The organism is Endozoicomonas atrinae (genome assembly GCF_001647025.1).
Lineage (GTDB): Bacteria > Pseudomonadota > Gammaproteobacteria > Pseudomonadales > Endozoicomonadaceae > Endozoicomonas > Endozoicomonas atrinae.
This window is the reverse complement of record NZ_LUKQ02000015.1, coordinates 1-44,699: the sequence shown is the minus strand read 5'-3', so window position 1 is coordinate 44,699 and position 44,699 is coordinate 1. Positions and strand designations below refer to the sequence as shown.

The 44,699-nt window shown below is 48.4% G+C and carries 42 protein-coding genes and 1 pseudogene; 14 read left to right on the top strand and 29 right to left on the bottom strand.

Annotated features, from left to right (window positions below; genetic code table 11):
* Positions 1–107: 107 nt before the first annotated feature.
* From AK963_RS03800 to rpmE, 3 genes are all read right to left on the bottom strand, one after another.
* On the bottom strand, positions 108–353 hold the full coding sequence (locus AK963_RS03800) for a cytosine permease (protein WP_066014144.1): 246 nt from the start codon (positions 351–353) through the stop codon (positions 108–110).
* A 257-nt stretch (positions 354–610) separates the two neighbouring features.
* Positions 611–1,867, bottom strand: a complete 1,257-nt coding sequence (locus AK963_RS03795; RefSeq protein WP_066014143.1) for a malic enzyme-like NAD(P)-binding protein — start codon at positions 1,865–1,867, stop codon at positions 611–613.
* A gap of 163 nt (positions 1,868–2,030) precedes the next feature.
* The gene (gene rpmE, locus AK963_RS31190; RefSeq protein WP_083232440.1) at positions 2,031–2,246 is read right to left on the bottom strand and encodes a 50S ribosomal protein L31; all 216 of its coding nucleotides are present in this window, start codon (positions 2,244–2,246) and stop codon (positions 2,031–2,033) included.
* Positions 2,247–2,554: 308 nt separating this feature from the next.
* Between rpmE and AK963_RS03785 the strand changes: the two genes are divergently transcribed.
* Positions 2,555–2,992 (top strand): Hsp20/alpha crystallin family protein, encoded by a 438-nt coding sequence (locus tag AK963_RS03785; RefSeq protein ID WP_066014141.1) that lies wholly within the window; start codon positions 2,555–2,557, stop codon positions 2,990–2,992.
* An 87-nt stretch (positions 2,993–3,079) separates the two neighbouring features.
* Positions 3,080–5,386, top strand: a complete 2,307-nt coding sequence (locus AK963_RS03780; RefSeq protein ID WP_083232439.1) for a primosomal protein N' — start codon at positions 3,080–3,082, stop codon at positions 5,384–5,386.
* A gap of 9 nt (positions 5,387–5,395) precedes the next feature.
* Here AK963_RS03780 and AK963_RS03775 read toward each other — a convergent pair whose 3' ends face one another.
* The 15 genes from AK963_RS03775 to AK963_RS03705 form a co-directional block, all read right to left on the bottom strand.
* The gene (locus tag AK963_RS03775) at positions 5,396–6,163 is read right to left on the bottom strand and encodes a DUF2059 domain-containing protein (protein WP_175404425.1); all 768 of its coding nucleotides are present in this window, start codon (positions 6,161–6,163) and stop codon (positions 5,396–5,398) included.
* 130 nt (positions 6,164–6,293) lie between these two features.
* Positions 6,294–7,004, bottom strand: a complete 711-nt coding sequence (locus AK963_RS03770; protein ID WP_066014139.1) for a 16S rRNA (uracil(1498)-N(3))-methyltransferase — start codon at positions 7,002–7,004, stop codon at positions 6,294–6,296.
* A 90-nt stretch (positions 7,005–7,094) separates the two neighbouring features.
* On the bottom strand, positions 7,095–7,388 hold the full coding sequence (locus AK963_RS03765) for a hypothetical protein (protein WP_066014138.1): 294 nt from the start codon (positions 7,386–7,388) through the stop codon (positions 7,095–7,097).
* 87 nt (positions 7,389–7,475) lie between these two features.
* On the bottom strand, positions 7,476–8,261 hold the full coding sequence (tatC, locus tag AK963_RS03760) for a twin-arginine translocase subunit TatC (protein ID WP_066014137.1): 786 nt from the start codon (positions 8,259–8,261) through the stop codon (positions 7,476–7,478).
* 2 nt (positions 8,262–8,263) lie between these two features.
* A complete protein-coding gene (tatB, locus tag AK963_RS03755) occupies positions 8,264–8,683 on the bottom strand; it encodes a Sec-independent protein translocase protein TatB (protein WP_083232437.1) in 420 nt (139 codons plus the stop codon).
* A 165-nt stretch (positions 8,684–8,848) separates the two neighbouring features.
* The gene (gene tatA, locus AK963_RS03750; protein ID WP_066014135.1) at positions 8,849–9,103 is read right to left on the bottom strand and encodes a Sec-independent protein translocase subunit TatA; all 255 of its coding nucleotides are present in this window, start codon (positions 9,101–9,103) and stop codon (positions 8,849–8,851) included.
* Positions 9,104–9,230: 127 nt separating this feature from the next.
* Positions 9,231–9,557: a phosphoribosyl-ATP diphosphatase gene (locus tag AK963_RS03745; RefSeq protein ID WP_066014134.1), complete on the bottom strand. Its 327-nt coding sequence runs from the start codon at positions 9,555–9,557 to the stop codon at positions 9,231–9,233.
* Positions 9,558–9,601: 44 nt separating this feature from the next.
* Positions 9,602–10,006: a phosphoribosyl-AMP cyclohydrolase gene (gene hisI, locus AK963_RS03740; protein ID WP_066014148.1), complete on the bottom strand. Its 405-nt coding sequence runs from the start codon at positions 10,004–10,006 to the stop codon at positions 9,602–9,604.
* A 21-nt stretch (positions 10,007–10,027) separates the two neighbouring features.
* On the bottom strand, positions 10,028–11,644 hold the full coding sequence (ubiB, locus tag AK963_RS03735; protein WP_066014133.1) for a ubiquinone biosynthesis regulatory protein kinase UbiB: 1,617 nt from the start codon (positions 11,642–11,644) through the stop codon (positions 10,028–10,030).
* 9 nt (positions 11,645–11,653) lie between these two features.
* The gene (locus AK963_RS03730; RefSeq protein WP_066014132.1) at positions 11,654–12,304 is read right to left on the bottom strand and encodes a ubiquinone biosynthesis accessory factor UbiJ; all 651 of its coding nucleotides are present in this window, start codon (positions 12,302–12,304) and stop codon (positions 11,654–11,656) included.
* A complete protein-coding gene (ubiE, locus tag AK963_RS03725; protein WP_066014131.1) occupies positions 12,304–13,071 on the bottom strand; it encodes a bifunctional demethylmenaquinone methyltransferase/2-methoxy-6-polyprenyl-1,4-benzoquinol methylase UbiE in 768 nt (255 codons plus the stop codon). Before ubiE ends, AK963_RS03730 begins: the two co-directional genes overlap by 1 nt.
* A gap of 188 nt (positions 13,072–13,259) precedes the next feature.
* Positions 13,260–13,637, bottom strand: a complete 378-nt coding sequence (locus AK963_RS03720; protein ID WP_066014147.1) for a gamma-butyrobetaine hydroxylase family protein — start codon at positions 13,635–13,637, stop codon at positions 13,260–13,262.
* Positions 13,638–13,717: 80 nt separating this feature from the next.
* Positions 13,718–15,055, bottom strand: a complete 1,338-nt coding sequence (hslU, locus tag AK963_RS03715; protein WP_202969712.1) for an HslU--HslV peptidase ATPase subunit — start codon at positions 15,053–15,055, stop codon at positions 13,718–13,720.
* Between the two features lie 28 nt (positions 15,056–15,083).
* A complete protein-coding gene (gene hslV, locus AK963_RS03710) occupies positions 15,084–15,626 on the bottom strand; it encodes an ATP-dependent protease subunit HslV (protein ID WP_066014130.1) in 543 nt (180 codons plus the stop codon).
* Positions 15,627–15,731: 105 nt separating this feature from the next.
* The gene (locus AK963_RS03705) at positions 15,732–16,325 is read right to left on the bottom strand and encodes an SPOR domain-containing protein (protein ID WP_066014129.1); all 594 of its coding nucleotides are present in this window, start codon (positions 16,323–16,325) and stop codon (positions 15,732–15,734) included.
* Between the two features lie 545 nt (positions 16,326–16,870).
* Between AK963_RS03705 and argS the strand changes: the two genes are divergently transcribed.
* Both argS and AK963_RS03695 read left to right on the top strand, forming a co-directional pair.
* Positions 16,871–18,613 (top strand): arginine--tRNA ligase, encoded by a 1,743-nt coding sequence (gene argS, locus AK963_RS03700; protein ID WP_066014128.1) that lies wholly within the window; start codon positions 16,871–16,873, stop codon positions 18,611–18,613.
* 151 nt (positions 18,614–18,764) lie between these two features.
* A complete protein-coding gene (locus tag AK963_RS03695) occupies positions 18,765–19,349 on the top strand; it encodes a hypothetical protein (protein WP_066014127.1) in 585 nt (194 codons plus the stop codon).
* A gap of 117 nt (positions 19,350–19,466) precedes the next feature.
* On the opposite strand, the gene dtd is transcribed toward AK963_RS03695, so the two are convergent.
* Together dtd and pip are read right to left on the bottom strand one after the other, a co-directional pair.
* Positions 19,467–19,904, bottom strand: coding sequence for a D-aminoacyl-tRNA deacylase (dtd, locus tag AK963_RS03690; protein ID WP_066014126.1), 438 nt, complete (start codon positions 19,902–19,904; stop codon positions 19,467–19,469).
* Positions 19,905–20,445: 541 nt separating this feature from the next.
* Positions 20,446–21,399: a prolyl aminopeptidase gene (gene pip / locus AK963_RS03685; RefSeq protein ID WP_066014125.1), complete on the bottom strand. Its 954-nt coding sequence runs from the start codon at positions 21,397–21,399 to the stop codon at positions 20,446–20,448.
* Positions 21,400–21,745: 346 nt separating this feature from the next.
* Between pip and AK963_RS03680 the strand changes: the two genes are divergently transcribed.
* A complete protein-coding gene (locus AK963_RS03680) occupies positions 21,746–22,729 on the top strand; it encodes a hypothetical protein (protein ID WP_139117230.1) in 984 nt (327 codons plus the stop codon).
* A gap of 211 nt (positions 22,730–22,940) precedes the next feature.
* Here the strand turns inward: AK963_RS03680 and typA are convergent, their stop codons facing one another.
* Entirely contained in the window at positions 22,941–24,755 is a 1,815-nt protein-coding gene (gene typA, locus AK963_RS03675) for a translational GTPase TypA (RefSeq protein WP_066014123.1), read from the bottom strand.
* Between the two features lie 465 nt (positions 24,756–25,220).
* Here typA and msbA point away from each other — a divergent pair, with 465 nt between their 5' ends.
* From msbA to AK963_RS03660, 3 genes are all read left to right on the top strand, one after another.
* Positions 25,221–27,041, top strand: a complete 1,821-nt coding sequence (gene msbA / locus AK963_RS03670; protein ID WP_066014122.1) for a lipid A export permease/ATP-binding protein MsbA — start codon at positions 25,221–25,223, stop codon at positions 27,039–27,041.
* 76 nt (positions 27,042–27,117) lie between these two features.
* A complete protein-coding gene (locus AK963_RS03665; RefSeq protein WP_066014121.1) occupies positions 27,118–28,458 on the top strand; it encodes an efflux RND transporter periplasmic adaptor subunit in 1,341 nt (446 codons plus the stop codon).
* Complete coding sequence (locus AK963_RS03660; protein ID WP_066014120.1) at positions 28,455–31,565, top strand: efflux RND transporter permease subunit; 3,111 nt, start codon at positions 28,455–28,457, stop codon at positions 31,563–31,565. The genes AK963_RS03665 and AK963_RS03660 overlap by 4 nt, the downstream gene beginning before the upstream one ends.
* A 172-nt stretch (positions 31,566–31,737) precedes the next feature.
* Here the strand turns inward: AK963_RS03660 and AK963_RS03655 are convergent, their stop codons facing one another.
* The gene (locus tag AK963_RS03655; RefSeq protein ID WP_083232436.1) at positions 31,738–32,988 is read right to left on the bottom strand and encodes an RING finger domain-containing protein; all 1,251 of its coding nucleotides are present in this window, start codon (positions 32,986–32,988) and stop codon (positions 31,738–31,740) included.
* Between the two features lie 102 nt (positions 32,989–33,090).
* On the opposite strand from AK963_RS03655, the gene AK963_RS03650 reads away from it, so the two are divergent.
* On the top strand, positions 33,091–33,831 hold the full coding sequence (locus AK963_RS03650; RefSeq protein ID WP_066014118.1) for an SDR family oxidoreductase: 741 nt from the start codon (positions 33,091–33,093) through the stop codon (positions 33,829–33,831).
* 99 nt (positions 33,832–33,930) lie between these two features.
* Here the strand turns inward: AK963_RS03650 and AK963_RS03645 are convergent, their stop codons facing one another.
* The gene (locus AK963_RS03645; protein WP_066014117.1) at positions 33,931–35,112 is read right to left on the bottom strand and encodes a hypothetical protein; all 1,182 of its coding nucleotides are present in this window, start codon (positions 35,110–35,112) and stop codon (positions 33,931–33,933) included.
* 100 nt (positions 35,113–35,212) lie between these two features.
* Between AK963_RS03645 and mscL the strand changes: the two genes are divergently transcribed.
* From mscL to AK963_RS03625, 4 genes are all read left to right on the top strand, one after another.
* Positions 35,213–35,692 carry a large conductance mechanosensitive channel protein MscL gene (gene mscL / locus AK963_RS03640; protein WP_083232435.1) on the top strand — a complete coding sequence of 160 codons (480 nt, stop codon included), beginning with the start codon at positions 35,213–35,215 and terminating at the stop codon, positions 35,690–35,692.
* Positions 35,693–35,930: 238 nt separating this feature from the next.
* Complete coding sequence (locus tag AK963_RS03635) at positions 35,931–36,650, top strand: hypothetical protein (protein WP_139117229.1); 720 nt, start codon at positions 35,931–35,933, stop codon at positions 36,648–36,650.
* Between the two features lie 509 nt (positions 36,651–37,159).
* Complete coding sequence (hldE, locus tag AK963_RS03630) at positions 37,160–38,602, top strand: bifunctional D-glycero-beta-D-manno-heptose-7-phosphate kinase/D-glycero-beta-D-manno-heptose 1-phosphate adenylyltransferase HldE (RefSeq protein ID WP_066014115.1); 1,443 nt, start codon at positions 37,160–37,162, stop codon at positions 38,600–38,602.
* Positions 38,603–38,943: 341 nt separating this feature from the next.
* Positions 38,944–40,098, top strand: coding sequence for a PI-PLC domain-containing protein (locus AK963_RS03625; protein ID WP_139117228.1), 1,155 nt, complete (start codon positions 38,944–38,946; stop codon positions 40,096–40,098).
* A gap of 37 nt (positions 40,099–40,135) precedes the next feature.
* On the opposite strand, the gene AK963_RS03620 is transcribed toward AK963_RS03625, so the two are convergent.
* The 5 genes and pseudogenes from AK963_RS03620 to AK963_RS03600 all read right to left on the bottom strand — a co-directional run bounded on the left by AK963_RS03620 (position 40,136) and on the right by AK963_RS03600 (position 44,080).
* A complete protein-coding gene (locus AK963_RS03620) occupies positions 40,136–40,333 on the bottom strand; it encodes a DUF1127 domain-containing protein (protein WP_238593633.1) in 198 nt (65 codons plus the stop codon).
* A gap of 39 nt (positions 40,334–40,372) precedes the next feature.
* Positions 40,373–41,134: a hypothetical protein gene (locus AK963_RS03615; protein ID WP_238593632.1), complete on the bottom strand. Its 762-nt coding sequence runs from the start codon at positions 41,132–41,134 to the stop codon at positions 40,373–40,375.
* Positions 41,135–41,395: 261 nt separating this feature from the next.
* Positions 41,396–41,910 (bottom strand): annotated as a pseudogene (locus tag AK963_RS03610) (cysteine hydrolase family protein).
* Between the two features lie 101 nt (positions 41,911–42,011).
* Entirely contained in the window at positions 42,012–42,845 is an 834-nt protein-coding gene (locus AK963_RS03605) for an aldo/keto reductase (protein ID WP_066014111.1), read from the bottom strand.
* Positions 42,842–44,080 carry an NAD(P)/FAD-dependent oxidoreductase gene (locus AK963_RS03600; protein ID WP_066014110.1) on the bottom strand — a complete coding sequence of 413 codons (1,239 nt, stop codon included), beginning with the start codon at positions 44,078–44,080 and terminating at the stop codon, positions 42,842–42,844. Before AK963_RS03600 ends, AK963_RS03605 begins: the two co-directional genes overlap by 4 nt.
* Positions 44,081–44,227: 147 nt before the next feature.
* Between AK963_RS03600 and AK963_RS03595 the strand changes: the two genes are divergently transcribed.
* Positions 44,228–44,461: a TSUP family transporter gene (locus AK963_RS03595; RefSeq protein WP_066014109.1), complete on the top strand. Its 234-nt coding sequence runs from the start codon at positions 44,228–44,230 to the stop codon at positions 44,459–44,461.
* A gap of 1 nt (position 44,462) precedes the next feature.
* Here AK963_RS03595 and AK963_RS03590 read toward each other — a convergent pair.
* The coding region (locus AK963_RS03590) for a transposase (protein WP_175404424.1) at positions 44,463–44,699 on the bottom strand (237 nt) is incomplete at its 5' end.

Sequence of the window (44,699 nt, the reverse complement as noted above, 5' to 3'; positions counted from 1 at the left end):
GAAAATCAACATCATTAAAACCTTCGGGTAGCTGTGGTCGACGAGACATCTGTTCTAGATAATGCATGGTAATGATGCCTAAGCATAGTTGGCGGCAGCTTAAGGATTTAGAAAATGCGATTGGTATAACCGGTTTTATAGGCAATGATCGACATCAGTGATGACACAATGGTGAGAAACAGGTTTCCCACCAAAATGGCCCAGAACAATGTATCCAGCGGCATCCCTGCCGCCATACCAGCACCAGCCATCATACTGACCAGAATAAAAACATACCCCACCCACACAGAGGTGATCTGCCAGAATCCTCTTCTGGCCTCACGTGGAACCGCTGTTCGCTCATAGTCACTCATTATTATTCTCCAATGCCAATCAGGGGCATAACCGTTGTAATCAACGTGAAAATCGCAGCGACAGGCGATATAAAACGTCAAAAAGGCAGGGGAGAAAAGATAGGTTCTATCAGAAAAACAGATAGGTCATTAAGTGGGAAGCAACCAGGGGACGGTTTCTGAAATGCAGCAATAGAATAATAAAAAAAGCGAAGGAGTCTCACTCAACTGAGCAGAGACACACTTCGCTTTAAGAATCGATCAAAAAGCAGCCTTGATCAAATATCCGAAACAGAGTTCAACGGGTAATGAGCAGGGTATTCAGCCCTTGCAACCCCTGAATCAACTGCTGCTTTTGCAACGGCTGATGAAACCTTGCCAAGCAGGCGGGAATCCATAGGCTTTGGAATAATATAGTCCGGACCAAAGCTCAGTTTAACGCCACCGTACGCATTCATGACCGCTTCAGGAACCGGCTCTTTTGCCAGCTCGCGGATGGCATTAACAGCGGCAATTTTCATTTCCTCATTGATACGTGAAGCACGTACATCCAATGCCCCCCGGAAGATAAATGGGAAACCAAGGACATTATTCACCTGATTCGGATAATCAGAGCGCCCGGTAGCCATAATGACATCTGGACGAACCTCCTTAGCCAGTTCAGGGCGAATCTCAGGATCGGGGTTGGCACAGGCAAAAACGATGGGGTTTTCAGCCATTTTCTCCAGCTGTTCCGGAGACAGCAGGTTAGCACCGGAAACGCCAAGGAACGCATCCGCGCCATCAATGGCGTCATTCAATGTACGGCAAGGTGTTTCAACAGCAAAGGTTGCCTTGTACTGGTTCAGGTCATTTCGCTCTGAATGGATAACACCCTTGCTATCCAGCATCAGGATATTTTCTGGCTTGAAGCCACAGCTGATCAGCAGTTTCACACAGGCAATGGCAGCAGAACCGGCACCCAGGCAGACCAGCTTTGCTTCTTCAATATTCTTACCGGCAATCTCAAGAGCATTGAGCATGGCCGCAGCCGTCACTATCGCAGTACCGTGCTGGTCATCATGAAAAACCGGAATATCACAGTCTTCAATCAGGCGGCGTTCAATTTCAAAACACTCTGGCGCCTTGATATCTTCCAGATTAATACCACCAAAAGTACAGGCAATACGCTTAACCGTATCAATGAACGCCTGAGGGCTCTCGGACTCCACCTCAATATCGATAGAATCCACCCCCGCAAAACGCTTAAACAGCAGTGCCTTGCCTTCCATTACCGGCTTACTGGCCAGCGCTCCGAGGTTACCCAGACCGAGAATTGCAGAACCATTGCTGATTACCGCTACCAGATTACCTTTGCCGGTATATCGATAGGCATCCTCTGGATTTTCGGCAATCGCCCGCACCGGCTCCGCGACACCCGGGCTATAAGCCAGTGAAAGATCCAGCGCAGTCTCTGCTGGCTTGGTAATTTCAATCGAAATCTTTCCAGGTTTTGGAAGAGCGTGATAATCAAGTGCAGCTTGCTTCATTTCCATGAGTTTTTTACTGATATGGGGAGGAGGTTATATGAAAACCCAGAATATATGATGGAAATGGGGGGAACAAGGTCAATTCGGAAAATAACAGGTCATATAAAAAAAGGCGACTGCAAAAACAGTCGCCTTTTTACACCTTTCGGTCTTTATGCTGCCAGCTCGATTACTTGCGAGCGCCCAGCTTGCCGAAACGCTTGTTGAAGCGCTCAATACGGCCGCCAGTATCCATCACCTTCTGAGTGCCGGTGTAGAATGGGTGGCACTTGGAGCAGACTTCGATGCTCAGAGGCTTGCACAGCGTAGAGCGAGTGTTGATTTTGTTACCGCAGCTGCAGGTAACTTCGATTGCTTCGTAGTTAGGATGGATATCCTGCTTCATTTGAGCTTCCTCGAACTGGTGTATGCCGCCACCTGACCCTCAATCGAACCTTTGTTGTTATCAGGTTCTGGAGACAGGCACCGCAAACGGTATCCACCTCAGCATAATTAGCTGAGAGGGTAAAGAGGCGGGGATAGTACCAGAGATTATGGCTGAGGGAAACAGTCTTATGTCCGTCCAATATACGTAGTTTTTACCGTATTCTCAGGCCATGGGAAGAACTTGCAATGAGAAAAAAACAATCTATAAAAATTAATAACTTACCTCCTCAATTGTTTCACCACTAACTCAGATTCAGGAGAGAAGCCATGAGCTTGACCGTCTGGGACCCCTTCCATGATATGGAAAAACTGCTGGATAAATACAGCCGGACATCCCGAAAGAGCCTTGCAAAGAGTGATGACAGGGCTCTTGAAGTTGGAGACTGGATGCCCATTGTCGATATCGATGAAACCGCTGATGCTTTTAACATCAGGGCTGAGCTGCCCGGTGTCCATAAAGAAGACATCAGTGTCTCCGTTGATAACAATGTACTCACCATCAAAGGCGAGAAGAAGCAGGAAAAAAAGGACCGCAAACACCATCGAACCGAGTGTACTTATGGCTCATTTGTACGAAGCTTTACTTTGCCACAATCAGTCAACGCTGATGGTATTCATGCCAAATACCACCACGGCACACTTAACCTGAGGATTCCCAAGGCCGAAGAGGTCAAACCCAAACAGATAGAGGTCAAGGTGGATTAACCTCAACACTCCCGGCCCGGTTTCTGTTCATGCCCGCTTTCAGTTCCTGTATCATTTCCGCCATAGGATCACCACGATGGAACCTGAATGAGCAGCAAACCGGCGGACACTTCTGACGCAGAACATGATCAAGCAACGACTGAACAGTCCGTCTCCGGCAAGCTCATCGTAGATAAATTTATCAGAGTCGCTATCCCTACACCTCTGAGGCAATTGTTCGACTACTTACCACCAGACACAGGTCTCAGTGCTGCCATTCATCCTGGCAGTAGAGTTATCGTACCTTTTGGCCCACGACAAATGGTGGGAATTGTACTCTCCATCGAATCCAGCACTGACATTCCTGCCAATAAGCTGAAACCCATCATCTCCGTTCTGGATGAAGAGGCTCTTGTACCGAAGGATATTATTCAGCTATGCCAGTGGGCAGCCCGTTATTACCATCACAGTATCGGAGAAACACTGTTTCAGGCTCTGCCGAAAAATCTTCGCCTGGGCAAACCGGCATCTTCCGGCACCATTCCCTTCTGGTATCCCCTGGCTGAAGTGGACAGCGAATTACGAGGTCAGCTGAAACGATCAAAAAAGCAGCTGGCAGCCCTGGAGTTAATATCAGACAACCCTGAAGGCGTCAGTGCTACGGAACTTCATGAATACGGTTTCAGCAAAAGCACGCTAAAAGAGCTGGCCAAAAAAGGATTGATCCATTCCCGTGATGTTGAACCCTCTCCGCTCTTATTTACTGAAATTACGAACCCACTCAAGTCTGCTCATCTTAAGCTGAATGAAGAACAGGCATTTGCCTGCGAAGCCATTACGGATGGTCTTGGTTCCTATCGCACTTATCTGCTGGAGGGTGTCACTGGCAGCGGAAAAACCGAAGTGTATTTGCAGGCTATTTCAGCCGCATTAGCCAACGGTAAACAGACGCTGGTATTAATTCCAGAAATCGGGCTCACACCACAGACGGTCAGGCGTTTCCGTGACCGATTTAATGTGCCAGTTGCCTGTCTGCATTCTGGACTCAGTGATGGTGAACGATTACAGGGCTGGCTCGAAGCGGCCAGAGGCACAGCAGGCATATTGATTTCCACACGCTCTGGTATTTTCACCCCAATGCCGCACCTTGGGCTGATTATTGTGGATGAAGAACATGACGGTTCTTATAAGCAGCAGGAGAGCCTTCGTTATAACGCCCGAGATCTTGCCATTTTTCGAGGCAGCCAATGCCACTGCCCGGTAGTCCTTGGATCCGCAACCCCTTCCCTGGAAACGCTGCACAATACGCATCAAGGAAAATACACTCAGCTTCACCTGAAACAAAGGGCTGGCAATGCCCGCCCACCAGCCATGGAATTGCTGGATATGCGACACCAGGTTCTGAAAGACGGCTTATCCACAGAAATGTTGCAAAGAATGGCGGCTCATCTTGGACGAGGCAATCAGGTGATGGTTTTCCTGAATCGACGCGGCTACGCTCCATCCATGATCTGTCATGACTGCGGCACCATTATCGACTGCCCGCATTGCGACGCGCATATGACCATTCACCGTTACCCCCCTCATATGCACTGCCATCATTGCGATCTGCAACAGGCCATCCCATGGCAGTGTCCATCCTGTAAGAGCCGAAAGCTTCAACCTGTTGGTCAGGGAACAGAGCGGACAGAACAGATTCTCAGCCAGCATTTTTCCGGTTATCCCGTACTGAGAATCGACCGGGACACTACTCGAAGAAAGCAGGCGTTGAGCGATATGCTGGAAGAGGTACAGTCCGGCAGGCCCTGTATACTGCTGGGCACGCAGATGCTGGCTAAAGGTCACCATTTCCCGAACGTCACCCTGGTTGCCATCATCAATGCCGATGCAGGGCTGTTCAGCTCTGACTTCAGAGGACCAGAAAGAACAGGCCAATTGATTATGCAGGTGGCTGGACGAGCGGGACGGGGAGATAAGCCCGGGCAGGTGATTATTCAAACCTATAATCCGGAGCACCCTGCTCTCCAGCTTCTGTCCATGAACGACTACAGCCGCTTTGCCAGCAGTTTGTTCATTGAAAGAAAGAGCCTGAATCTTCCCCCCGAGGGACATTTAACCCTGATTCGTTCAGAGTCGGTTAACCAAGGAGAAAGTGAGGCTCTGCTCTCAGCATTGAGACACTATGCCGAGCAAGCCGGGCAGCAACAGACTGATAGGGGTGTTCGGTTGCTTGGCCCGATTCCAGCACCCATGGAAAAACGCCAGGGACGCTACCGCTGGCACCTTCTTATCCATGGAAAAAGCAGAAACCAGTTACACGGCGTGGTCAGTAGAGTTGTCAGCTATCTGGAAAGCCATCGCCTTCCCAGGCAGCTGAAGTGGACGGTGGACATTGACCCTCAGGAGATGAGCTGAAGCCAGCTTTTAAAGCATCCGCGATATTGCCTGAATTTGTCCACGCTGGAAGTTCTGCATGGCACTTTCCCGGGCAAAATCAAGATATCGTTTGATATCACTGTCCGGCAAGGATCTATAAGTGTAGAGAAAAATATTCCGCAACCTTTCAGGCATCTCTTTGCGGATATAGGGCTTTTCCTGAGCTTTCAGCACCTGGGCAGGTCTCATTGGCTGCTCAGCACCAGCTGGCATGACCTCCCGGAGCATTCTCTGGGCCCCCACTGAAGCACTGGCAGCCAGCTCTGTACTCAACTCAACAGCATCAAGTGCTTCCATCAACTCTTCTATTAAGATTATCCGGCTATTTCTAGGCAGCTCTGCCGACAGTTTTTCCCGGATATACGTCTCCATTTTGGCCTGATTGGCAGGATCACTGGCCTCAGCTTCCAGGCGGAGAATTTTCTTACCAAGAGGCGATCCAAACCAGTCAATTAATCGGTCAAGTTCACCAACCGACAAAGCCTCATCCAGAGTCACTTTCATGGAAGCTCGGAAAAAGTCGGGACTATAGCGTATTTTGACCACCTGATTGACCGTGTCCAAAACCGGCTCAGGAATCGGATATTTCTGCTCCTGAAGCGTCATACTGTCGTGTATCCAGTCAAGCTGACGTTCCAGCCCTGTCTGGTCATAAAGTCTGTCCAGCAGCTGATGCTTTGCAGGAGATGCCAGTGCATTGGCAATAAATAGCAGGGGAGCGAACAAACCTACAACTACTAATCTCTTTCCGTCCATAGTCAGAGCCGTGTTGATACCGTTTATTGTGAAACAGTCAGTTAATACATATACCAACCCACTGTATGGAGTGAGCGACAGTGACAGGATTATCACCGAGACGCTCATCTTTACCATACTCTGTTGAGTATCAGTCGTAAAGCTTACTGACAATGGCAGTTACTGCCGTTTCTACCCGTAAAATACGTGGTCCCAAGTGGATTCTCTGAAAACCAGCCTGTTCGAGTTTATCTACTTCATATTCAATAAAGCCCCCTTCAGGGCCAATAGCCAGCACAGCAGGCCTTGATATCTGATGGGGGCAGCTCTCGCCACCAACCGGATGAGCCACTAGCCCCAGTTTTCCTTCCACCAGAGCCGGCAGGCGATCTTCCACAAAAGGTTTGAAGCGTTTCTCAAGAATCACTTCTGGCATGATCGTATCCCTGGCCTGTTCAAGACCCAGTATCAGCTGTTCACGCACTTTCTCAGGGCTTAACCAGGGGGATTGCCAGAAACTTTTCTCGACCCGATAACTGTTCATCAGGACAATCTTTTTAACACCCAGTGCCGTCAGGTGCTGAAGCGACCGTTTGAGCATTTTGGGGCGGGGTAACGCCAGCAAAACCGTCAAAGGCAGAGCCGGAGGGGGAGGTGTATCCAGCTCAACCTCAAGATGCATTTTTTCTGAAGACAGGTGAGTAATCACCCCCTTCCCCACTTTGCCATTGAGCAGACCAACACGCAGCTCATCACCTTCACTGGTCTGATGAATTTCCAGCACATGCCTTAACTGCCGCTGATCCAGCTCTGCATGCCGCTCATCAATAAAGTGTTGTTGCTCAAGGAGAAGAAGATTCATCTACACAGCCATACGCTGATAAGCCAGCTATCAGTGAAGAACTGAAGCTGGCAGATTCAAATAAAAGGAAAATCAGACTATTCAGACGGCTTAAAAAGCGACGCCTTTTCGATAATCATCCACAAGCCGGTCAATCTCATCAAGTATCCGATCAATGGCTGCCGACGATAGCTTGATATTACCAGATACCAGCTCATCCCTTAACTCATCCACAGACGAAAAATCACCCAGAAGCAGTGATTTAAGGGGCTGAAAGCCTGGATCAGAAAGCAGCCAGAGCAGGCCATTCTGGATCACCTCAATAGGAACGTCAAAGGGTGAATGATGATAAAAGTGGCCAGAATTAAACACTTCCTGACCATTTGAGAAGTGGGGATATGGCATACTTCCTCCCTGAAACAACCGTATCCTAAGCCGTTACAGCCCTTTCCTTTAATGTAGCTTATTAATACAGAAGATTGAGACAGAGCGTTATGCTTCTGCCTCATCAGGTTTCCGACTCTTCACAAACCGGGCAAACACAATGCCACACTCAAACAACAGCCACATCGGAATCGCCAGCAGTGACTGGGAAATGACATCAGGTGGCGTCATGATCATACCGATCACAAAGCAGCCAACAACCACATAGGGGCGCTTCTCCTTAAGGCTTTCTACGGTAGTCACACCCGACCAAACCAGCAGAACCGTCGCCACAGGAATTTCAAAAGCAATACCAAAGGCAAAGAACAGTTTCAGGATAAAATCCAGGTAACTGTTGATATCCGTCATCACGGTGACCGACTCGGGTCCAACCGTGGTGAAAAACGAAAATATCAATGGAAAGACCACGTAGTAGGCAAAAGCAATGCCCAGGTAAAACAGCACTATACTGGCGACCAGCAGGGGAATCGCAATGATCTTCTCATGCCGGTACAGGCCAGGAGCAATAAACCCCCATGCCTGATGGAGAATAAATGGAATCGCAATAAACAGCGACAGCACAATTGTCAGCTTAAAAGGCGCCAGAAAGGGTGAAGCCACCTCGGTAGCGATCATGGTACTGCCTTCAGGCAGGCTGGCGCGAAGCGGCTCCGAGATATAAACGTAAATATCGTTGGAAAAGTAAAACAGCCCGGCAAAAACCACCAGAACGGCAATCAGGCTTTTCAGGAGGCGTCCACGAAGCTCAAGAAGATGCTGAACGAGAGGCTGCTCTTTATCCTGCCCTGTACCTTCCGATGCCTGTTGAGAATGATCCGACTTGTTTCCTGACATGGTTACTGCCCGCCCTTTTCCTTAGACAGATGAGCAGAGGTGTCATTCACCGCCTTTTTCTCAACACTGTCATCTCCGCTCACTGAGCCACTTTCACCCTTAGGTGAAGTCGTAACACCGGAAGAAGTTTGATCTTCGGCAGGATCAATGCTCACGGACTTTTTCAGATCATTGACCTGACTTTGAAACTGCTCGCGGGTTTTATTCAACTCTTTCATGACAGCTTCATTGTGCAATTGCTGCTTGATTCCGTCCGCATCAATCTCCCGCTCAAGCTCTTCTTTAACGGACTGAAAACTGCGACGGATTTTACCCACCCAGTAGGCGGTTGTTCGGATGGCCTGAGGCAGGCGCTCCGGCCCCAATACCACCAGGGCAATCACAGCAACCAATAATAACTCTGTAAAACCTATATCAAGCACAGCGAACTATCACACCTCTCGATGACAGCAACCGGTAACTACCGCTCGTAACAGTACCAGCATTCGCCTACGGGTAGCTGTAGCTTCCCCTGTAAAAGGGGGGCACACCTAACAGAAAAGAACGCTTTCAACCAGACAAACTGGCCTGAAAGCCCTTTTGTACAATCAAGACTGCTTGTGCTTGGACTTTTCCAGGTCAGACTCAAGGTTACGCTGCTCAACAGAGTCAGCCTTCAGTTCTGCTTTCCCTGAGTCTTTTTCATCATCCTTCTCATCTTCAGAGCTCAGTGCTTTTTTGAAGCCTTTTACCGCACCGCCCAGATCACTGCCCATTCCACGCAGCTTTTTCGTACCAAAAAGCATAACCACGATCAACAGAATGATCAGCAACTGCCAGATACTGATGCCACCAAAACCCATTTTCTGCTCCTTCAGCTCTCCATGGAGACTGATCAAATAATATACAAAGAACGGACATATTACCCCATTCCACCGCTTGTGGCGTGGCCATTTTGCAAGAAGCGGTCAGGAAAAGTGGGGAATATCGTTACCCGCGGGATGCTTTCTCTTCAATACCGGAAAGTCCGAAACGACGATCAAGCTCATTCAGCACATCAGCAGGCTCAAGTCCAAGATGAGACAACATGACCATGGTATGGAACCAGAGATCAGCGGTTTCATAAATGACAGCCTCCCGGTTATGGTCATATTCTGATGCCTTGGCGGCAATCAGCACTTCTGCTGACTCTTCACCGACTTTTTTCAGAATATGGTCCAGCCCCTTATTATGAAGCTGTGCAACATAAGAGGAATCCGGATCAGCCTGCCTGCGACTGCTTAACACTTCAGTCAATTTCTCGATTATATCGCTCATCTTTTAGCCCGTAGGATGATTTACAGCAAAGAAAACAGTCTTTACTAACGCCCATAAATAGTTTCAGGGTCTTGCAGCACCGGATCTTCGGTATTCCACAATGCTTCACCACCCTGATCTACCAGACGGCGATAAAAACAGGATTTACGACCGGTATGACAGGCAATACCACCCACCTGCACAACCTTAAGCAAGATCGCATCACCATCACAGTCCAGACGGCACTCCAGCAGCCTCTGCGTATGCCCTGAGCTCTCGCCTTTACGCCACAACCTGCCCCGTGAACGGGACCAGTAAATCGCAACCTGTTCTTTCAGTGTCAGTTCCAGTGACTCCCGGTTCATCCAGGCCAGCATCAGAACCTCCCCGGTTTCATGATCCTGGGCGATGGCCGCTACCAGACCATCATCATTCCATTGAACCTCATCCAGCCAGTGGTTTGTTGTCATCACATCACCCACGCATTCTTCTTATCGAACGATCAGCCAACCGCCCAATGCGGCAGCCAGTATTCCGAGTATTGCCTGGTCCAGCAGCTCTTTTTCCACAAACAGGGAACCTGAAGTAGCCACGACCGCAACGCCTGCCAATAGAAGCAGTAAGCCAAAGCGCCTCTGCTTTTGCTGACGCTTTTCTGCTCTTACCTGCTGATGATGGAACGCCTGCTGCTGATCAACCAGAGTGCGCACCGTTGACATCACTTTCTGAGCCATGACCGGCGCACTCAATAGCCAGTCCGCACCTTGCTCCTTAAGATTACAGGCAATACCTATCGGGCTTACCTGGTCTTTCATCCATTTTTCCAGATATGGCTGAGCTGTTGTCCAGAGATCGAGATCCGGATAAAGCTGCCGCCCCAACCCCTCGACATTCAACAGTGTCTTCTCCAGAAGAACCAGCTGTGGCTGAACCTGCATATTGAAGCGACGAGCCACCTGAAAGAGTCTGACCAGCAGCTGTCCAAAGGAAATATCTTTCAGCGGCTTTTCAAATATTGGCTCACAAACGGTACGAATTGCAGCCTCAAGCTCTCCTACCGGCGTATCTCTGGGAACCCAACCGGAGTCCACGTGCAGCTGGGCAACCTTGCGGTAATCCCGCCGGAAGAAAGCCAGCAGATTACTGGCCAGATAGTGCTGATCTTCCGGCTCCAGCGTGCCGATAATGCCGCAATCAATACCGATGTAACGGGGCTCAGCAGGGTTGGTAGTATCAATGAAAATATTGCCCGGGTGCATATCCGCATGGAAAAAGCGATCACGAAATACCTGGGTGAAAAATATTTCAACACCCCGCTCTGCCAGTTTTTTCATATCCACATTCTGAGCTTTCAGCGTGGCAATATCGGAAACCGGGACACCATAAATCCGCTCGATGACCATCACTTTTGTGCGGCAGTAATCCCAATGAACCTGCGGCACAAACAACAGGGGAGAAGCCAGAAAATTGCGTCGCAGCTGTGAACAGTTAGCAGCTTCCCTCAGCAGATCAAGCTCGTCAAAAATGGTGCGTTCGTAGTCTGCTACGACTTCCACTGGACGCAAACGACGAGCGTCTTTTGATAGAGTGATCAGCAAACGCGCAAACAGGTACATTAAACCGATGTCTTTGCGAATGACCCGGTCGATACCCGGGCGAATCACTTTGACCACCACCTCATCACCAGAATGCAATCGTGCAGTATGAACCTGGGCTACAGAAGCCGAAGCAAGGGGCTCACGGTCAAAACGGGCAAACAGCGTATCCACATCATTACCAAGGCTGGACTCAATAATGCCAATCGCCTCTTCTGCTGGAAACGGCGGCACATCATCCTGAAGTCGGGAGAGCTCATCACTGATATCATCCGGCAACAGGTCACGCCGGGTTGAGAGGATTTGACCAAACTTGATAAAGATCGGCCCAAGGGCTTCCAGGGAAAGGCGAATACGTTCCCCACGGGGTGCATCATTACGGATAAAGTAGCGCCAGGGCAGCAGAATCAGAAAGCAGCGCAGCCAGAAAGGCGATCGCTCCAGATCAATCAGATTATCCAGCCGGTTACGGGCGACAGCTGCCACAATTTTCAACAAACGGATCAACGTCAGGCCCCCGACTTATGATTTGGCATCAGATATGTCTTTTGCATCTTGATAGGTTTGCCATTGGTGCTCCAGCCGGTCCATCGACTCAGCAAGAAGACCCACTTCTTCTACAAAACCTTCCACTTCCACCCTTGAAGGAATCAGACGAAGCTCCTCATGAAGGTGCTCCCCAAGGTTGTCCACAATGAGCTGCTGCCCTCTATGAACATGGTCACCAACAAAACGAAGTCCCTGGGCCATCATATGCCCGGTGATATCACCAAAGGTCTCACAAAGCGGTCTTTCCCAGTCGATGTCCATCTGCTGGTGAATCTGCTGCAAATCAGCAATCAGTGCCTCATCACCAGAAACGCTCAGCCCGGGAACATCAGCGAACGGCAGATTTCTTCGGGTAGCCAGTGTGGCAAATGCAACGCTCGAACCAGTACAAGTTACATCCACCTCTCCTTCAAAGAAGCCTGCAAGACGGATACGGTCATGCTCAAAGTGGGCATAACATACCCACTGTGGCGAAGTGCACTGAAAAACGGCCACCTTACCAAACCAGTGTGACAGTTTTTTAATGGTTACCGGGTCCAGTGCCAGCAGCGCATTGACCTGACGCTCGATGGCTGCCAGCAGCCCCGTTTTGATGGTGATCTTGTCAAAAAAAGCATCGACCATCAGGGCTTAACTCCCTTATGCAGAGCCACAATACCTCCAGTCATATTGTGGTAGGTCGTATTAACAAACCCGGCCTCTTTCATCATACCTTCCAGCGTTTCCTGATCCGGATGCATGCGAATACTTTCGGCAAGATACTGGTAGCTTTCGGAGTCCCCGGCCACCAGTTTGCCCATCATCGGCAGCAGACTGAACGAGTAGGCATCATAAGCCTTGGTCAGCAGTGGGTTGTTTGTCTTGGAAAATTCAAGAACCAGTAACCTGCCACCGGGCTTTAACACCCTGCACATAGATCTCAGTGCCGCATCCTTGTCTGTTACATTACGCAGGCCAAAAGAGATGGTAATGCAGTCAAAGGTGTTATCCGGAAAAGGCAGACATTCCGCATTGGCCTGAACAAACTCCATGTTGCCAACAATCCCCTGGTCAATCAGCCGATCCCGACCAACGCGTAGCATGGATTCATTGATATCCGCCAGCACGACTCGACCGCCATCCCCAACAATACGGGAAAACTGTTTTGCCAGATCGCCCGTTCCTCCAGCGATATCCAGTACCGCATGACCAGGTCTGACGGCAGAAAGCTCGATAGTAAAACGCTTCCAGAGACGGTGAACCCCCATGGACATCAGGTCATTCATCACATCATAGCTGCTGGCTACCGAGTGAAAGACACCAGCTACCAGACCTTCTTTCTCATTCTCTGGCACATCACGATAACCAAAGTGCGTCGTGCCATCATGCTTTTGCTTGCCACTGTCTGTCATGACCCTTCCCGGCATTCATTCGATCAATCTTATGGCTGGCTATTGTAAAGGCAAATGGCTTATGGCGTAAGCATGAGAAGTGGTCTGGACGTATTATGAGAGATTAATTATCAGGAAAGGGTTAAGAGAGGCTTCTGAAAGACAGGATAAGGCACTTTTTTAGAAGTGCCGCAGGGCTAAAAGACTACTTACTGAAAAAGTCGAACCACTGACACTTCCGGGTCTCGACTGGCACCAGCATCCCTCAATGCCTGCAGGTATTCATCCCACATGGCTTCCTTGTTATGACAAAGCTCATAAAGGTAACCCCAGTCATAAATGCCACTGTCATGCCCATCATCAAAAATCAGCTTGATGGCATATTGGCCAACCATTTCCACACCTGTGATAGCCACATTCAGTTTGCCGGTCTGCAGGACGGGGTTACCATGACCACGAACCTCTGCAGAAGGGCTTAATACTCTTAGAAACTCTGCTTCCAGCTGGAACGTTTCATGACCAAACTGAACCTCCAAAGTCTTGGAGCGTTTGTGCAGTTTAATGGCGGAAGGAATCGGGGTCGTCATTTCAGGCAGGGTATCCACTCATTACGAAAGAGTAAGAGAAGAGAGTGGCCAGTAAGACACTGACCACTGTATCTCAGAGATTAGAGGATATAACGGCTCAGATCTTCATCCTGAACCAGTTCACCCAGATGCTTATCCACATAGGCAGCATCAATCTTCAGAGGTGCGCCATCCTGGGCAGATGCCAGGTCTGCGGCACCAAAAGAAACCTCTTCCAGCAGACGCTCCATAACGGTATGGAGACGACGGGCACCGATATTCTCAGTACGTTCATTCACCTGCCAGGAAACCTCAGCCAGACGGCGAATGGCATCGTCGGCAAACTCGATATTGAGCGACTCTGTTGCCATCAGTGCCTGATACTGTTCCGTCAGAGAAGCATCCGGTTCGGTCAGAATACGCATAAAGTCATCAGAAGAGAGCGCTTTCAATTCAACACGGATTGGCAGACGGCCCTGCAATTCTGGAATCAGATCTGAAGGCTTAGCCAGATGAAACGCACCGGATGCAATAAACAGGATGTGATCCGTCTTCACCATGCCGTACTTGGTGGAAACGGTACAACCTTCAATTAATGGCAGCAGGTCACGCTGAACCCCTTCACGTGAGACGTCAGCATTTGAAGCACCAGAACGCTTTGCCACTTTGTCAATCTCATCAAGAAAGACAATACCGTTCTGCTCAACAGCATCAACGGCCTTGGTCTTGAGTTCATCCTCATTCACCAGCTTGGCGGCTTCCTCCTCCTGAACCAGACGCATGGCATCCTTGACTTTCAGCTTACGCTTTTTGGACTTACCCGTATTCAGGTTAGAGAACATGTTCTGAAGCTGACTGGTCATCTCCTCCATACCAGGAGGAGCCATGATTTCTACACCCATGGCTGCTTCACGAACATCAATCTCAATCTCTTTGTCGTCCAGGTCACCTTCACGCAGCTTTTTGCGGAATACCTGACGGGTCGAGTTGTCCTGGGGCTGAGACTCTTCACCAAAAGTACGGGGAGGCGGCAGCAGTGCATCCAGAATGCGCTCTTCTGCAGCATCCAATGCACGGTGACGAACACGCTCCATTTCCATCTCACGAAGCATTTTGATGGCAGCATCCATCAGGTCACGAACTATGGACTCAACATCGCGGCCTACATAACCCACTTCCGTAAATTTAGTGGCCTCAATCTTGATAAACGGTACATTGGCAAGCTTGGCCAGACGACGGGCAATCTCTGTTTTACCAACACCGGTTGGGCCGATCATCAAAATATTTTTCGGGCTGATCTCGTTACGCAGATCTTCACTCAACTGCATTCTGCGCCAGCGGTTACGAAGGGCAATTGCAACGGCGCGCTTGGCCTCGTCCTGGCCAATAATATGCTTGTCCAGCTCATGGACAATTTCACGGGGTGTCATATCTGACATATCAGAAACTCGTTATATGGCTATTGCTTCAAGCAGCTGGAAGCTCTTCGATGACTTGGTTAGAGTTGGTGTAAACACAGATATCTGCAGCAATACCCAGACTCTTTTCAACGATATCCCGGGCACCCATTTCAGTGTTGTGAAACAGTGCTTTGGCGGCTGCCTGGGCATAAAAACCACCCGAGCCGATGGCCAGGATGCCATCTTCCGTCTCCATCACATCACCATTACCGGTGATAATCAGGGAGGCAGTGGCGTCAGCAACAATCAGCATGGCTTCCAGACGTTGCAGCGCCCGCTCGGTTCGCCATTCTTTGGCCAGCTCAACAGCAGATTTAGTCAGCCGGCCCTGGTGTTTTTCCAACTGGGCTTCAAAACGCTCAAACAGGGTAAATGCATCAGCGGTTCCACCGGCAAACCCGGCAATCACTTTCCCCTGATACAGTCGGCGTACTTTGTGGGCGTTGCCCTTGATTACGGCATCACCCAGCGAAACCTGGCCATCACCACCGATCACGACACTGCCACCACGACGTACCGACAGAATAGTTGTGCCACGATACTGTTCCAAGGCTCGCTCCTTAATAAAAAACGGATAACAAGGCCTTATATTGGGGAGGGAGAATTAATTATCAAGAGGGGCGGGAGAGAAACCCTCCCGTAATTGTGCTTTTTTCTATTTGAGCTGCAAGAGAAGACTATCAATATTCTGGCTGGCCAGCACTTTCTGGGCACTCTGGAGTGAGACCCGATCGGCAAATGGCCCAAGCTGAACCCGGTGCCAGGTTTCCCCGCCACCGACACTGACTTTCTCGACCCTGGGCGCCAAACCTTCCAACAGTAATTGTGCCCTGAGTCGTTCAGCATCCTTGGCACTGCGGAAGGAACCAGCCTGAAGAAGATATTTTTTAGGTTTGCTTGTCGTTGTTGCTGCAGGTTTCTGATCCGGCTTACTACTTTGTGTTTTAGTAGCGACAGCTGCCGGTTCCGCAATGGATACCGTCACTTCTGATTCGGGCAGCAGGGTATAAAAATCAAACACCGGCTGATGATCTGTTTTCTTGTCGTCCCCGGACGATGACTTGACCTGCTCAGCTACGGTCCGCACATCTTTGGCTGAAGGCGTCAGCCCTGCCAGAAAAGCAGCAAACACACCAATGACCAGACCCGCCAGCAGCCAGGCCCAGTTTGGTAGGGACACACCGGCTGATTTACCGGTGGTTTTCGATTTACTGGCTCCCCGCCTGCTATTGTTTGATCTGGATGTCATATCTCTCAACTTTTGTTTCGTCAGGCTTGTCTTCAGTCAGACTCTTTATGAACACTACCCGATAAAGATAACATTTTCTCCAACCTTACTGATATAAGTTCAAGCACTGCTATTCGAATACGCAAGTGCTTCTATTGAGACAAATGGCCTTTTTCGATAGCATTCCCACCATTTAGTGCTCAGAACAACAACCTGCCTGCCTGCCCTTAATTGAGAGAACCATTACATCAGTCCTGCTTTTACCAATCCATCAGGACAACCGTAAATGCTTCAACCTGCACGGACAGGCCTGATTGTGTAACCGTTGTAATGCCCTATGGTCTGGTGATTTTTTTTGCGTGCACAGCTTCGCAATAAAGCATCAAAGGGCCCTAATGAACTTCCTGCTGACCGCAGGCTCTTAATCACTTTGTAGACAATGCCAGTGATCAAGCCTCTGTCACCATGGGCAACTTGAGCTTACATTCTCCTCTGACCCCAAAACTATCAAAGGGTGATGAGGAACAGCCGTTAAATACCAGCGAGTTTTAACCAAGGACTCATGCATGAATATTCTCAAGCTGCTTGAAGACAAAGTCATCAAAGCGCTTATTGCTGCGGGTGCACCAGAAGATACCCCGGCCATGGTTCGCCCCAGCGCACGGGCAAATTTCGGTGATTACCAGTGCAACGCCGTGATGGCTGCTGCCAAGAAAATGGGTATGAACCCACGGGAGCTGGCTCAAAATGTGATCGATAATCTTGACCTAGGTGGCATTGCCAGCAAGGTTGAAATTGCTGGTCCTGGTTTCATTAACATTCATCTCGCCCCCCAATGGCTGGCCAGCAGCCTTCATTCCGCCATCAAAGATCCTCGAGCCGGTGTCGCTGAAACTGACAACAAACAAACCGTTGTCGTTGATTACTCAGCACCGAACGTTGCTAAAGAGATGCACGTTGGCCACCTGCGCTCCACCATTATTGGTGACTCAACCGCAAGAACCCTTGAGTTTCTTGGACACAAGGTGATCCGCCAGAACCACCTGGGTGACTGGGGTACTCAATTCGGCATGCTGATCGCCCACCTGGAAGAGCTCGAGAAAGAGAGCCAGGAAGCCATGAGCATGGAGCTTTCTGACCTGGAAACGTTCTATCGCGAAGCCAAGAAGCATTTTGATGAAAATCCTGATTTCGCAACCCGTGCCAGAAGCTACGTAGTGCGCCTTCAAGCCGGTGACGAGTACTGTCTGAAGCTGTGGAAAAAGCTGGTCGATATCACCCTGTCACACAACCAGGACACCTATGACCGCCTGAATGTCTCACTGACCGCTACAGACGTAATGGGTGAAAGCGCCTATAACGACAGCCTGCCAGTCATCATCAAGCTGCTGGATGAAAAAGGGCTGTTGAGCGAAGACAACGGTGCCAAGGTTGTTTTTCTGGATGAATTCAAAAACAAGGATGGCGATCCAATGGGCGTCATCGTCGAGAAGTCCGGTGGTGGGTTCCTCTACACCACCACCGACCTGGCTGCTATTCGTCACCGCTGCCATACCCTGAACGCTGATCGTGTTCTCTATTACGTAGATGCACGCCAGGGACAGCATTTCGAGCAGGTATTCACCATTGCCCGCAAGGCAGGTTTTGCTTCTGACCACGTGTCACTGGAGCACCACGCATTTGGCATGATGCTGGGTAAAGATGGCAAGCCATTCAAGACCCGTGCTGGTACCACCATCAAACTGGCAGATCTTCTGGATGAAGCGGAAGAAAGAGCTGCAGCCCTGATTGCCAGTAAATCTGGCGACCTGTCTGAAGAGCAGAAGGTCAATGTGATCCGTTCTGTAGCCATTGGCTCTGTCAAGTATGCTGATCTGTCCAAAAACCGGACCAGTGACTACGTCTTTGACTGGGATAATATGCTGGCCTTTGAGGGCAATACGGCACCTTATCTGCTCTACGCCTACACACGGATCATGAGCATTTTCCGCAAAGCAGGCATCAGTGAGTCGGATCTTACCGGGGATATCCTGATCGAGAACGACGCTGAGCGTGAGCTGGCTCTGCAGCTGTGTCGTTTCAGTGAAACCATTGAGTCGGTTGCCAGAGAAGGTCTGCCACACCAGCTGTGTGCTTACCTGTACGAAATCTCCGGCGCCTTTATGAAGTTCTACGAAGCCTGCCCGGTTAACAAGGAAGGGGTTTCTGAAGAGCTGCGCAACAGCCGCCTGCAGATCTGCGCCCTGACCGCCAGAACCCTTAAGCTGGGTCTCGGCCTGCTGGGTATTGAAACGGTCGAACAGATGTAATCACCTGATACCCCCGCCTGACACCCAGTGTCAGGCGCCCCCTCTAACGTCTCCCACTACTTATTTGCCCTATAAGTCAACATTGGCGGAACTTTTCCAGAACCTCATAGTCTAGAACAGTAGTTCAGAAGAATATTTCAGGAGGTCGACCATGAATGGTTCTGCCATTTACAACGGATTAGCTCAAGTTGCCAGGACATTTACCGGTGCTGTCGCTCCTTTAGCACGACCTGCAGCAGTGATGGCTGCAGGCTATTTGGGCGGAGGGCTCGGCGCTCAATTTGGCCCATGGGCCGTTAAGGCAGTAGTTAATCACACCACGAGTGGTTATTTTGCCAGATTTATCTACCAACAGACACTGAATGCAGCGTGTGGCCAATATTACTACCCAGCCGGCCAACTGGCAGGCTCCAGCATTGCTGCTGTATGCCCGGGGCCTGGCAAAATTATGGGTGTCGCACATAAGCACTATCACAACCACAACTACCAAGCCGAACTTCGTAGAATCAACTTCGATGCAAGTCTGTTGAAGGAGAAAGAAACTGAAGACGGCTTTATCAAATGCTCATACAAAGCACCCATTGATCTGTCAACATATAGCATCATTGACAAAGAAGAAGCTGACAGCCTGCCAAAACTGCCGGTACCTTCTTCTGGCAAGTGTGACCAGTTCGAAATGAACACTTACAAAGATGTAAAAACAGATAGTTCCGGAGTTAAGGAAACAGCCCTGTAATAAATGTTTTGCAAATATATGAATAACCACGCCTGTATTCACTTAGCATGGTTATTCATTTTGTTTTCCATAATTCTTATATTTTGGTAACCAGCTTCCCGAGTTAGCCCCAGCTCCTTAAGACTCCAGAAGAAATGTAACGGGGCCATCATTGAGCAGAGAAACTTTCATATCCGCACCAAAGCGGCCAGTGGCAACATTCTGATGAAGGGTTTCAGCCCGCTCAACGAAGTAGTTATAAAGCTTTTCTCCCTGCTCAGGAGAGGCCCCAGAGCTGAAACTGGGGCGCAAACCTTTACGGGTATCCGCAACCAGAGTGAACTGGGAAACGATTAACAAACCACCCGCCACATCTTTCAAACCAAGGTTCATCTTGCCCTGATCATCACTGAAAATCCGATATTTCAGCACTTTATCGAGCAACTTATCTGCGAGAGTCGGGTCATCCCCTTTTTCAACGCCCAACAACAGAAGAATCCCAGAGTTGATTTCTCCAACCGTTTCCCCACCCACCACCACGCTGGCATACTTTACACGCTGAATCAGACCTTTCATCAATATTTCTCAAGTTACTTCAAGACTTTGCTCACAAGGCTCTAAGCATACTGCATGCACTGAACGATCCATATCCTAATCGCTGCGTGATTTGCTTTTGACTACATTCTAATCCTATTAACTGACAAATCATCAAAAGCCCTTATTTCAGACCCTCTGGTGGATATTTGACGAGTTTGAAAGCGAAAGGGGAACACTTCAGGTATATCGCATGAGGTTAACGTAGACGAAAAGACAGGAGTCGCTTTACACATTACGGAAAGTTTTCTGCCTATAAAGCTTCCTGCACAACCTATTGCTGTATCACACGTTTGGACAAGCAGCTGCTCAGAGTTGTCACCAATATACCGAAGATCACCAGCGGAAAACTTTATGTAATCAGAATGACTGCAACCATAGGGCGTTACAATGTAGGCAATGGCGATTTCACTCAAGTTCACTTGCACAGAGGTAGCGACCCGTCATCGAAAAACAGCTCATGAGAATACATTATAAAATCAACCCCATTCCAAGAATGGGGTGGACTTTACAAATAAAATCATTATGGGGCTAACAGTCTGGCAAAATCGTCCGTCGCTCTGACCAGCGCATCAACAATGCCTGGTTCACAGGAAGCATGACCAGCATCTCGAATAATCTGCAGATCAGCTTCCGGCCACTGATCCGCCAGGGCCTGTGCATTATCAAGCGGACAGATCATGTCATAGCGTCCATGAACGATCACACCGGGAATGGCGGATATCAGATTCATGTTCTCAATGATCTGATTCGGTTTGATAAAGGACTTATGTTTAAAAAAATGGCACTCTATCCGCGAAAGGGATAACGCCAGATGCGGATCGGCAAAGTGATCCACCAATTCATGATTGGGCCGCAAGGTTGCCGTATTACCCTCCCACAAAGACCAGTGCTTAGCTGCATTCATTCTTGCCAGCTCATCCTCTCCAAACAGCCGTTGATAATAAGCTTCCAGAAGATCATCTCTTTCATCCTCTGGTATCAGCTCAAGAAAGTGCGCCCAGTGATCCGGAAACACTCTGCTGGCTCCCTCTTTATAAAGCCAGTTCAAATCCTGTTGACGGGAAAGAAAAATCCCTCTGACAACCAGTCCTGACACTCGCTTCGGGTGAGCCTGAGCATAAAGCAACGAGAGTGTTGAGCCCCAGGATCCACCAAACACCAACCACTGTTCAACCCCCAGGCTTGTGCGAATCAGCTCCATATCTTCAATCAGCAGAGTGGTATTGTTTTGCTCGAGCTCAGCATGAGGCCTGGAGCGTCCACACCCCCTCTGATCAAAAAGAATAATCCGATATTTTTCCGGATCAAAAAAACGGCGATCACGCTCTGTACAGCCCGCACCCGGCCCACCATGAACAAATAAAACCGGTATCCCATCCTGAGAGCCGCACTCTTCAATGTATACCTCATGAATATCATCCACTTGAAGGTGTTGGGTCGCATAGGGTTTGATGGCGGGATAGAGGGTGCGCATGGAAAATCCTTTCAGGAAAACACCAGAACAATGCCTTACCTTAACCTTAAACGGTTATTGCAGCAAAGGGCATATCCTCACTTAAAAAAAGCTTATCTGGAACTAATTCAGCGGCAACCTGTCTCAGGCTTAGTCTTCTCTGGACATAAACAACCTCCAGCCTGAGTTCCTGATAAAACCACCCCATTCAGTAATTTACGCTGACCTCCCTAAAGATGGTAATCAAAACAGTAACAGTCCGAAGCATATGAAACACCAATCAGGCAACACAGCATTGATCTTTTTGATCTGTCTAATAGCAATACCAGCCAGAGCTTTGCAGCACTTTTCTGATGATGATCAAATAATGGTTCAACAATGGGTAGATAAGGCAGGCTTTCAAATTTACTCAACCAATTCTCATAAAACCCAGAAAAATGATCGCTGGCAATATACCCAAGACACTTTACAAGCCCTGCATACAACTCGACCTGAACAATTTTACATCTATCTCGCACAGCTTTTTATTTCAACGGGCAGCAGGCAAGATGATGAACTGAATCAATTGCTCCAGCCGGCATTGAAGTTAAATAAAAAACAGAAAAACGCCTTTGACAATTTCATTCTTGAGCAGAATAAAAGTGACCTGGCTGTTTGGTTGAGCCATTACACTGAGCTGGAAAAGCGTCTTGCTAATGATGACAAACTCTATTCACAACTGTTTGAGCTGCTTACCAGAACAGTCATTGGCAATACTCAGCCTTGCCCTGAAATGTTAATTCTCGATAACTTCAAGGGCATAAAGGAGAAACGGCGTGCTGTTTTACAGTGCATAGCCCTATCAGCGAACCTGTATATTATTGATATTGATATCAGCCATAACCGCATAATCACTTCTAAAATACTGAGCCCCGGGCCGGTCAGCACCGACCTGACATCCTCACCGGCAACGGTTTTAGACATTGGTGAATACCTGTTTTCAACCATCCTTGAACTCTACGACAACCCACAAATCAATCCGGTCATCTTATTCACATCACCGCTGGAAAAAGGTTTCCTCGTCTCTCACCGTAAAAGAATCAGCAAAAAAACAAACAGGCCACCAGTATCACCTCTGACAAAGTCAGACATTGAAAAAATCCGACAGCGCTATAAGGGCGATAAAGGCAACCAGGGTAAACATAAAAAGAACAGACACTTTTTATCGGTGAGCAAACGTGACCCGCACTGGCTGGAAGGCTGGATTACATCGCCTGGTTACACGATTGCCGCATGCCTTGCACTTTCCGTGGTTCTTACCCTTGTATTTACCATGGCCCCATACCCTGGCAACCCCTGGTTAGGGCTTTAAAACACATTAAATTTTCGAAACCCATGACGGGTATAACGAACTGAATCAAGTGGAATGACGAACCGCAACCATGGTGAGAAACTTCAAAACAGAATGTCTGTTCAGCATCAACTGCCCAACAGGTAAATGGAAAATAAAACTGATATAAAAAACCCCGCTCAATAACCGGGCGGGGTTCAATAACTACATTACCACTATTATTTGCCAGATATTACTTGGAACGGCTGGCACGCTTGCGCTCGTGCTCCTTCAGGAACTTCTTGCGAATACGGATATGGTTTGGCGTCACCTCAACCAGTTCATCATCATCGATAAACTCCAGCGCCTGCTCCAGAGAGTGGCGAACCGGCGGCGTCAGAATGATGTTCTCATCCGTACCTGCTGCACGTACGTTGGTCAGCTGCTTGGCTTTGGTTGGGTTCACCGTCAAATCATTATCGCGGCTGTGCAGACCGATAATCTGACCTTCATAAACATCAACGTTAGGGTTAATGAACAGGCGGCCACGCTCCTGCAAACTGAACAGTGCATAAGCCAGCACCTTACCGTTCACCATGGAGATCAGAACACCGTTATTACGCTGACCAACTTCCCCACCCTTGACTTCACCATAGTGATCAAAGATAGAGGTCAGGATACCGCTGCCTGAAGTCATGGTCAGGAACTGGGAACGGAAACCGATCAGGCCACGGGCTGGCATAATGAAGTCCAGACGCACACGGCCTTTACCATCGGGCACCATGTCCTTCAGTTCAGCACGGCGCTGGCCAAGCTCTTCCATAACGGGTCCCTGGTGTTGTTCTTCAATATCCACCACCACGTGCTCGAAAGGCTCCTGCTTGACGCCGTCAATTTCCTTTACCACGACCTGTGGACGGGAAACTGCCAGCTCAAAACCTTCACGGCGCATGGTCTCAATCAGAACGGACAGGTGGAGTTCACCACGACCGGAAACCTTGAATTTATCCGCATCATCACCCTGCTCAACACGCAGAGCAACGTTAGAGATCAATTCACGATCCAGACGCTCACGAATATTACGGGAGGTAACGAACTTGCCATCCTGACCAGCAAATGGAGAGTCATTCACCTGGAAGGTCATGCTGACTGTTGGCTCATCCACCGTCAGAGGAGGCAGCATTTCAGGACGCTCTGGATCGCAGATCGTGTCAGAAATGTTCAGTTTATCAATACCGGTAATGCAGACGATATCACCGGCACGGGCTTCAGCCACTTCAACACGCTCAAGGCCCAGATGACCCATTACCTGCTGCACTTTTGCCTTACGCTGCTTGTTATCGCGATCGACCAGCACAATCGGCTGACCTGGCTTCAGGATACCACGAGAAATACGGCCAATACCGATAACGCCTACGTAGCTGTTGTAGTCCAGGGCACTGATCTGCATCTGGAAAGGACCGTCAACATTTACAGGAGGAGAAGGTACACGCTCAGTAATCATCTCAAACAGCGGCGTCATGTCATCTGCCAGGTTGTCCGGGTCGTGACCGGCAATACCGTTCAGTGCAGAGGCGTATATGACCGGGAAATCCAGCTGCTCATCGGTAGCACCCAGACGATCAAACAGATCAAACACCTGATCCATAACCCAGTCAGGGCGAGCGCCCGGGCGGTCAACCTTGTTGATAACCACAATCGGGTTCAAACCCTGTTCAAAGGCTTTCTGGGTAACAAAGCGAGTCTGAGGCATCGGACCATCAACCGCATCCACCAGCAGCAGAACCGAGTCAACCATGGAGAGTACGCGCTCAACTTCACCACCGAAGTCAGCGTGTCCAGGGGTATCAACGATATTGATGTGGAAGTCACGCCACTCAATCGCAGTGTTCTTGGCCAGGATGGTAATACCACGCTCTTTTTCCTGGTCATTGGAGTCCATGATACGCTCAGCGCCCTGGTCCTTACGGCCCAGTGTACCTGACTGCTGCAGCAGCTTATCCACAAGCGTGGTCTTGCCGTGGTCGACGTGGGCAATAATGGCGATGTTCCGCAGTTTTTCGATCACTGTGTCATTCTCTCAATTTATCCACCTGCGACGAAAACGGACACCGTTTTCGATACCTGTCAGAAATCCAGGGGGATTTGATCTATTTATCGGGGGCTATTAGCCACAGACTAGCCTAAAGCCATACGTTTCGGGGGAGATGATGGCTTTTCAACTAACCGCTGTTTCTACAAAAAGGGCGCAATATTACCCCATCCCGACCAAAACCCCTACGCCATAATGCACTAACAAGCCAACTTTTTTCCGCAACCGAATAAGCAAACCTGCTATTTTTCCTGAAGCACTTCCGCAAAAGCTCCGTAAAAAGGCTTTTTAAATGGCTGATTTCGCTGTTATCCTCGCGGGTTCATTTTTATTTTTTATGAAAATGCCGCCAGAACGTTCTTCCCAACCAAACTAGTAAAGGGAAGCGGCAATTACGCTCATGGCAATTTTATGTCCAGAGCCGGAAAATGATCCTATACCATGTCAGAACAGAACCCTAATGCTGGCAGTCTGCAGATTTACCTTCGACTGCTGACTTACGTAAAACCCTATGCGGGCTACTTTGCCCTGAGCCTCCTTGGCCTGGCCATCTTCGCCCTGACCCAGCCCGCCTTTGCCAAACTTCTTGAATACTTCGTTCAGGCACTGGAAGGTGAAGAGGTCACCCTGCTGCAGAACTGGGAATGGCTTTCCGGCTCAGGCATTTCATCACTCTGGCTGATCCCGGCACTGATGGTCATTATCGCCATCGTTCGAGGTATTGGCTCCTATCTGGGTAACTACTATATCTCAAAGGTCGCAAACTTTGTTATCCACGACCTGAGAACCGAGATGTTCGAACGAATGGTCAACCTGCCCAATGTATTCTTTGATAACAACAATTCCGGCCACCTGATTGCCCGTATTACCTATAACGTCAGCCTGGTAACTTCTGCGGCTACCGATGCTATACGTGTTGCCGTCCGGGAAGGATTGACCGTGGTATTCCTGCTCGGTTTCCTGTTTTACACCAACTGGCAGATGACACTGATATTTATAGCCGCACTTCCAGTCATCGCCATGGTGGTTTCCTATGCCAGCAAGCGGTTTCGCCGGATCAGCAGAAATATTCAAAATTCCATGGGTGACCTGACCCATGTGACGTCTGAAACCATCAATGGCTATCGGGAAGTCAGGGGCTTTGGCGGGGAAGATTATGAATGTGGTCGCTTCACCGCATCCAGTGCAGCCAATACCCGCCAGAACCTTAAGCTGGCCAAAGCAGGCTCCGTCCACACACCGGTTCTTCAGTTCATTGTTTCGATAGCCCTCGCCCTTCTGCTGTTTATGGTCCTGTTTGTCAAAGGCGACTCAACCACAGCAACCCTGGTTGGTTATGTGACGGCAGCGGCCCTATTGCCAAAGCCAATTCGTCAGCTCAGTGAAGTGAATGCCAATATCCAGAAAGGTATTGCTGCAGCGGAAAGCATTTTCGAAATGGTGGATGAAATACCAGAAGCCAATAATGGCCAGTATACTTGCGACCGGGTGACTGGCTGTGTTGAATTCAAGCAGGTTGGCTTTACCTATTCTGGCGCTGAATCACCCGCGCTGAAAGACATCAACTTTACCATTCAGCCCGGGCAGACCTACGCGCTGGTTGGTCGATCCGGTTCAGGAAAAAGCACGCTGGCCAACCTTGTCCCCAGGTTCTATAACCATACCGAAGGCGACATACTCATTGACGGCGTGCCCCTGAATGACTTTGAGTTGAGAAACCTTCGCAGCCATATTGCCCTGGTCAGTCAGAACATTACTCTGTTCAATGATACCGTTGCCAGAAATATTGCTTATGGCGCTCTCGGTGATACTGCAGAAGAGGAAGACATTCGTCTGGCCGCAGAAGCTGCTCATGCCACAGAATTCATCAAAGACATGTCTGATGGCATTCATACCATTGTTGGCGAAGATGGCGTTCTTCTCTCCGGCGGACAGCGTCAGCGTCTGGCCATTGCCCGAGCGGTCCTTAAAGATGCTCCGATCCTGATTCTGGATGAAGCAACCTCAGCCCTGGACACGGAGTCTGAGCGTCATATCCAGGCGGCCCTGGATGACATCATGAAAGGCCGTACTACTCTGGTTATTGCCCACCGCCTCTCAACCATTGAGAATGCTGACTGCATACTGGTGATGGAGCATGGTCGAATTATTGAACGGGGTACTCATACCGAGCTGCTGGCGAAAGGCGAACATTACGCCAAACTGCACAAGATGCAGTTCCAGGATGAACCGCCTGTTGCCGTAGAGCAGATCCCGGCTTAATGATAAAAGAACGTGAAACCGTACTCTAAACCATGAATAATAATGTCCTTAGGGGAATATAACTAAGGACATTTTCGTGCAGGCTCCAAAGAAAAGGCTTTTCTTCTTTGCCCTTGGTGCAGGGGTGATCATCTTTATTCTGGCACTGGCTAACCGGCAATCCCCCCCGCTTAATCCTGCATCCGATCGGGCCGTTCCTGTTCAGGCCAGAGCCATTGAACAGAAGGCGATCGCACCTCTTATATCTGGCTTTGGTCGTGTACAGCCCAAAGTGGAATGGAAAGCCGTAGCAGAGACCAGTGGAAAGATCATTTACCGTCATCCCGACCTGGAAAAAGGCAGAGTCCTCAAGGCCGGTGAAACCCTGCTGAAAATCGACCCTCTTGATTATGAGTTACAACTCGCCAGAGCTCAGGCCGAGTTGAACTCCAGCAAAGCTCAACTGGCCAGGCTGAACCTTGAAGAACAAAACCTGAAAGCATCACTGGACATTGAGGACAAACGACTTTCACTGATTGAAAAAGAGTTGACTCGAAAAAAGAATCTTCTCAATAAAAATGTGATCTCCAAATCCGATGTCGATCAGCAGCGGCTCAGCTTTCTCTCTCAGCAAAGCCAGGTACTTAACCTGAAAAACCAGCTGGCACTGATTCCGGATAATCGCAGCACCAGTGAAGCCCAGGTCAAAGTGAATGAATCCAGACTGGAGGAGGCCAGACGCCAGCTCAGTAAAACAACCATTACCCTGCCATTAACTGCCCGGGTTGCCAGTGTGGATTTTGAAGTGGGCGAAGCGGTAAACCCTCAACAACAACTGGCACTGCTTTACGGCATCAGCCAGATGGAAGTTGAAGCCCAGGTACCATTACACGACATTAAAACCCTGCTGAATACCATTACCTTTGATTCCGGCAACCCCACTGACTACTCGAGAATCCGGCCAGACCAGTTCAACCTGAAAGCCAGAGTGCTTATCAGCAGCGGTAATTACCGGTCAGAGCGTGAAGCCCGTGTGGTCAGAATCAGTGAAACCATTGACCCGAGCCAGGGAACGGTTGGCGTTATTCTCGAGATCGATCAGGACTTACGGACAATGGTCAACAGCAACCAGGTTCCACTGTCTAATGGCCTGTTTGTGGAAGCGATGATTGAAGGGTTGGCAAAACCTCAGCTGCTGGTGCCTGAAGCCGCCCTGCACGGTAATACGCTCTATCGAATCAATGAACAGCAAGCCCTGAATAAAGTGGATATTCAAGTCCTGTTCCGCAGGGATGGTCTTGCTGCCATTGATGGGCCTGTTCAACAGGGCGACATGATAGTCATGACTGACCTGGTCCCAGCCATTGATGGCATGAAGCTCAAACGGGTTGGTCATCATTCAGAAGAGAAAAACCAAACAGCGGAGGCCAGCCAGTGATCCGCTACTTTCTCAAACACCCAACGGCGGCCAACTTAATGATGGCCGCGCTGCTGATTGCCGGTTTTTTATCTCTGCCAGAGATTAAACGGGAAACCTTTCCGGAATTTTCACCTAGCTATATCTCAGCCACCGTCGTATACCCCGGAGCAACACCGGAAGAAGTTGAAGAAAGTCTCTGCCTGCGAATGGAGGATGCCATTGATGGCCTGAGTCACATAGAAGAATCCAAATGCCAGGCGCTGGAAGGCAGCGCCTCGATGAATATCAAACTCGATAAGAGTGCCGATATTGGCCGGATGCTGGTTGATGTACAAACCCAGATTAATGCCATCAATGATTTTCCGAGCGAAATCGAGTCCCCTGTTGTTCAGGAGCTGGACTGGAATGAGCGGGTTGTGGATGTGGCCATCACGGCGGATACCAGCCTTCCTGACCTGAAAGCCTATGCGGAAGATGTAAAAAAAAGGATGAAAGTGGACGCTGGGCTGCCACTGGTAGCACTGCATAACTTCTCCGACCACCAGCTAAAGGTAGAGCTCAGGGAGTCCAGTTTGCGACAGCTGGGCCTGACAGTCAGTGATATCGCCAGCAAACTGGCCCGGCAGAACATCAAGCTGCCCAGCGGTAATATTGAAACCCGGGATAAAAACCTGCTGATTCGATTCGATGAACGCAAAGTGACACCTGAAACACTGGGCCAAACCATTATTGCATCGTCGTCTTCTGGCGGTGTAATACGCCTTGTGGATATTGCCACTATCACGGACCGATTTGAGCTGGATGAAAACCGCATCCAGTTTAATGGTCAGCCAGCAGCCATATTGACCATCAGCAAAAACAAGGCGGATGATGCCCTGCGGGTAAAGAGTGTGGTTGAGAATTTTGTCCAACAGGAGCAGGCCCATGCACCCGATGGCATTACCCTGACCATGACCAATGATCTCTCCTCAGTACTCTGGGATCGCCTGACCATGATGGTCCGTAATGGCTGGCAGGGTATTCTGCTGGTCTTTGGGGTGATGTGGCTGTTTTTCTCGTTGCGCTACTCCTTCTGGGTCGCCGCTGGCCTGCCCGTGGCGTTTCTGGGCAGTATTATGCTGATGGCGCAACTTGGCCTCTCTATCAACATCATCTCCCTGGTCGCTCTGCTAATGGCCATCGGGATTATGATGGATGACGCTATTGTAATTTCTGAGTCCATTGCCGCTCACCTGGATCGAGGAATGGAAGTGGACGACGCCGTATTGGCTGGCGTAAAAAAGGTACTGCCCGGCGTTGTATCCTCCTACCTGACCACCATCTGTATTTTCGGCAGCCTGCTGTTTCTGGAAGGACAGATGGGCTCGGTATTAAAAGTCATTCCCCAGGTATTGATTCTGGTACTGACACTGAGCCTGATTGAAGCGTTTCTGATTCTTCCCCACCATCTGGCTCACTCTCTGCACCGAAGCGCGCAGAAACATAACAAAGAACGCCCAGTGCTTGCCTTTAAACAACGGTTTCTTGAGCAGTTCGAACAGTTCAGAACCGGCAGGCTGGTCAATATGGTCACCAAGGTGATTGAGTGGCGCTACCTTTTTATGGGCAGTGTGCTATCTCTGCTGTTGATCTCCATCTCCCTCATCACCAGCGGGGCTATTTATTTCATTGGTTTTCCGGAAGTGGATGGTGATCAGGCCGAGGTCAGAATCATTCTCCCTCCGGGCGCAACGCTGCAGCAAACCGCATCCATAGTAGAAACAGTGGTTGCCAGTGCTGAAAAGCTCAACCATCAGCTTTCCAAAGAAAAAGAGGATGGACACCCACTGGTAGAAAACATCACGGAACGGTACAACTTCAACCCCGATGCCAGTGAGAAAGGCCCTCATATTGCCACCGTAAAAGTTGACCTTCGCTCCGCAGAATCCAGAAACACACTGCTGGATGACTTTCTGGATACCTGGCGGGAAGATGTTGGCGAGCTACCCGGCCCCATTGCCATGAGCTTTACCATGGGTTCCATTGGCCCTTCCGGAAGAGCCATCGAAGTCCGTGCACAGCATCAGGACCTGGAAACCCTGAAAGCGGCATCCCTGAATATTCAATCTTTCCTGGGGAACTTCGACGGTGTCAGCAATCTGATGGATGACATGCGTCGTGGAAAAGAGGAAGTGGTGATCAAACTGCGTCCGGGGGCAGAAAGCTTTGGTATTGATGGCCAGCTGATTGCCGGCCAGCTCCGTGCTGCTTATTTTGGCCAGACGGCAGATGAAATACAGGTCGGCTCTGAAAACCTGGAAATACAGGTGCAGCTGGACAGCCAGGACATTAACCAGCTGGATGACCTGATCAATCTGCCCATTATCCTGCCTGACGGCAGTCAGGTTCCCCTGGCAACCATCACAACACAGACCTATGAACGCAATTTTGTCCGTATTCAGCGCATCAATGGCCTGCGAACACTGACCATTACCGGAGATATCGATCAGAAAAAGGCCAGTGCCAGTCAGATTAATCGAAAGCTGCGACAGGAACTCTTGCCAGAACTGAAACAACACTACCCGGGTATTCGTTTTGGTTTTGAAGGCGAAGTTAAAGAGAACGCCAAAACCAGCAACTCCATGAGCAAAGGTTTTATTCTCGGACTCTTTGGCATCTTTGCCATTCTGAGTTTCCAGTTCCGCAGCTACTTCGAACCCTTTGTGGTAATGCTGGCCATTCCACTGGCGCTGGTCGGCGTGATCTGGGGACACTTCCTGCTGGGGTATTCGCTGAGCATGCCCAGCATTATGGGCTTTGTCTCTCTGGCAGGTATTGTCGTCAACGACTCAATATTACTGGTGCAATATATCCGGCATCATATTGATGCAGGAGAAACAGTCCACAAGGCAGCAATACTTGCCAGCCGAGATCGCTTCCGGGCGGTCTTTCTCACATCGGTGACGACCGCTGTTGGCTTGTTACCTTTATTGCTGGAAGGCAGCCTGCAAGCTCAGGTGGTTCAACCACTGGTAATTTCCATTGTCTTTGGTATCTTTGCTTCCACATTGATGGTGCTGTTTGTAATCCCTACGGCTTATGCTATTTTGGCGGACTTTGGGCTCATTAAAGAGAAATATTACTAACATCTAAAAGAACTACGTTCTTCAGACATGAACTTGCCTCTCCCAAAAAGTGGCGCTGGACGGCCAGCCCTATTTAGAAGGTGGGCTTAAATGACAAGATTGACCAGGAAATGCGAACTCCGGAAGGTGCTGCTGTTGCGTTTCCAGGTACTCTACATATTTCTGTGTCATCTTAACTCTTGAAGGCTTCGAAGAAATTTCTGTTTAGCTCTTCAACCTCGCCTGAAGCTAGTCTCTCCTCTAACCGGGAATAGAAATTGCTCGAAAAATCCGGACCCTTAATTTCTGATAGGGTTGCATTACCAGGCTCATTGGGGTTTGGAAAAGTGACCGATTGCTGAGGGCTCCCATCAGAAGCCCTGGCACTGAAATCGCCTCTCAATTCTGGTTGTTCTTCTGTTGATTTACGTGAAATGTTGCAGATTCTTTCGAAATCTATGGAGGATACAGAACTGAAAGGTTGCCGACGGCTCCCACCAGAAGTCGTAGCGCTGTTGCTGTTATCGCCACTCAGTTGTTCCTCTATTGGTTCATCTAAAGCATGGAAGTTTCTTCTGAATGCTTCGCAGATGAGATCATAACTGCCTGATGACTGACGGCTCACACTAGAAGTCGTAGCGCTGTTATCGCCACTCAATTCGGGTTGTTCTTCTGTTGCTTCACTTCGAGCGCAGAGGTTTATGAATTCTGAGAGGGAAATACAACTGCCTGATTGCTGACGGCTTCCACCAGAAGTTGTAGCACTGTTCTCATCATTCAATGGACACCTTTGAGATGCAACCGTATTTCCACTTCTGGTTGAAACAGAGCCAGAAGCAACCCTTGCGGGCTCAGATGTCTGTTCTTCTTTGAGTCCAGATTGATCATGTACATCGCTTGTTATCTGGACTTCTGAGAGGTTTGCTGCGCTGGGTTCACTGAGGTATTCAGACGTGACTGACTCCTGACTTCCTTCACCAGAAGGCGACCTGTCCGCCCCCTCTGTTTGTATTCCATCAGGGCAAGCGATTTGATTAAAACCACGACTAAGACGCATTAGTGCCAATGCCGACGGCTCAATATATGTATTTTCCGAAACCTGTTTGACAATCAATACCCGAAAACTTTGATTGAAAATATCGTTTGGATCCACAACCTCTTTGCTAGAATTTCTAAAATAATCAATAGAAATGACATTTTTACATGTAGGGCATTCAGGGGTGAGAGATTTAAGTTTTCGGTCTTCTATATATTTTACCATGCAGCTATGACCAAAAACATGTCCACAAGACAGAACAGAAGGGCTATGGCCAGTTGGCCCATTATTGTCTTCATATGGTTCCAAACATACTACACATTCTGATGAAGCAAACTCTGCCTGCATAACTGTAAATCCTCTATTTAAATTAATCACTCCACCCAAGCGCCGGAGAATATTCTCCATTAAAGTTCAAAGCGTAGCCTAGTCTGCCTGAGATTAAGAAGTAACTAACCATATTGTCAGCTATACTTACTCCTGACTGCCCGGATCAGAAGCGCATTTTTTATGTCCCAATTACCCTATAAAACCGCTCTGGTGACCGGTGCTTCCAGTGGCATAGGTTCCAGTGTTGTAAAAGCATTAACCGAACAGGGGATTACTGTCTATGCGCTGGCAAGGAGAGCTGATCGACTCAACAGCCTGGCTGAACAAACCGGTGCAACCCCAATAGTCCTTGATATCTGCGATACCGATGAGCTCTATCGACAGCTGACGGGTCTGGAAGTGGATATACTGGTCAGTAATGCCGGGTTGGGAATTGGTAGCACGCCGCTTCATAAAGCATCCCGGGAAGAAGTGACCACAGCAATGAATACCAACCTGTTGGCAGCCATGCACCTGATCAATATTATTGCTCCGGGTATGGTGGCTCGCAGCAAAGGACATATTATCCATCTAGGTTCTATTGCCGGGCTCTATCCATTATTTTCATCCGTCTATGGTGCCAGCAAAGGTGGCATTCATATGATGTGCCAGAACCTCAGGCTGGAACTGAAAGGAACACCTATCCGCTGTACCGAGATCTGCCCTGGCCGAGTTGAAACCGAGTTCTTTGAAAAGGCCTATAAAGACCCGGAAGTCGTTAAAAAAATCATGACTGAAATAACCCTGTTGAAAGCTGAAGATATTGCAGATGCGGTTCTTTATGCTCTTTCAGCACCTGCCCGGGTTAATATTGGATTGATTGAGTTGACTCCAACCGAGCAAATGGCGGGGGGGTTAGTAAGTGAGACTGTTGAAAAATAAGCAAAGCGATTACTGTAATCGTTTATTATCAATTGGCCACCACTACAAAAACTCATCACTCGTGGAAATGGCTAGCAATGTGTGTAATGAGAGGCTGTCTCAACTCACAGGAGTTACTGTTGAAAATTTATAGATCTCAACTAATTTCAATAACAAAACGAGACTAAGCTTTGCTTCCGCACCTTCCACCTCAACACGCTTGCAGGCCATTAGACATTCAATCGCTTTATCAACATAGAGATCAGGCAATTGCCTTGCCTGTACATATAAAAACTCGCCTACTGCCGAGAGAGCCGCAACATATCGATTTTTAATATAATCACTCTCTAACGCTGCCCCCTCAACCATTTTTGACAATCCTACTAGACACGAGTAATGCTTATCTAAAGTCCTGCAATTCTCCACAGAAACTTCATCTGTCCCAACTTTCGCCAGATGCTCATCTATCTCCGTTAAATTACCGCCAAGGACTTTAAGTCTCTTAGCCTCATCAAGGTACTTATCTCTCGCCCCTTCTGTACTTAATTGTTGGCATATCTCTAACGTGCGAACCGCAGTCTCTGCATATTGATCAGGAAATTGCCTGGCCTGACCCAGATAAAAATCACCCGCCTTTTGATAGGCTTTTTCACAGATTTCTTTGAGTTCCGGTTTATGTCCAATTACTTTTTCAACCGAATCTATACATTTAACCAGTTGCGAATATAGACCTTCTTGAATATCCCTTTTTTCAAAACGCTCCAGTAGGGAGCTAATTCTATTGATATCTTCAATATCAATACCACACTTACATAATTCAAGCTCTTTTAACAAAGTCTGCCACAGGTTCCGCCTTTCCTTGGGTGAATCCACATCATCACGCCACATATTAGCTAAATACTCCATCACTTCTTTCATGCAATTTAAACCATCATCTGTAATAGTCCCTTCACGATGCCAAATTTGGATCTCACGTTTGCCATCATCCGAAACTCCCCAAGAAGATCCAATAATAGATTCATACTTTTCAGTAATCCTTCTCATACCCTTAACTTCCATGTCTTGTATCTTCCTGTTGTAAATATCCACCTGCTTTTTACTCATAGTTTCAGCACATGGAATATGGTAAACCTGCTGACCTACACTACCATTCCACAGTCGCACCGGTTTGCTAAAAGCAGCCGATTCCTCAGAGCCACTTAAACTCTCTTTACAATGCCCACAGCCTTGGGCGACGCCAACTTCACTCTGCGTTGCCAGCTTAAAATGGAACGTTGAATTAATAGGAAGGGGAGTAGCCATTGAATAACACCCGGAAAATTTCAGTCTTATTGATAAAAATCCACTAAAGCAAAAGGATAGAAGCCCCGAAGAGATAGAAAGTAATAACAGTGAATAAAAAATGAAAAGAATCATAGCGGAATACAAAAAGTTTGCCCTGAAAGGCAATGTACTGGATATGGCTATCGGCATCGTGGTCGGTGGCGCCTTCGCAACCATCACATCCAGCCTGGTCAGCAATGTCATTGCTCCTGTTTTCGGCCTGCTGACCAGCGGGGTTGATCTGGCCGATCTGTTTTTAGTGCTCAAGGAAGGCAGTGAAGGCTCACCTTATATTACCCTTGAGGACGCCAATAAGGATGGTGCGGTAACCTTAAGCTATGGACTACTGCTGAACAGTGTTATCAGCTTCCTGATTGTTTCCTGGATCGCTTTTCTAATGGTTAAAGGCGTCAATCACCTGCGTCAGGACGAAGAAAAAATAGAGGTGGCCAAAGAGGAGAAGAAAACCCGGCTGTGTGCACATTGCTATAGCCAGATTCATAAAGAGGCCACCCGATGCGCTTATTGTACATCTTCACTTACCAGCGAAAATGTATAGGCACCTAGTCAGGCTAAGTGATAAATGAAAATAGAAATCCATTACCTTGCCACTCAGAGTAATGATTCATTATGTTTTATCTACCTATTATTAAGAAAGGCTATAATGAAAAACAATATAGGAGCATATCTCCATGGATGGACCAGGCAAACCAACGCCCTCATCAGACAGTAACTTCCAGCCAACTGAAAGTAAAAAGCAGAAATATGGAAGCCACAACTCAAAAAAAACGGAAAGTGTGGAAGGAAAAAAATACGCCCCACGCCCACCTGAAGGCAGAAGACCACACGACCTTCCGGAATACCGAAAACGGCAAATAAAGACGATAGATCCAGAAAGTGGCTATGGATCAGACAGGTCATCGACGCCTTCCTCTCCAACAGAAGCCAGCGATGTTGACTGGAATTTATCTGAAAGTGAACCTGATAAGGGTAGACAGCGCATCACCGACCACATAGCCATGCTTGGCGATAAAAATGGGATAAGTTCTGATCCAGACTACGTTTACAAATTTGCCCACTCTCTGGCCAAAAGTACAGCCAAAAAGGCAGAGTACTTTCCTGAAAAATACAATCAAGGTTTAGAAAAACATATTGCTAGCCCACATGACATCGCTCAAAAGTTTTTTTTGAGGCATTTAACAACCTTTATGGAAGAAAAAGGGGTTCAGTTTTTCACAAATTGCACCAATCGCCTCATCAAACGCCAGATTTCTGATGGATTGATTGATGATATTGGTAAAGTGCTTGATGACTCTGATGGCCAGCCATCCAACTCAAAATCAACCCGATATTTCGACAAAGTTGAATCATTGCTCCAGCAGTCTTTGGAGTATGAGTTCAATCAGGGCAGGATTACGCCAGATACGATAATCTTAACTGTCGAGATACTTGCAATGCTTAAGACAGATAACCTGAATCAACTTTCGGAGCTTCTTGAGCAATACAGGGTTGACTAGGGAGCATTACCAACTGGCCATTCAACCAGTTGGTCATACAAGCACTCAGGCAAGGCGAACGGCGCAGGACATGGTGGTTCCCTGTTCAAGGCGTACAACGCGGCATGAGTGCTTCTATGACCAACCCGAAGGGCCACCCATTATTTGCACCATACAGTGTTGCTCACTGCTCATGTGGAGCAACCACAGGACGCAGCTCGCGCCTTGTCTGGCGCAAATAATAGGTGGCTGATTGTATGTCCAGTTGGTAACGCCCCCTAGCATAATTGTCATCGCACGGATTAATGCTTTTCCTCACTTACGCAGCAAAAAACATCTATGGTAAAATGGTGGCTTTACCATAAAACAGCCGTACTGCTTCCAGATCCAGAAATGTGAAACAAGAAGCATAAGGTGTACCTGCGTATGCTGCTCAGCCTTGCAAAAATACCCGTCAACTGACTTGAAGGTGCTTATCGCACGGCTGTGATATGGTAAAAAACTGCCATTAAGCTGACTGGACATCATTGATGAAATTGACTATCCCCCGTTTTGATCTGGCCAAAGTCCTGGTAATTGGCGATATCATGCTGGATCGATACTGGCATGGTGCCACCTCCCGGATTTCACCGGAAGCTCCGGTACCTGTAGTCAAAGTTGGGCAGATAGAAGATCGTCCGGGCGGTGCAGGCAACGTTGCCCTGAACATTGCAACGCTGGGTGCACCTGCATGGGTTATCGGAGTAACTGGAGATGATGAAGCTGCGGATGCTCTTCAGACCCGGCTCGAAGCAGCAGGTATTTACTGCAGCTTTGCTCGAATCCCCGGTGTGCCAACCATTACCAAGTTAAGGGTTATTTCCCAGCATCAACAATTGATTCGCCTGGATCATGAAGAAGCCTTTGATGGTCTGAGTCCCGATGTCATAGAAGAAAAAGCCGCTCAGCTTATCCACAACCTGAGCGCTATTGTCCTTTCTGATTACAGTAAGGGTACGTTGCAAGGCTGCCAGCAGCTGATTCGCCTGGCTCGATCTCATAACATTCCTGTTCTTGTTGATCCCAAAGGTAGCAGCTTTGAGCGTTATCGTGGCGCAACGATCATAACGCCCAATCTGAAAGAGTTCGAGACAATTGTCGGCCCCTGCCGCAGTGAAGAAGAGCTGGTTAATAAAGGTCAGCAACTATTAAAAGACCTCGAGCTGGGAGCACTGCTGATTACCCGCAGTGAACACGGTATGACACTGATCCGGGAAAATGAGCCTGAAGTTCACTTCCCGGCAAGAGCGAGAGAAGTCTTTGATGTGACGGGCGCAGGAGACACGGTCATATCTGTGCTTGCCGCATCCCTGGCCGCCGGTTGTGACATGCCTCAAGCTGCAGGTCTTGCCAATATTGCTGCGGGCATTGTTGTTGCCAAATTAGGTACTGCCAGTGTTTCCATGCCGGAACTGAGACGTGAAGTAAACCGGGAGCTGGGTGCAGAAAGAGGTGCTGTTTCCGCAGAGCAACTGATGGTTGCCGTTGAAGATGCCCGGGCACACGGAGAAAAGATCGTATTTACCAATGGCTGTTTTGATATCCTCCATGCTGGCCATGTCGGCTACCTGGAGCAGGCACGCAAGCAGGGAGATAGACTGGTTCTTGCCATTAATGGCGATGCGTCTGTAACCCGTCTGAAAGGTGAAGGCCGTCCAATTAATCCTGTGGACAGGCGAATGGCGGTACTTGCTGGCTTGGAAGCTGTGGACTGGGTTGTCAGTTTTGATGAGGATACCCCGGAAGACCTGATTCGAGCCATCAAGCCGGATGTACTGGTTAAAGGTGGCGACTACTCACTGGATGAAGTGGTTGGGGCCCCCATTGTTCATGAATACGGTGGTGAAGTAAAAGTGCTGGCGTTCTTGGAGAACTGCTCAACGACTGCCATTGTGGATAAAATTCGGGACGAAAAGGAAGCTCAGCCTGCCTGATTCCAGGTCTTCCCTCATTCATAGAGGCCTGCTGTATCTTGTCATGCAGGCCTTCATCTCTTCGACTATTCTAAAGAATCAAAAAATAAGTACACATTAACTGGACTTATCAAGAGCCGATATATTGATCAGGCTCACGCTGAGAAATTACCGTGGTTACACGATGGATCGCTTCCCTGATCTTAATGGGAACAACATTATCATGCTCTGGATTTCAAGAAGATAGCTTCTGTCTGGAAAACCAGCTTTCTCAAGTTTACTCTGCAATCGCAAGCAATGTTGGCATTGGTATTACCATTGAGAGCAATGGGAGTACGATTTTTCCGGCAGATGGGAAGCCAATGAATTTGAAACGTGGTCAGCAGTGGTGTCGTAATATCAAGCCGGAAGAAAGCTTGATCATTTATGAGTCCCGGCTCTTCAAAAAGTGGAGCTTCAGAAAAGCCTTTCCTACCTCATTACTAAACGGGATTCGTATCGAATTCGGCAAATCGGGACGAATCAGCGAACTCTATGGCATCAATCTGGTGCAGGATTTTGACGCTAATGACCGGTTCCCAAAACCCAGCCAATGGATGACCAAGCTCTATCAAGCCTATGATACGCCACTGAACCAAATATGCATTCCAGGTACCCATGACAGCGGCAGCTATGACATCACAACGTTCTCCGATGAAGACCCTCACATGTGGGAAAGTTTGAAGAAATTGTTTGATTATTATTCTGAAAGCTATTTTTTTACGCCATTTAAAGAGCTGGTGCGGTGGTGGGCTGTTACCCAGGGGCTAAACACGTATCAGCAATTATCAGCAGGTGTTCGCTATCTGGATATTCGTCCCAGAAAGATAAATGGCCAGCTTGTCACCGTCCACGGGCTTGCGGGCGCATCAATTAATAATATCATCATGGGTATCAAGCGATTTCTAAACGAAAATCCCAGAGAAATCATCATTTTTCATATCCATGAGCCCTATGGAATGATTCAGGCTGATATCGATGAGTTATTTCAGGTTTTATATGAAAATTTTGGTGCCAGTATTGCCCCCCCGCAAATGAGCCCCTCAAACAGTATCCAGCAATTCCAGAACAGTGGATACCAGATTATTGTGTTATCAACACTTGATTCACCCGTATTCTCTGGCTGGTCAACCTATGAAACTCTGTCCAACCTCTGGCATAACAAAAACCGACCCTACCCACTTCTGGAAAGTATCACCAACAATCTTGTGTATCGTAAAAACAACCGACTTCATATTACCCAGATGACAATGACAGAAAGCCCTGGTGATCTAAAACAGGGGGCAATCCCGGGGCAGCCATCCAGCTTGCGATCATTTGTAAGAACTTTACGCTACCCATCCGGATTTTTACGATATGCTGCCAACGCTGCTCGCAGTCACAATAAAAGAGTTAATATAGTGACCGTTGACTTTCCAGAGGACGATTATATTTATGCAGCCTGCATGCGTGAAAATATAATAGATATAAACAACTAACCATACTGCATCATCAGTTTCTATTACGGTCGCAGTTTTACCCTTTCCAGAATGGCTTTGAAATTTCCTGCTGGCGATCGGCCTCTGTCAAACCAATATCCTTAAGCATTCTGGTATCCATTTGTGCCAGATTCTTTCGACCTTCAGCCCGAAACAGCCAGAGATGGTATTGATTCTTAAGCCGTGTTAAGCAAGTGCCTGTTTTCACACAATCCGTTGAGTTACGTTTCATCATGCCTCCCTTGTATTAAAAATCAGAACAATATTTTCAGTATCAAAACGCCAAAGTCTGGATATATTCTCTGGCTGCATGGGACAGCAAATCCTCATGCATCCGCCATGAATCATCAAAAAAGCCACGACCTATCTGAGTGTCTAAAAGGAAAGTACCCAACACTCTCATCCCGGCCTCTGCATCAAACACATTTTCGGCATAGACAATCTTCATCCCTTCCCCTTTGACACCCAGCAACCGAGAGAAATACTGTGTCATTAAATACCCGTCCCGAGGTTCTTTTGGAGCAAGAATCAGAACTTTGAGGTCTCTTTTTCCAGAGCCTGAAAGGCTGTCATACCAGGGCTTTACGACCTGATGAAGCCAGTCGATCTGGGCTACAGCCGCATCATGAACATTGGTATCAATGATGGTTCGGCTATTTCTGACAAAACGGGTGAGTTCATTTGGATCGACTACTTCACTCACCAGTATTTTTTGGGCAAAGTCCAGACTCATCTGAGTCAGTATCTGCTGCTTTATCAATTGCTGTTCGGTAAATCCAAGGCTGGGCAGATCTATTTCGACACGTTTTATGAGGGTTATTAACTGATTAAGTTCCTTCCTTTTATTCTCGGGTAGCTGCCCGCCCTCTTCCGTGACCAGCAAGACATAAAGCGTTAAAGGAATATGACTGACAGACTTTAAATTCGTATAGGCCGGTGATGAGAATACATATTGCCTGTTTTCATCAGCATCATTACCAATCAGACTCAGTGAAAATGGGCTTGCGACAATCAATGGCTTATATTGCGTCGCCATTTCTGCACGTGTGTTCGCGTAAATATCTCTGAATGCATTATTAAAATCAGAAAGAGCTGATTGAGCTTCCGCTGTTGATAATGCTGCCAGGAAAACACAGACAGCAAAAACCCTAAACGCTTTAAAAATAGGCATAGCAACGAACAACACTGATTGAATGTAATGAATGAACTCTGATTTAGTATTGGTTAGAGAACATCAGCTATCGGCGAAAACGAGCATCAATTTAGGCCAATCATTCCACTCGAATAAAAAACAAGATCAGCGTACAAATGACGCCTTTAAATCATCAGCCGTACAGAGTGTTGATAAGTGGGAAAGGGTCGTCAGTGACTGGAGGTGCTCCTCTTCAGAAGCCGCTGCACAGGCATCACTGATCACGAAAACATTGTAATCCAGTCATGGGCTGTTCTGACTCCGGACTGGACTGCCCAGGTGGTACCAACACCACTGAAATAGATATCGGTTACCTTTGCTGCCCGAAAGATCGCTTCCAGGCGAGTACTGTAAAAGGGGTTTATGCGGGGTTTAATCACAATAAGGTCATCAGGCAGTACATCCAGGTCCTCATGAAATTCCGTTCCCCACCTGCCCAGGCGAAGAGCACCTGCCTCTGCCAACGATGAGAAGAATGGAGAACCGGTTGGCAGATCCCGATAGTCCGGAGAAAAGCCAACCTTGATAAAGACCAGCAGCGTGGATGTTTTTCTGGCCCAGGCAACCGCTTTATTGACCTGAGCCAATACCTGATTCTCGGACACCTGTCTGGCGTACATCCTTCGCTTGCCATCCGGATGTACGAGATCATTGATATAGTCGATAACCACCAGAGCATTTTGCATGGAGCCTCCCTATAGATAGAAGCCCCTGGGTCACCTTAAGTCCAACAGGCCTCCAGACATGCCTCTACATTCTGTTGCATATGTGCGGGATTGATGGTTCCAACAATAGCTGAAGAAACGGCGGGGTGTGAGAAAACCAGCTTCATACTTTCCAGAACCCGGTTCTCATTAGCAAGATGACCAGACAGGCAGGCATGACCACTGGCAAACGCCTTCTTGATAAAGATCCCTTTCCCATGCTCTAACGCAAAGTCCAGTACTGGTTTTTCACCCTGTTCGTTCAGGTTATAGGTCACCATGGCAACGTCGGAATGTTTCAGCGCCAGAATGCCGCCTTCCACCGTTTTGGTGGACATACCCGAAGCGAGAATCTTTCCTTCTTTTTTAAGATCAGCAAGCACTTCCAAACAGCCTGTCTGCTCAATAATATTGACATCATCACCATTGGAATGAACCAGCATCAATTCAATCACATCGGTATTCAGGCGCTTCAGGCTTCGCTCCACACTGAATCGGATATGCTGCTCTGAGAAATCAAAATAAGACTCCCCCTGACCATTTTCAAGAGTGATAAACTCCTCACCAACCTTGCTGCAGATAACCCACTGTTCACGAAGCCCTTTGTGTTTTGCAAAAAGCTGACCAAGACGTTCTTCGCTGGTGCCGTAGGCTGGAGCCGTATCCAGCAGGTTCATGCCCAGGTCATGCGCCAGAGTAAGCAGGTTTACCATTTCACGGTCATCAGGGATCGTAAAATGTTCCGGGTACTTTACGCCCTGATCCCGCCCAAACTTAACCGTGCCGAACCCCAATGGCGATACTTCAAGATCAGTACCGGCTATTCGCTTTCTTCCCAGACGCTGAGTCATGACGCTTTGCCCTCTTCAAAATGCCCTTGCCAGAAGTTTGGACAGATCTCAGGCCGGGAAAATCCTTCAGGCATCGAGAAATTTTCATCACCCGCTGGACGAACACTACCCTCCTGCAGTAAACGAATCACTTCATCAGAGAGGTTGGGAGCCAGTGCCAGCTTAGTGGGCCAGGTCACAATACCGTTGGCAACCGGCTGACAGAATGCCGCATCCGGGCGAAGCAAGCGGCTCTGTTTTGGCTCAGCACGATTGACCCGCAGGGTGTCCCACTCAGCCTGATCAAGGTCTACCCAGGGCAGTAACGCTTTCATCTCTTTTTTCGCCGTTGCAATCAATGCCTCAGCTGACTGCTTGACCCCATCTTCAGCAATGCCACCACCGAGATACCACACCCACTTCCCGTCTTTATCGGGATGGCTGGTAACGGTAATTCTCGGAAGCGGTGTTGTACCGAGACAGTGTGCATAGATAGGTTCAGGATGGTCATGACGAACCATCACCATCTGCAGGGGACGTACCTGCATTTTTGGATCATTGATACCCCAGGTGTTCAAAAGCGCCTCGGTTCCTTCACCAGCAGCCAGCACAAACCGTTTGGCTTTCAGCAGAGTTTTCTGACCATTGCTATCAACTAACTCAACAGCATCAATGTCTCCCCTGGCATCCGTTAACAACCGGGCATTACCCTGTTCACTCCAGTCCACTTTAATCGTTTTATCTTCCAAACCGTTGACCAGGGCTTGAGTAATGGTAGCAATATCCAGAACAATTTCATTGAGCTGGTATACCTTTCCACGAAAACCATTATGTTTGAAAATGGCCGGAAACTGCTCTTTGGTTAATGCATCTACCCGTCCCCTCAGCGCCTTACTGGCAAAGAAAGAGGTCATTCGTGAACCAATATCACCAGGTGACCATAGATAATGATATTCAGACAGAATGCGAGCCGACCGAAGATCCGGGTCCCTATCCTCCCCCTTTCCAGCCAGGGCGCTACGCCAGCGTTCCGGCATCCCGGCAATGGCCTGGGAAGCGTTGGTAAGCTGGCCAGTCAGAGTGTATTTGGTACCCCCATGAACAATGCCCTGAGACTTGATGGTCTGACCACCGCCCAGAGAATCCTGCTCCAGCAACAGGGTTCGATAACCCAGAGTATTCAACGTACGAAATAACCAGAGACCGGCAATACCGCCGCCAATCACCACCACATCGGCTTCAACAGTTTGAGACATAAGAGAGTTCAACTATCTGAGATGACCTGAAATGGGCGGAATTATAACATAGCTCACCGTATTAATAGTCAGGCTGAAGCGGTTAGAATGCCGTGCCAGCCTTTCCTTTTTGACAATTTTCGAACCCAGGCAGTAAGAGGGAACGTAATGCTTATTTATGTCGTATACCTGTTAACAGGTGCACTTGGCGGCATTATTATCGGTGCTTTGGGCAGTGGCAGCAGTCTGGCTATTCTGCCTGTCCTTTCCCTGATTTTTCCAATGCTGTTTCCCGAAGCGATTTCACTGCAGGTTGCTGTTGCCACCTGCATGGCTACCTTGATCATCGGCAGTGCATCTGGCGCCCTCAGCTACAAGAAATCATACCAATTCCATTTTTAAATTATGAAATAACAGCCCATGAACGGGAGCATAGACTTTTCAATCGGCCAACTTCAGAAAGTAATTCATTCCATGCCTCACAGCATTTATTGATAATATCTTCATAGTTCTTAAATACATAATTTGATAAATCATGCGCTCTCAACCACTCCCATATTTCCTCTGCGCTGTTTATTTCAGGGGAATAAGGCGGTAAAGGAATTAGAGTCAGGTTGTCAAATTGAGGAAGTTCTTTTGA

Excerpts from the sequence above, each read along its gene's own strand:
- AK963_RS03800 (WP_066014144.1), bottom strand. The coding sequence starts at position 353 with ATGAGTGACTATGAGCGAACAGCGGTTCCACGTGAGGCCAGAAGAGGA.
- AK963_RS03795 (WP_066014143.1), bottom strand. The coding sequence starts at position 1,867 with ATGGAAATGAAGCAAGCTGCACTTGATTATCACGCTCTTCCAAAACCT.
- rpmE (WP_083232440.1), bottom strand. The coding sequence starts at position 2,246 with ATGAAGCAGGATATCCATCCTAACTACGAAGCAATCGAAGTTACCTGC.
- AK963_RS03785 (WP_066014141.1), top strand. The coding sequence starts at position 2,555 with ATGAGCTTGACCGTCTGGGACCCCTTCCATGATATGGAAAAACTGCTG.
- AK963_RS03780 (WP_083232439.1), top strand. The coding sequence starts at position 3,080 with ATGAGCAGCAAACCGGCGGACACTTCTGACGCAGAACATGATCAAGCA.
- AK963_RS03775 (WP_175404425.1), bottom strand. The coding sequence starts at position 6,163 with ATGGACGGAAAGAGATTAGTAGTTGTAGGTTTGTTCGCTCCCCTGCTA.
- AK963_RS03770 (WP_066014139.1), bottom strand. The coding sequence starts at position 7,004 with ATGAATCTTCTTCTCCTTGAGCAACAACACTTTATTGATGAGCGGCAT.
- AK963_RS03765 (WP_066014138.1), bottom strand. The coding sequence starts at position 7,388 with ATGCCATATCCCCACTTCTCAAATGGTCAGGAAGTGTTTAATTCTGGC.
- tatC (WP_066014137.1), bottom strand. The coding sequence starts at position 8,261 with ATGTCAGGAAACAAGTCGGATCATTCTCAACAGGCATCGGAAGGTACA.
- tatA (WP_066014135.1), bottom strand. The coding sequence starts at position 9,103 with ATGGGTTTTGGTGGCATCAGTATCTGGCAGTTGCTGATCATTCTGTTG.
- AK963_RS03745 (WP_066014134.1), bottom strand. The coding sequence starts at position 9,557 with ATGAGCGATATAATCGAGAAATTGACTGAAGTGTTAAGCAGTCGCAGG.
- hisI (WP_066014148.1), bottom strand. The coding sequence starts at position 10,006 with ATGACAACAAACCACTGGCTGGATGAGGTTCAATGGAATGATGATGGT.
- AK963_RS03730 (WP_066014132.1), bottom strand. The coding sequence starts at position 12,304 with ATGGTCGATGCTTTTTTTGACAAGATCACCATCAAAACGGGGCTGCTG.
- ubiE (WP_066014131.1), bottom strand. The coding sequence starts at position 13,071 with ATGACAGACAGTGGCAAGCAAAAGCATGATGGCACGACGCACTTTGGT.
- AK963_RS03720 (WP_066014147.1), bottom strand. The coding sequence starts at position 13,637 with ATGACGACCCCGATTCCTTCCGCCATTAAACTGCACAAACGCTCCAAG.
- hslU (WP_202969712.1), bottom strand. The coding sequence starts at position 15,055 with ATGTCAGATATGACACCCCGTGAAATTGTCCATGAGCTGGACAAGCAT.
- AK963_RS03705 (WP_066014129.1), bottom strand. The coding sequence starts at position 16,325 with ATGACATCCAGATCAAACAATAGCAGGCGGGGAGCCAGTAAATCGAAA.
- argS (WP_066014128.1), top strand. The coding sequence starts at position 16,871 with ATGAATATTCTCAAGCTGCTTGAAGACAAAGTCATCAAAGCGCTTATT.
- AK963_RS03695 (WP_066014127.1), top strand. The coding sequence starts at position 18,765 with ATGAATGGTTCTGCCATTTACAACGGATTAGCTCAAGTTGCCAGGACA.
- dtd (WP_066014126.1), bottom strand. The coding sequence starts at position 19,904 with ATGAAAGGTCTGATTCAGCGTGTAAAGTATGCCAGCGTGGTGGTGGGT.
- pip (WP_066014125.1), bottom strand. The coding sequence starts at position 21,399 with ATGCGCACCCTCTATCCCGCCATCAAACCCTATGCGACCCAACACCTT.
- AK963_RS03680 (WP_139117230.1), top strand. The coding sequence starts at position 21,746 with ATGGTTCAACAATGGGTAGATAAGGCAGGCTTTCAAATTTACTCAACC.
- msbA (WP_066014122.1), top strand. The coding sequence starts at position 25,221 with ATGTCAGAACAGAACCCTAATGCTGGCAGTCTGCAGATTTACCTTCGA.
- AK963_RS03655 (WP_083232436.1), bottom strand. The coding sequence starts at position 32,988 with ATGGAGAATATTCTCCGGCGCTTGGGTGGAGTGATTAATTTAAATAGA.
- AK963_RS03650 (WP_066014118.1), top strand. The coding sequence starts at position 33,091 with ATGTCCCAATTACCCTATAAAACCGCTCTGGTGACCGGTGCTTCCAGT.
- AK963_RS03645 (WP_066014117.1), bottom strand. The coding sequence starts at position 35,112 with ATGGCTACTCCCCTTCCTATTAATTCAACGTTCCATTTTAAGCTGGCA.
- mscL (WP_083232435.1), top strand. The coding sequence starts at position 35,213 with ATGAAAAGAATCATAGCGGAATACAAAAAGTTTGCCCTGAAAGGCAAT.
- hldE (WP_066014115.1), top strand. The coding sequence starts at position 37,160 with ATGAAATTGACTATCCCCCGTTTTGATCTGGCCAAAGTCCTGGTAATT.
- AK963_RS03625 (WP_139117228.1), top strand. The coding sequence starts at position 38,944 with ATGAATTTGAAACGTGGTCAGCAGTGGTGTCGTAATATCAAGCCGGAA.
- AK963_RS03620 (WP_238593633.1), bottom strand. The coding sequence starts at position 40,333 with ATGATGAAACGTAACTCAACGGATTGTGTGAAAACAGGCACTTGCTTA.
- AK963_RS03615 (WP_238593632.1), bottom strand. The coding sequence starts at position 41,134 with ATGGCGACGCAATATAAGCCATTGATTGTCGCAAGCCCATTTTCACTG.
- AK963_RS03605 (WP_066014111.1), bottom strand. The coding sequence starts at position 42,845 with ATGACTCAGCGTCTGGGAAGAAAGCGAATAGCCGGTACTGATCTTGAA.
- AK963_RS03600 (WP_066014110.1), bottom strand. The coding sequence starts at position 44,080 with ATGTCTCAAACTGTTGAAGCCGATGTGGTGGTGATTGGCGGCGGTATT.
- AK963_RS03595 (WP_066014109.1), top strand. The coding sequence starts at position 44,228 with ATGCTTATTTATGTCGTATACCTGTTAACAGGTGCACTTGGCGGCATT.